The 55,125-nt window shown below is 69.0% G+C and carries 55 protein-coding genes and 2 pseudogenes; 30 read left to right on the forward strand and 27 right to left on the reverse strand.

The annotated features are described in order from the left end of the window. Positions 1 to 215: 215 nt before the first annotated feature. Positions 216 to 1,751, forward strand: a complete 1,536-nt coding sequence (locus EES42_RS42465) for a bifunctional phosphatase PAP2/diacylglycerol kinase family protein (RefSeq protein WP_124723558.1) — start codon at positions 216 to 218, stop codon at positions 1,749 to 1,751. A 565-nt stretch (positions 1,752 to 2,316) separates the two neighbouring features. Here the strand turns inward: EES42_RS42465 and EES42_RS42475 are convergent. Continuing rightward, a complete protein-coding gene (locus EES42_RS42475; RefSeq protein ID WP_124723560.1) occupies positions 2,317 to 2,829 on the reverse strand; it encodes a DinB family protein in 513 nt (170 codons plus the stop codon). A 187-nt stretch (positions 2,830 to 3,016) separates the two neighbouring features. Here EES42_RS42475 and EES42_RS42480 point away from each other — a divergent pair, with 187 nt between their 5' ends. Further along, on the forward strand, positions 3,017 to 3,493 hold the full coding sequence (locus EES42_RS42480) for a DUF3995 domain-containing protein (protein WP_124723561.1): 477 nt from the start codon (positions 3,017 to 3,019) through the stop codon (positions 3,491 to 3,493). Positions 3,494 to 3,794: 301 nt separating this feature from the next. Here the strand turns inward: EES42_RS42480 and EES42_RS42485 are convergent, their stop codons facing one another. Next, positions 3,795 to 4,361, reverse strand: a complete 567-nt coding sequence (locus tag EES42_RS42485; RefSeq protein ID WP_124723562.1) for a YrhB domain-containing protein — start codon at positions 4,359 to 4,361, stop codon at positions 3,795 to 3,797. Positions 4,362 to 4,473: 112 nt separating this feature from the next. Beyond that, positions 4,474 to 5,409, reverse strand: coding sequence for an alpha/beta fold hydrolase (locus tag EES42_RS42490; RefSeq protein WP_124723563.1), 936 nt, complete (start codon positions 5,407 to 5,409; stop codon positions 4,474 to 4,476). 399 nt (positions 5,410 to 5,808) lie between these two features. Between EES42_RS42490 and EES42_RS42495 the strand changes: the two genes are divergently transcribed. Both EES42_RS42495 and EES42_RS42500 read left to right on the forward strand, forming a co-directional pair. Beyond that, positions 5,809 to 6,357: a DUF1062 domain-containing protein gene (locus tag EES42_RS42495; RefSeq protein ID WP_124723564.1), complete on the forward strand. Its 549-nt coding sequence runs from the start codon at positions 5,809 to 5,811 to the stop codon at positions 6,355 to 6,357. A gap of 240 nt (positions 6,358 to 6,597) precedes the next feature. Beyond that, on the forward strand, positions 6,598 to 7,536 hold the full coding sequence (locus tag EES42_RS42500) for an IS5 family transposase (RefSeq protein WP_124723565.1): 939 nt from the start codon (positions 6,598 to 6,600) through the stop codon (positions 7,534 to 7,536). 52 nt (positions 7,537 to 7,588) lie between these two features. Here EES42_RS42500 and EES42_RS42505 read toward each other — a convergent pair whose 3' ends face one another. From EES42_RS42505 to EES42_RS42520, 4 genes are all read right to left on the reverse strand, one after another. Beyond that, positions 7,589 to 8,038 (reverse strand): hypothetical protein, encoded by a 450-nt coding sequence (locus tag EES42_RS42505; RefSeq protein WP_124723566.1) that lies wholly within the window; start codon positions 8,036 to 8,038, stop codon positions 7,589 to 7,591. A gap of 186 nt (positions 8,039 to 8,224) precedes the next feature. Then, positions 8,225 to 9,745, reverse strand: a complete 1,521-nt coding sequence (locus EES42_RS42510; RefSeq protein WP_124723567.1) for an alpha/beta fold hydrolase — start codon at positions 9,743 to 9,745, stop codon at positions 8,225 to 8,227. A 244-nt stretch (positions 9,746 to 9,989) separates the two neighbouring features. Continuing rightward, positions 9,990 to 10,403 carry a hypothetical protein gene (locus tag EES42_RS42515; protein WP_124723568.1) on the reverse strand — a complete coding sequence of 138 codons (414 nt, stop codon included), beginning with the start codon at positions 10,401 to 10,403 and terminating at the stop codon, positions 9,990 to 9,992. Positions 10,404 to 10,448: 45 nt separating this feature from the next. Further along, complete coding sequence (locus tag EES42_RS42520; protein WP_241196958.1) at positions 10,449 to 11,084, reverse strand: hypothetical protein; 636 nt, start codon at positions 11,082 to 11,084, stop codon at positions 10,449 to 10,451. 1,130 nt (positions 11,085 to 12,214) lie between these two features. Here EES42_RS42520 and EES42_RS42525 point away from each other — a divergent pair. From EES42_RS42525 to EES42_RS42550, 6 genes are all read left to right on the forward strand, one after another. Continuing rightward, complete coding sequence (locus tag EES42_RS42525) at positions 12,215 to 13,465, forward strand: ParA family protein (RefSeq protein WP_124723570.1); 1,251 nt, start codon at positions 12,215 to 12,217, stop codon at positions 13,463 to 13,465. Next, positions 13,462 to 14,730: a ParB/RepB/Spo0J family partition protein gene (locus EES42_RS42530; RefSeq protein ID WP_164495563.1), complete on the forward strand. Its 1,269-nt coding sequence runs from the start codon at positions 13,462 to 13,464 to the stop codon at positions 14,728 to 14,730. Before EES42_RS42525 ends, EES42_RS42530 begins: the two co-directional genes overlap by 4 nt. A gap of 726 nt (positions 14,731 to 15,456) precedes the next feature. Then, on the forward strand, positions 15,457 to 16,569 hold the full coding sequence (locus EES42_RS42535; protein WP_124723571.1) for a bifunctional DNA primase/polymerase: 1,113 nt from the start codon (positions 15,457 to 15,459) through the stop codon (positions 16,567 to 16,569). Further along, positions 16,566 to 18,098, forward strand: coding sequence for a DNA primase family protein (locus EES42_RS42540; RefSeq protein ID WP_124723572.1), 1,533 nt, complete (start codon positions 16,566 to 16,568; stop codon positions 18,096 to 18,098). The genes EES42_RS42535 and EES42_RS42540 overlap by 4 nt, the downstream gene beginning before the upstream one ends. Next, complete coding sequence (locus EES42_RS42545; RefSeq protein WP_124723573.1) at positions 18,095 to 18,484, forward strand: DUF6009 family protein; 390 nt, start codon at positions 18,095 to 18,097, stop codon at positions 18,482 to 18,484. The genes EES42_RS42540 and EES42_RS42545 overlap by 4 nt, the downstream gene beginning before the upstream one ends. 168 nt (positions 18,485 to 18,652) lie before the next feature. Further along, positions 18,653 to 20,188: an FAD-dependent monooxygenase gene (locus EES42_RS42550; RefSeq protein ID WP_241196959.1), complete on the forward strand. Its 1,536-nt coding sequence runs from the start codon at positions 18,653 to 18,655 to the stop codon at positions 20,186 to 20,188. A 26-nt stretch (positions 20,189 to 20,214) separates the two neighbouring features. On the opposite strand, the gene EES42_RS42555 is transcribed toward EES42_RS42550, so the two are convergent. Then, positions 20,215 to 20,886, reverse strand: coding sequence for a ScbR family autoregulator-binding transcription factor (locus EES42_RS42555; protein ID WP_124723574.1), 672 nt, complete (start codon positions 20,884 to 20,886; stop codon positions 20,215 to 20,217). Between the two features lie 128 nt (positions 20,887 to 21,014). Between EES42_RS42555 and EES42_RS42560 the strand changes: the two genes are divergently transcribed. Beyond that, on the forward strand, positions 21,015 to 21,866 hold the full coding sequence (locus EES42_RS42560) for an NAD(P)H-binding protein (RefSeq protein WP_124723575.1): 852 nt from the start codon (positions 21,015 to 21,017) through the stop codon (positions 21,864 to 21,866). 85 nt (positions 21,867 to 21,951) lie between these two features. Here the strand turns inward: EES42_RS42560 and EES42_RS42565 are convergent, their stop codons facing one another. Further along, on the reverse strand, positions 21,952 to 22,842 hold the full coding sequence (locus EES42_RS42565) for a ScbA/BarX family gamma-butyrolactone biosynthesis protein (protein WP_241196960.1): 891 nt from the start codon (positions 22,840 to 22,842) through the stop codon (positions 21,952 to 21,954). Positions 22,843 to 23,296: 454 nt separating this feature from the next. On the opposite strand from EES42_RS42565, the gene EES42_RS42570 reads away from it, so the two are divergent. Beyond that, positions 23,297 to 23,932, forward strand: a complete 636-nt coding sequence (locus EES42_RS42570) for a ScbR family autoregulator-binding transcription factor (protein ID WP_241196961.1) — start codon at positions 23,297 to 23,299, stop codon at positions 23,930 to 23,932. A 546-nt stretch (positions 23,933 to 24,478) separates the two neighbouring features. Here EES42_RS42570 and EES42_RS42575 read toward each other — a convergent pair. From EES42_RS42575 to EES42_RS42600, 6 genes and pseudogenes are all read right to left on the reverse strand, one after another. After that, a complete protein-coding gene (locus EES42_RS42575) occupies positions 24,479 to 25,291 on the reverse strand; it encodes an ABC transporter permease (RefSeq protein WP_164495564.1) in 813 nt (270 codons plus the stop codon). 299 nt (positions 25,292 to 25,590) lie between these two features. Further along, positions 25,591 to 26,154 (reverse strand): CGNR zinc finger domain-containing protein, encoded by a 564-nt coding sequence (locus tag EES42_RS42580; protein WP_124723578.1) that lies wholly within the window; start codon positions 26,152 to 26,154, stop codon positions 25,591 to 25,593. Position 26,155: 1 nt separating this feature from the next. Continuing rightward, on the reverse strand, positions 26,156 to 27,883 hold the full coding sequence (locus EES42_RS42585) for an ABC-F family ATP-binding cassette domain-containing protein (protein WP_124723579.1): 1,728 nt from the start codon (positions 27,881 to 27,883) through the stop codon (positions 26,156 to 26,158). A gap of 84 nt (positions 27,884 to 27,967) precedes the next feature. Next, a complete protein-coding gene (gene abc-f / locus EES42_RS42590; protein WP_124723580.1) occupies positions 27,968 to 29,692 on the reverse strand; it encodes a ribosomal protection-like ABC-F family protein in 1,725 nt (574 codons plus the stop codon). 306 nt (positions 29,693 to 29,998) lie between these two features. Beyond that, entirely contained in the window at positions 29,999 to 30,262 is a 264-nt protein-coding gene (locus tag EES42_RS42595; protein WP_323138621.1) for a hypothetical protein, read from the reverse strand. 118 nt (positions 30,263 to 30,380) lie between these two features. Next, positions 30,381 to 31,441, reverse strand: a pseudogene (locus EES42_RS42600) (alpha/beta hydrolase). A gap of 149 nt (positions 31,442 to 31,590) precedes the next feature. Between EES42_RS42600 and pip the strand changes: the two are divergent. Beyond that, complete coding sequence (gene pip, locus EES42_RS42605) at positions 31,591 to 32,550, forward strand: prolyl aminopeptidase (RefSeq protein WP_124723648.1); 960 nt, start codon at positions 31,591 to 31,593, stop codon at positions 32,548 to 32,550. A gap of 45 nt (positions 32,551 to 32,595) precedes the next feature. Here the strand turns inward: pip and EES42_RS42610 are convergent, their stop codons facing one another. Then, on the reverse strand, positions 32,596 to 33,465 hold the full coding sequence (locus tag EES42_RS42610; RefSeq protein ID WP_124723581.1) for an alpha/beta fold hydrolase: 870 nt from the start codon (positions 33,463 to 33,465) through the stop codon (positions 32,596 to 32,598). A 77-nt stretch (positions 33,466 to 33,542) separates the two neighbouring features. Here EES42_RS42610 and EES42_RS42615 point away from each other — a divergent pair, with 77 nt between their 5' ends. From EES42_RS42615 to EES42_RS42635, 5 genes are all read left to right on the forward strand, one after another. Then, complete coding sequence (locus EES42_RS42615; RefSeq protein WP_124723582.1) at positions 33,543 to 34,181, forward strand: sigma-70 family RNA polymerase sigma factor; 639 nt, start codon at positions 33,543 to 33,545, stop codon at positions 34,179 to 34,181. Positions 34,182 to 34,325: 144 nt separating this feature from the next. After that, the gene (locus EES42_RS42620; protein WP_124723583.1) at positions 34,326 to 35,189 is read left to right on the forward strand and encodes a 3-hydroxyacyl-CoA dehydrogenase family protein; all 864 of its coding nucleotides are present in this window, start codon (positions 34,326 to 34,328) and stop codon (positions 35,187 to 35,189) included. A gap of 68 nt (positions 35,190 to 35,257) precedes the next feature. Continuing rightward, positions 35,258 to 36,124, forward strand: a complete 867-nt coding sequence (locus EES42_RS42625) for an NmrA family NAD(P)-binding protein (RefSeq protein WP_206433924.1) — start codon at positions 35,258 to 35,260, stop codon at positions 36,122 to 36,124. A gap of 142 nt (positions 36,125 to 36,266) precedes the next feature. After that, a complete protein-coding gene (locus EES42_RS42630; protein WP_124723584.1) occupies positions 36,267 to 37,265 on the forward strand; it encodes an AraC family transcriptional regulator in 999 nt (332 codons plus the stop codon). A gap of 75 nt (positions 37,266 to 37,340) precedes the next feature. Beyond that, the gene (locus tag EES42_RS42635; RefSeq protein WP_124723585.1) at positions 37,341 to 37,688 is read left to right on the forward strand and encodes a DUF1772 domain-containing protein; all 348 of its coding nucleotides are present in this window, start codon (positions 37,341 to 37,343) and stop codon (positions 37,686 to 37,688) included. Between the two features lie 77 nt (positions 37,689 to 37,765). Here EES42_RS42635 and EES42_RS45405 read toward each other — a convergent pair whose 3' ends face one another. Then, positions 37,766 to 37,903, reverse strand: coding sequence for a hypothetical protein (locus tag EES42_RS45405; RefSeq protein WP_164495565.1), 138 nt, complete (start codon positions 37,901 to 37,903; stop codon positions 37,766 to 37,768). A 96-nt stretch (positions 37,904 to 37,999) separates the two neighbouring features. On the opposite strand from EES42_RS45405, the gene EES42_RS42640 reads away from it, so the two are divergent. Next, the gene (locus EES42_RS42640) at positions 38,000 to 38,587 is read left to right on the forward strand and encodes a TetR/AcrR family transcriptional regulator (protein ID WP_124723586.1); all 588 of its coding nucleotides are present in this window, start codon (positions 38,000 to 38,002) and stop codon (positions 38,585 to 38,587) included. 12 nt (positions 38,588 to 38,599) lie between these two features. On the opposite strand, the gene EES42_RS42645 is transcribed toward EES42_RS42640, so the two are convergent. Beyond that, complete coding sequence (locus EES42_RS42645; protein WP_124723587.1) at positions 38,600 to 38,812, reverse strand: DUF5988 family protein; 213 nt, start codon at positions 38,810 to 38,812, stop codon at positions 38,600 to 38,602. 139 nt (positions 38,813 to 38,951) lie between these two features. Here EES42_RS42645 and EES42_RS42650 point away from each other — a divergent pair, with 139 nt between their 5' ends. Genes EES42_RS42650 through EES42_RS42660 form a run of 3 tightly spaced genes read left to right on the forward strand, consistent with a single transcriptional unit; the run spans position 38,952 to position 41,477 of the window. Further along, on the forward strand, positions 38,952 to 39,284 hold the full coding sequence (locus EES42_RS42650; protein ID WP_124723588.1) for a hypothetical protein: 333 nt from the start codon (positions 38,952 to 38,954) through the stop codon (positions 39,282 to 39,284). Positions 39,285 to 39,341: 57 nt separating this feature from the next. Then, positions 39,342 to 40,907 (forward strand): helix-turn-helix domain-containing protein, encoded by a 1,566-nt coding sequence (locus EES42_RS42655; RefSeq protein WP_124723589.1) that lies wholly within the window; start codon positions 39,342 to 39,344, stop codon positions 40,905 to 40,907. After that, on the forward strand, positions 40,908 to 41,477 hold the full coding sequence (locus tag EES42_RS42660) for a transcriptional regulator (RefSeq protein WP_124723590.1): 570 nt from the start codon (positions 40,908 to 40,910) through the stop codon (positions 41,475 to 41,477). Between the two features lie 195 nt (positions 41,478 to 41,672). Here the strand turns inward: EES42_RS42660 and EES42_RS42670 are convergent, their stop codons facing one another. The 5 genes from EES42_RS42670 to EES42_RS42685 all read right to left on the reverse strand — a co-directional run bounded on the left by EES42_RS42670 (position 41,673) and on the right by EES42_RS42685 (position 45,548). Continuing rightward, positions 41,673 to 42,446, reverse strand: a complete 774-nt coding sequence (locus tag EES42_RS42670; protein ID WP_124723591.1) for an SAM-dependent methyltransferase — start codon at positions 42,444 to 42,446, stop codon at positions 41,673 to 41,675. After that, complete coding sequence (locus EES42_RS45410; protein ID WP_164495566.1) at positions 42,443 to 42,604, reverse strand: hypothetical protein; 162 nt, start codon at positions 42,602 to 42,604, stop codon at positions 42,443 to 42,445. Before EES42_RS45410 ends, EES42_RS42670 begins: the two co-directional genes overlap by 4 nt. Before the next feature lie 259 nt (positions 42,605 to 42,863). Further along, positions 42,864 to 43,643, reverse strand: a complete 780-nt coding sequence (locus EES42_RS42675; RefSeq protein WP_124723592.1) for a DUF4232 domain-containing protein — start codon at positions 43,641 to 43,643, stop codon at positions 42,864 to 42,866. A gap of 166 nt (positions 43,644 to 43,809) precedes the next feature. Next, complete coding sequence (locus EES42_RS42680; RefSeq protein ID WP_124723593.1) at positions 43,810 to 44,583, reverse strand: ABC transporter permease subunit; 774 nt, start codon at positions 44,581 to 44,583, stop codon at positions 43,810 to 43,812. After that, the gene (locus tag EES42_RS42685) at positions 44,580 to 45,548 is read right to left on the reverse strand and encodes an ABC transporter ATP-binding protein (RefSeq protein ID WP_124723594.1); all 969 of its coding nucleotides are present in this window, start codon (positions 45,546 to 45,548) and stop codon (positions 44,580 to 44,582) included. Before EES42_RS42685 ends, EES42_RS42680 begins: the two co-directional genes overlap by 4 nt. 179 nt (positions 45,549 to 45,727) lie before the next feature. On the opposite strand from EES42_RS42685, the gene EES42_RS42690 reads away from it, so the two are divergent. Together EES42_RS42690 and EES42_RS42695 are read left to right on the forward strand one after the other, a co-directional pair. Next, positions 45,728 to 46,921 carry a sensor histidine kinase gene (locus EES42_RS42690; RefSeq protein ID WP_241196963.1) on the forward strand — a complete coding sequence of 398 codons (1,194 nt, stop codon included), beginning with the start codon at positions 45,728 to 45,730 and terminating at the stop codon, positions 46,919 to 46,921. Then, positions 46,918 to 47,625: a response regulator gene (locus EES42_RS42695; protein WP_124723595.1), complete on the forward strand. Its 708-nt coding sequence runs from the start codon at positions 46,918 to 46,920 to the stop codon at positions 47,623 to 47,625. The genes EES42_RS42690 and EES42_RS42695 overlap by 4 nt, the downstream gene beginning before the upstream one ends. Positions 47,626 to 47,709: 84 nt before the next feature. On the opposite strand, the gene EES42_RS42700 is transcribed toward EES42_RS42695, so the two are convergent. After that, positions 47,710 to 48,285, reverse strand: coding sequence for a chloramphenicol phosphotransferase CPT family protein (locus EES42_RS42700; RefSeq protein ID WP_124723596.1), 576 nt, complete (start codon positions 48,283 to 48,285; stop codon positions 47,710 to 47,712). 259 nt (positions 48,286 to 48,544) lie between these two features. On the opposite strand from EES42_RS42700, the gene EES42_RS42705 reads away from it, so the two are divergent. From EES42_RS42705 to EES42_RS42725, 5 genes are all read left to right on the forward strand, one after another. Then, on the forward strand, positions 48,545 to 49,861 hold the full coding sequence (locus tag EES42_RS42705) for an amidohydrolase (protein ID WP_124723597.1): 1,317 nt from the start codon (positions 48,545 to 48,547) through the stop codon (positions 49,859 to 49,861). A gap of 165 nt (positions 49,862 to 50,026) precedes the next feature. Continuing rightward, a complete protein-coding gene (locus EES42_RS42710) occupies positions 50,027 to 50,695 on the forward strand; it encodes a class I SAM-dependent methyltransferase (protein WP_124723651.1) in 669 nt (222 codons plus the stop codon). Between the two features lie 249 nt (positions 50,696 to 50,944). After that, complete coding sequence (locus tag EES42_RS42715) at positions 50,945 to 51,589, forward strand: GntR family transcriptional regulator (protein ID WP_241196973.1); 645 nt, start codon at positions 50,945 to 50,947, stop codon at positions 51,587 to 51,589. A gap of 16 nt (positions 51,590 to 51,605) precedes the next feature. Continuing rightward, positions 51,606 to 51,947 carry an isocitrate lyase/phosphoenolpyruvate mutase family protein gene (locus EES42_RS42720; protein WP_124723599.1) on the forward strand — a complete coding sequence of 114 codons (342 nt, stop codon included), beginning with the start codon at positions 51,606 to 51,608 and terminating at the stop codon, positions 51,945 to 51,947. A gap of 117 nt (positions 51,948 to 52,064) precedes the next feature. Further along, positions 52,065 to 52,502, forward strand: a complete 438-nt coding sequence (locus tag EES42_RS42725; protein ID WP_124723600.1) for a hypothetical protein — start codon at positions 52,065 to 52,067, stop codon at positions 52,500 to 52,502. Here the strand turns inward: EES42_RS42725 and EES42_RS42730 are convergent. Beyond that, positions 52,456 to 53,574, reverse strand: a complete 1,119-nt coding sequence (locus EES42_RS42730) for a GlxA family transcriptional regulator (protein WP_124723601.1) — start codon at positions 53,572 to 53,574, stop codon at positions 52,456 to 52,458. The two genes, EES42_RS42725 and EES42_RS42730, sit on opposite strands and share 47 nt — an antisense overlap. A 192-nt stretch (positions 53,575 to 53,766) precedes the next feature. Between EES42_RS42730 and EES42_RS42735 the strand changes: the two genes are divergently transcribed. Continuing rightward, positions 53,767 to 54,357 carry a cysteine hydrolase family protein gene (locus EES42_RS42735; protein WP_124723602.1) on the forward strand — a complete coding sequence of 197 codons (591 nt, stop codon included), beginning with the start codon at positions 53,767 to 53,769 and terminating at the stop codon, positions 54,355 to 54,357. 55 nt (positions 54,358 to 54,412) lie between these two features. On the opposite strand, the gene EES42_RS47045 is transcribed toward EES42_RS42735, so the two are convergent. Beyond that, complete coding sequence (locus EES42_RS47045) at positions 54,413 to 54,868, reverse strand: TetR/AcrR family transcriptional regulator C-terminal domain-containing protein (protein WP_241196964.1); 456 nt, start codon at positions 54,866 to 54,868, stop codon at positions 54,413 to 54,415. 12 nt (positions 54,869 to 54,880) lie between these two features. Further along, positions 54,881 to 55,120: pseudogene (locus EES42_RS47775) on the reverse strand (helix-turn-helix domain-containing protein); the annotation flags it as partial. Between the last annotated feature and the right edge of the window lie 5 nt (positions 55,121 to 55,125).

Raw genomic sequence — 55,125 nt, forward strand, 5'->3', positions numbered from 1 at the left:
GATGCACTCGGGATGCGCTGGTAGACCAGCAGGTCTTGGCACGAGTGGAGTGCGGGTGGGCCCGAACCAGGGGCGTGGGAGGGGGCCACTATCCGCTTGGGTGGCGGGCCGAGGGTTATCGTCGGCTCCATCAGGCGAGCCCGGTCGCGATGGCGACGCACGTGTCTCGGCGCGTCTGCCGCTTGATCGGGTCCGGGGCGGGTATTCGCTGACTCATGTCTACTGCGAGCAGCAGCACCTCTTTCCCCTTCTCTGCCTCCTGTTCCGTCTCTCTTCCCGTCCCCGCCCGGTTGCGCGGCCTGCTGCACAGCCGGGACCTCGCCCTGTTCCGCAGCGTCGCCGGCCGGCGCTGGCCGGGCGCCGATCAGGTGCTGCCTCGGCTGAGCCGCAGCGCCGATCACGGACTTCTCTGGTTCGGCGCCGCGGCCGGTATGGCGGCACTGGGCAGCAGCGCGCGGGCACGCCGGGCGGCGTTGCGCGGGGTTGCGTCGCTGGCTGTCGCCTCGGCCGCGATCAACACCGTCGGCAAGCGGGCGGTGCGCCGGGAGCGGCCGATACTGGACCTGGTTCCGGTGGTGCGGCAGCTCAAGCGTCAGCCGTTCACTACGTCGTTCCCGTCCGGGCACGCGGCGTCCGCGGCTGCCTTCGCCACGGGTGTGGCCCTTGAGTCGAGGGGCTGGGGCGCGGTCGTCGCTCCGGTCGCGGTGGCCGTGGCTGCCTCTCGCGTCTACACGGGTGTGCACTATCCGGGCGATGTGCTGGCCGGTGTGGCGCTCGGCATAGGGGCGGCGTTCGCGTTGCGTGGGGTCGTGCCGACGCGGGGTCAGCTGCCCGCTCCGGGCCGTCCGCCGGCGGCGGCTGCGTCATTGCCCGCCGGTAAGGACCTAGTCGTCGTGGTGAACCAGGAGTCCGGCACCGCCACCGCGACCGCTTCGCTGGTGCGTGAGGCGCTGCCGCTGGCCGAGGTCGTGGAGTGCGCGCCCGACGAGCTGCCCGGGGCGCTGGTCGAGGCGGCGGGCCGGGGCCGGGCGCTGGGGGTCTGCGGAGGTGATGGCACGGTAAATCTGGCGGCGTCCGTCGCGGCGACGCACGGTTTGCCGCTCGCTGTCTTTCCTGGCGGAACGCTCAATCACTTCGCGTACGATCTGGGCATCGAGACGGTGCACGACACGGCGGCCGCCCTCGCCTCGGGGGGCGCGGTCCGGGTGGACCTGGGCCGGTTCCGGCCCGGTCCCCAGGGGCCGGGCGGGGCGGACGGCTACTTCCTCAACGCGTTCAGCCTGGGGGTCTATCCGGAGCTCGTGCGGACCCGGGAGCGCTGGGCACCCCGTATCGGCGGCTGGCCCGCCGGGGTCCTCGCGGCCTTCGAAGTACTGCGTGGTCAACGCCCGCTGGCGGCCGAGCTGCAGGGGAAGCGGCGGCCGTTGTGGCTCTTGTTCGTGGGCAACGGGCTCTTCCAGCGGGTAGGGCCCGCTCCCGGACGGCGGCACAACCTGGCGGACGGCCTGCTGGACATCAGAGCAGTCCACGGCGGCCGGACTCCAGGGCTGCGACTGCTGGCAGCAGCGGTGGCCGGTCCGCTGACCCGCTCCCCCGTCCACGCGGCGGTACGTCGGCACCGTGTACGGATCACCGGCCTGGTACCGGGGACCCCATATGCGTACGACGGTGAAGTCGCCTACTCGGGAACGGAATTGTCGATCGACAAGCTGCCAGAAGCACTCACGGTCTACTGCCCCATGACCCTGTGACGGAAAGACCGGGGCAGCGGACGAGAAATCCTCGGCGAAGCCCTTCATGCCCGCCGGAGCTGAGGGAAACGATCTGGTGCTCATATCGCACCGGACGCGAACAAGTTCCCGAACGGACAGGTCCCTTGCCCGCCCCGCTGTCGGAGTCCGGCTTCCAGCCACCCTGTCGGCCTTACCAGCCAGGGCATCGTGGCCTGGGCCGCCCGGACGAGCGGTGGCTCGGGAAGCGGCACCACCGTCTCGGTGTCCCCGGCCGGTGCGCACTCGCCGCGCCCGGGGGCGGCGGCGTGGGCGGTGCCGGCCACGTCGCTGGCAAGGGCGCGGGCGAGGGGCACGGGTGGCCCGAGGCAGATCGGCCCCTACACGATGCGGGCGCGGCTGGGCCAGGGAGGAAGGATGGGCCGGGTCTTTCTGGGGCGACCACCGCTCTGGCCGGCCGGTCGGCCAGAGCGGGAGCCTGAGAGCCTGTGCCAAGAGCGCGGCGGACTGTCACGGCGGCCGTCGTACGGGCAGCGCATCACCTACCGCTCCGCCCGCCGGGCTCCCGTACAACGGGCCTCGGGCGCTATACGCCGGTGGTGCCATCGATGCGTTCCCGGACCAGGTCGGCGTGGCCGTTGTGGCGGGCGTACTCCTCGATCATGTGGACGTAGATCCAGCGAAGGCTGACGTCCTGCTCCATGAAGCGACCGGTATCGGCCAGAGCGCGGTCGGCGCAGTGTTCACGGGCGCGGGCGATCTCCGCGTGCCAGGTGGCGAGGGCATCGCTCAGGGTGGCGCCCTCAGCCACGTCGAAACCGCCGTCGGGGCCATCCGGGTCGGCCTGCGGGTCGTAGATGGGCGGAGCCTGTTCTCCGGCGAACACTCGACGGAACCAGTTCCGCTCCACCTCCGCCATGTGCTGGACCAGGCCGGTCAACGTGAAGTCGGACGGTGGCACGGACGCGGCGGCGGCCTGCTCCTCGTCCAGTCCCTCGCACTTCATGGCGAGTGTGATGCGGTGAAAGTCGAGCCAGCCTTCGAGCGTCGTGCGCTCGTCGGCGTTCAGGGGCGGCATAGGACGGTCGATAGCGCTCATCGGTCGATTATCGCCAGCGTCCGAAACCGTCAGCGGGCAGGGCTTCCTGCAGGACGAACGTTGCCTGCTGCGGCACCAGGCGCATGGGGCCGATGTGATCGGTCCCATGCGGTGACCGAGGGGTGGGCGTGCTGGTTTCTCAGCAATACCGGTAGCGGCGTGTCACGGCAGTGGCATGCTCCTAGCCATGTATGAGGATCCGCAGGGCAGGACAACGCCGGGGTTGTGGGGGTGTATCGCGTGCGCCTGGGCGGTCGCTTTCGCCGTGCTTCATTTCTTCTGGGCGCTGGGCGGCAGCTGGGGCCTCAGTGTCTCGGCGGGGCCCCTGGCCGAGGAACGCCCCGGGTGGTTCGTGACGGTGGGCTTGTGGGGTGTGGGGTTGCTATGCCTTGTCGGCGGTGTGCTGGGATGGCTGCTCGCCCGGCCGCGGCCTCGTGACCGGGCAGGACGGATGGTCAGGGCCCTGGGCTGGTGTGCCTGCGCTGTACTGCTGGTGCGCGGTATCTCCGTCGAGGTGCTGCTGCTGATCGGTACTGCGGGCGAGAGAATAGACGTTAGCCCGGAACAGCGGCTGTGGACGCTGCTGTTGTGGAATCCCTGGTTCCTGGTCGGTGGTCTCGTGTTCGGTATGGCCGCATGGCGGTCCGGAAGAGCGCGGGCTTGAGCAGCGGCGCCGCCTGACGGTGCCTCGGGGCCCGCGAAGAGGGATTCCCGCCTCCTCCGCATCACCACCTGGATCGTGCGTCACCCAGGCCCCCTGACCGACAGCCAGCGCGAACAACCCGACCGCATCCCCGACACGTACTCCCGGCCTCGCCATGACCGCGACCTCACCCACGAGTCCAGCACCATCACCCACGAATACCAAGGCCAGAAACCCTCACCCCCACACAACCATCGTGAGACCCCATCCCAACCAAACCAGCGGGTCTACGAGCTGACTGCGCAGGTTGTCGGGACGCATCTCAGAAATCAGCATCAACGCCGAAGGTCCGTACGGCGAGCACACGATCGAGCGGTTTCACAAGCTCCTGGTGAGCGATGGCCAGGAGCTGAGTCGGCACTTCGCCCGCGAGCAGCCCGGTTACGTAGGCGAGGGCATGCGTCGGGGAGAGCCCAGTCACCTTCCGACGAAGGGCACGGACAGCAGCGATGCGGCTGCCCGTTGCTTCAGCTACCGTCCGTAGTTCGTCGTGGAGATCATCCACCGGAGTGCGGGCCGGCAGCCCTCGGATACGACTGCGGTAGTCGTCCTCCCAAGCCTCCTGGATCTCGGAGACCGCTCCAATCGAGTGGAGCCCGCCATTGACGCGGTCGACCAGATACGGACCGTGTCCCACCAGCATCGCGGCTACATTGCGCGTTCGCGCATACTCCTCGGATTGGACATAGACCTTCCAGACGAGCTCGTGCTCGACCACGTGCACGACCACGCTGCGCGGGAACTGTTCAACGCCAGCGGCAACCCACGCCTGATGGCTACGCGCCAGCTCTTCCTCGACGATGCGTACCGCGTCATCACGTTCGATCACGACCGCAGCATCGTCTAGAACGTCACCTCGCCACCACGGGTTTCCCCCACCAGGCAGCCCCGAAATGCGGCGGAGACTGCTGCGGGCCTGGGAAACGGCCGCAGCTCGGGGGTCAGTGCCGTGTGGCGGCCATGTCCTCGATCTTCTTGAGTACGAGGTCGGGACGGTCCTTCGGCACTTCGTGAGAACTGCCCTTGGCGGTGACGAGCGTTCGGTTGGGCCCGTCCTGGGCGAATGTAGCGGCGGCGTCACGCCAGCGCTGGGCGTCCGCGGGAGAACCGTCGAGCGGGGTCTTCTCCGAGACTATGACTGTTGCCGGTACCGCGTCCGGCCAAGTGACCTTGTGGAATGCCTTGTGCGCCGGGGCGAAGCCCTCCGCGGTGAAGATGATCTGTCGGTTCTCCGGCTTGTCGGGATCCTTCTTCGCCGCGTCAACCTGCGGCTGGCTCGCGGCTACGAGACGGGGAATCTCCTCGTCCGTGAAGAACGGCGGGAGATTGGCGTCGACCAGGACTGCGCCGGAGAGCATCTTCGGGTTGTCCTTGGCGAAGTAGCTTGCGATCTCGCCTGCCTGGGAGTGGGACACCAGGGTCACGTTCTTGGTGACGCCCAGCTGCGCGAGCCCCGATTTGAGGTCGCTGACAGCGCTCTCGACCTTCCAGGCGCCGGGCACCACGTCGCTCTTGCCGAGACCGGCCCGGTCGTATGTGATGACGGTGGCGCCGGTCTCCGCGTGAAGCTTGGGGACGAGGTCCTTCCACTGTGAGGAGTCCTCGCCGCCGCCCGAGTCCAGGACGATCGTGTGGCCGTTGCCTTGTGTGACGTGGAAGGCCAGGCGGTGACCGTCATTGGTGATCATGTGCAGCTTCGATACTCCTGGCTGTCCGGCTCCCGGCGAGCTGGACGGCTTGGCCGAGGACGAGGCAGCGCGCTCGGGGGCGGAGTCCTTGTCGCCGCAAGCCGTGACGGCGCCGGCAGTCAGGGTCAGCAAGGCGAGGGCCGACAGAACACGGTACGTGGACCGGTGCTTGTGGGTAGTGCGGGACATGAGTGATCCTTCAGCGGCCGAGGGTGCTGTTGTGGCTGTCAGCCCAATCATTCGGTGAATCGGTTGACCAAAGAATCCGACTGGCACGTCTGTTGGTGGTGTCGCTGATGCCAGTGAGCACGCTGGGGTTAGCCCCAACAAGCGACCACTGAGTGGTCTCGGCCGGCGGGTCTGCGACTTGTCCGTGATCGGCCGGACAAATCCTGTCGCTGAGGCGCTCGAAAACCAGTGGCACAGCGCCGTCGTGCGTCATTACCGTGCTGCCGAGCCAAGTCGTCTAGGCAAGGACGTTCCGTTGTACACCCTGTGAGACCTCCCGAGTGCTGATCTGTCGCGCGTCGCGCATGTGCGCCGCGCTGCTTTTTGCTGCGGACTTCTCACTGAAATCGGTGTATTTCTGTGCTCGAAAACTGGGTGGTCATGCCCACCTGCCTGCCGATCGTTCTCCGACGCTGCCATACATGCGCGTCCGATCGTTTCCGGGCAAACGGTAAATTTCGCGTCAACGCGAACCACAAGCTCATCGACGCTTGGCTCCTCGTGCTCTGTACGTCGTGCGGGGAGACGGCGAAGCTCACGGTCCTGGAGCGGGTGAATGTGCGCTCCGTACGGCCTGAGCTGCTGGACCGGCTGCACGGCAATGATGTCGGCCTGACAGCGGAGTTGCTCCAGGATCCGGTCGTGCATCGCCGTGATCGCATCGCTCTCGACTGGACCGACGCCTGGCGCCTCGACACCGGCGGATCGGATCTTCTGGACCGCGAGGTGATCGACATCTCGGTCCGCTTCGCGGCGCGGATCCCGGTCCGGCCGGTGCGGCTGATCGCTGCGGGTTGTGGTCTTTCGCGGGCCGAGGTCGAGAGGCTGATCGCGAAGGGGAAGATCGTCTCGGCGGACCGACTGAGTGGCAAGCTCTCCGGCGACTTCGCCTTCATGCTCAAGCGCTGAGCCCTCCCCCGGCCCATGGGCTTGTCCGGCGAGAGCCGCCGGACAAGCCCTGGAGGCCGCCGTGGTCAGGCTCTACGGCGGCCTGTGCTCACTGGCCCGCTCTCGTACTCCTCGACCCGGTGCACCATCGGCTCCCGGACCGTGATCCCACCTTTTCGGTTGGTCTGCGGGAGCCCGGGTCCGCTAGGCCGTGTCCGATGGCTCGCGTGACGCTCCCGCTGGGCACTCGTTTTGTGGGACATGGGGCGGGGAGATCTGTCGGATGAAGAGTGGGCTCGGCTGGAGCCGCACTTGCCAACGAATCACGGGCGGGGCGGACGCTGGCAATGCCACCGGCGTGTGATCAACGGGATTCTGTTCCGGCAGCGGACCGGCCTCCCCTGGCGGGACTTGCCTCTTTGCTTCGGTAGCTGGAAGACGGTTCATGACCGCCATCGCAGGTGGTCGGCGGACGGCACGTGGGAGAAGATCCTGCTGGCCGTCCAGACCAACGCCGATGCCGAGGGCCGGATCGACTGGAGCATAGTCAGCGTCGATTCCACGACCTGCCGCGCTCATCAGCACGCGGCTGGCGCCCCCACCCGCGCGCCGAAGACCCAGGGACAGCGCAAGAGCCCGGCGCGCCACCGCTCCGATGAGGCCCTGGGACGCTCGCGAGGTCGGCTCACAAGCAAGATCCACCTTGCGGGAGAGGGCGGGCTCCGCCCTCTCGGGTTTGTCATCACGCCCGGCCAGTGGGGGGACGCACCACAGATGATTCCCGTCCTGGAAGAGATCCGTGTGCCCCGGCAGGCTGGTGGACGACCGCGCACTCGGCCCGGCCACGTCGGGGGAGACAAGGCGTACTCATCACGTAGTAACCGGCGCCACCTGCGCAGACGCCAGATCAAACACACCATCCCCGAACCGAGGGACCAGCGGGCCAACCGTCGGCGGCGCGGCAGCCAAGGCGGCCGACCCGCAGCGTTCGACAAGAAGATCTACCGCCGACGCAACGAAGTCGAGCGGACCATCAACCGGCTCAAGAATTTCCGAGCCGTCGCCACACGCTTCGACAAGCGGGCGTACATCTTCCACGGGACCGTTACCGTGGCTGCTATCCGCCTATGGCTCCGTCCGCAGCGAAACGCCCCGTTCAGAGCTTATCTGCACCCGGGTAGTGGTGGCGCAGTTCGCTGAGCACGCGCGCGTCGACAGCCCTGACGTCCCAGGATGAGCTGTCGAACTCGGTCTACCAGGGTGAGCGGGTGTCGCGGCGTGCTTCCGGGGTCTGCGCGGGAAGAACCGTGTCTTGGTCGGTGCGCAGCAGCATGCCCGGGTCGGGTTCGAAGTCCTCGTTGGGCGGTGCCGGCTGGTGGAAACGCTCGGTGTGCGGAATGGTGACTTCCACCAGCCGGCCCCCCTGGAACATCCATAGCCCGAAGCAGTCGTCGTCCTGGTCGCGAAGCAGAACTTGCACCGTATGCGGATGCGGCCACGGCAGCGACTCCAGGTGCCTGAGCACGCCCTTGCGGGCACGCAATTTCTCGAACTCCAGGGCCCACCCGAACTTGTAGCCCCATTGGCCCGTTATCGGGACGAAGCGGCCTCGCCACATGCGTTCCGGATCGTCCTGGGTCAGCGGTTCCATCACCTCGTCCGACCAGCGGGCGAGAACGATGACCTCGGCATCTCTACTCATGCCGGAGTATCACCGCATCCGCCTGATCCGCCGCAACCCAATTCCTCAACCGGCCGAAGCAGGCAAGGGTGGGCGGATTGGCGACGAGCTCTCAGTGCCAGCGAGCCCGACGACGGCGCCTTCGGAGAAGCCCATCTGCGCCTAGGCCACGGCCCTGATCAGCTCACACGACTCATCGGACAGCCGCTAGTGCTCCCGGGTCTGAAGTGTGCTCTTCGGGCTGGTCAGGTAGGCGTCGATCACTCGCATCGCCTTCTCCGTCCCTCCTCTGCGGTAGAGCCAGTGGCCCACGACGTCCATCGTGAACAGGGACGCCTTCGGGAAGGAGCTCGCCATGCGCTGCGCGCCCGGCAAGGGCGTCGCCAGGTCATGGGTGGCGTTGGCCACGAGGACGGGCGGGAGTTCGCCCTTGGCCCGGGCCGGCCGGGGCTTGGGCGGCATGGTCCAGCCCTGGCAGCCGAGGACGGTGTCGAGGGCCTGGGCGTTGTAGCGGGTGTGCGGGGCGGCCTTCGCGGCCCTCTTCAGGATGGCCCGGTACTGGGCGTAGTCGCGGATCCGGAAGTCGTAGTCCCGGCACAGCACGATCCGGAAGACCGGGTCGGTGACGGTGGGGAACCAGCGGACCTCGCCCTTTCCCGTGTACAGGGCGGCCAGTTGCTGTGCCGTGCTCTCCGGGTTTCCCTTGCCGAGTGCGAAGGTGAGGAAGTCGGACAGTTCGTCGGCGTCGATCTTGGTCGGTGTCGGTCCGTCCGGGCCCGGGTCGCGCAGTGTGCCCGCGTCGGCGCGGGCGAACAACGTGTCGGTGACGGCTGTGAGGTCTTTGCCCTTGAGTGCGCAGGCTGCGTCCTTCCTGCACCAAGCGGCAAGCCGCTTCAGGGTGTTGTCGATGGTGACGCTGCCGTCGGTGAGGTATCGCTCGGCGTTCGGCCGGTGCGGGTCCATCGCGCTGTCGAGGGCCAGTGCGCGGAGCTTTCCCGGGAACAGCCGTGCGTAACGCTCGCCGAGGAACGTGCCGTAGGAGTGGCCGATGAAGCTGATTTGACGTTCGTCGATGGCGGTACGGATCGCGTCCATGTCGCGGGCGACGCTCTCGCCGTCCATATGGGCGACGAGCGGGCCCGTCCGCTTCAGGCAGCTGGCAGCAAGGCGGCCGTTCAGGGTGCGCAGCCGCTCGAACTCGGCCTCGTTGCGGGGGCGGGCCGGGATCGAGTCGAGGATCGTCTCATCGCAGTCGGCCGCACCGCTGCGGCCGATGCCTCGTGGGTCGAAGCCGATCATGTCGAAGCGCTGGAGCATGGCCGCGGAGTATCCGCTGATGGGGTCGTCGGCGTACAGGGCGTCGTCGGATCCGGCTGCCCCGGGGCCGCCCGGGTTCGACATGAGGACGCCGATCCTTCGGGTGGGGTCTGTGGCCCGGTAGCGGGCGACGAAGATTCCGGTCTTCGGGCCCTTCGGCTTCGACCAGTCCAACGGCACCTCGACCGTTCCGCACTGGGCCCTCGGGCTGGGGTCGGGGTAGGGCGGTTCGGCCTTGGGGCAGGCGCCCCAGCGGATCGGCGGGACGGAGGCGGTTGGGCCGGACGGTTCCTGGGCGGCTGCCATCCCAGGAACGCCCAGGGCAGCGGCCACGGCGGACAGGGTCAGGAGTACGGAGATGCCCCGCCGTCTCGTGTGCGGGCTCGGTTGCACGCGCATGCTCGTGTTCATGCGCGTCACTGTTTCGGCCCCGTATGACGGCGTCTCCATGGGCACATGGTGGGAACGTAACAAGGCGTTCGGAGCTTGCTGTCGGAGGCCGGTTGCACCAGTGCGGTCAAGGGTGGCGGGCTGTCGACGGCGGCGCCTCGCCGACTGTCGCGCGTACCGGTATAGTGAGGTGCACAACTTGTTGTTCAGGCACAGAGGCCCCGCCATCCCAGATGGCGGGGCCTCTGTTTTGTCTTCTGTCGGGTCAGGCGATGCGGAGGTCGGGGCGGCCTTCGGCCGGCGGTGCTGCGCGGTATTCCGGCAGGTGGATGGTGGGCAGCTTGCCACTCTTCATCTCTTCGAGGGCGTACGCGAAGGCGGCTTCCATGTCCGTCACGCTCTCGTATTTGGCGGCGAGCGGGTGAAGTCGGTAGCGGTTGCCCCCGCGGCCTTCGGCGCGGGAGCGCAGCACGAGGTTCAGCTCGAACAGCGGCTCCATCAGTGCGCTGACGGTGGGTGGCTTCACCTTGTACTCCACTGCCATCTCGCGCTGGCTCGGGAGCGCGCCGCCGTTCTCGCTCCGGAAGATCAGGTACTGAAGGAATTTCACCGGGGCAGCTCCGATGGGCAGCGCCCAGATGCGCTCAGCGACGAGCGGCGACATGACTGCAACGGCCATCGGTGCCTTCCTCCGTATCGAATCGGCTTGTCGTGGTAGCGAGCATCACCCTGTGCGCTTCCTTCTGACAGGCTCGGGCACTTCGCCATCCAGGTTAAGGTCCAGCGCTTCCTGGTGGTGAACCAGCTCCGGACCAATTCTGTGCGGAAACGCTGTCGGATCGTCATCGTGGTCGGCGGCGATCTGGGCGAGCACTTCGTGCTGGGCGGTGCTGTTGCCCTGGAACCAGAGGGTGACGTTGAGGCGGATTCGTCCGTTCCCTGCCGGTTCGAGCCACTTGTATTCGCAGAGGGTTCGGACGGCACGGTTCACGGTGGGGCGGGTGATCATCTTGGCGCCGGGCTTCTTGGCCGCGAGTCCGTTCAGGCCGTCGGTGATCTCCTGCTGGGTGTACTCCGCGATCCCAGTGCCGGGCCGCTGTCCGCCCGCTACGTACAGGAACACGCACAGCTGGCTCTTCGTGATGCCGTTGGCGATGAAGAGCTGGGGCAGCAGCTGCGTGAACCAGTTGCTGGCGAGGCTGTAGCCGGCGCCTCCGGCGAAGCTGTGAACCGATCGCGGGTCGTTCTCGTACTCGAAGGTGACGCCCTTGAGCTTGCGTTTCCCTGCCCTCGGCTGTGTTGTCTCCGGGGCAGTCGTACCGAGTTGCTCACCCAACAGGTTCAGGATGTCGTCGAACACGGCGTTGCTCTCCGGCGAGGAAGCGGGAGATGGCACTGCTCGGGGCCGACGCGGCTGGCGCGACGGCGTTTCAGATGTCACTGGACCCTCCTTGTTGCTCAGGCGGTCCGAGGCTATCCCAAAAGTTCGGCTGAGCCTTACTTTTGACGGCTCGACACGCTTCGAGTCTGAGAGGGCAACGCGCTCGCTTCAAAAGTTTGCCTGAGCCGAACTTTCAGTGCAAGAAGGCAGCGGAAGTTAGTCTGAGCCTAACTTCTGGTTTCGTTCTGCAGCACATTTTGATCGAATCGGTGCCACAGGCCGGGGTGTTCGCCCGGAGTCGGCACTCCTCTGACCTGCGGTTTCTCCGGCGCGTACGGCCCGTTTGAAAAGTTAGGCTGAGCCTTACTTTTGCGGCCAAATGTGCTGGCCAGGTTAACATTTTGACCTTCCAAATGTGTCGGCCAGAGCATGATCAACATCGCATATGTGCAGGTCAGAGGGTTTTGGGGGCTCGGCGCCTCTTATAAAAGAAGACTCGCACCCGACGTACGGCTCCGCGCGGAGCCGGGGTGTGTGCCTGTGTCTGCGGCGCGTCATCAGCGTCAGCGCGGCCTTCGGCAGCGTCAGCAGGGCCTTCAGCCACTGCTCCTGAACGGACGTCACTAGCTCGGCCATCCAATCGCCGGACTGAACCTCAGCCGACGAAAGCGAGCCCCGACGATAGGTTCACGGACTCTGCGGCAGGAGTGCCCACCCGAGCCATCCACTCGGATCAGCCACTGTGCTGCTTTTGATCGCCCGCGGTTTCACGAACCCGACGGACCGCGATGGTTCAGTGGCGGAGTCCAGGCCGACGCGGATCCCCCGATGGACAAGATGCCCTGCGGGTCATCCAGTTGCTGCATTTGTTGGTCTGCTCGAAGACTGGGCTGCATCGATGGCGACGCCGGTGAGGGCGAAGCGGTCCGCATTATAGCTTAGGTCTGCCGAGATTAGGCCACTCCCCCACGTGCCAGCACCGAGTCGGGTCTTGGTGAGCCGTTGTGGGGGAGCTATCACGGCGTGATAGCTCCCCCACAACGAAAAAGCTGACACAGCTAACGCGTCGCGTGCTCAATTGATCTATGGCGTTAGTAGAGTGACGAACTATGACGACACCCGACACCAGGGGCGACCGAGAGAAGGTCGTCTCGAAGCTGCCCTCCTGGCTTCGCCAGGAACTCAAGGTCCGCGCCGTTCAGCACGGCATCGACATGCAGGACGCCGTCGAAGCCGGCATCACTGCATGGCGCGGTCTCGGATCCAACCTCTCCCCCATCGATACTTCCGGGGCGGAGTCCTTCGCGACATTCCTGCCCTCTCCCCTGTGGAGCGAGTTCCGCTCGGACTGCAAGCGCCGCGGGGTCTCCCTCATCCAGGGCCTGGCCCAGTCCGTTCGGGTCTGGTTGGACAGCCATCCCGCACCCGCCGTGAAGCGCCCCGACATCGTCCGACGCGTCGTCATCTGCAATCAGAAGGGCGGCGTCGGCAAAACCGCCGTCACTGCCGGAACCGGTGAGGCACTCGCGGAGGACTCCACCGCCCTGGTGCCGGTCCGTGTCTCCAAGCATTTCGCCGCACTCCTCGAAGAGGACGAAGGTGCCGCCAGCGATCCGCTCGCTCTGGAGGATCTTCCTGGGCTCGGGCAGCGTGTTCTGCTCGTCGACTTCGACCCTCAGGGGCACCTCACCAAGCAGCTGGGCCACGCTCCCCTGGCCATGGACGGCGACTCTCTCACCAATCACATGGCTGGTGACGGCAAGGGTTCACTGAGCGATCTCATCGTGCCGATCGAGGAAGACCGGTTCGGTGGGCGCCTGCACCTTCTGCCTGCCTGCACCGATGCATTTCTCCTCGATGTACGACTCGCCTCCGTCCGTGCACGGGAGTCGGCCCTCGAACGAGCCCTTGCCGCAGTCGAGCCCGACTACGACGTCATTCTGATCGACTGCCCTCCGAGCCTCGGGCTGAGCATGGATGCCGCCACCTACTACGGGCGCCGTCGCCCGCAGGAAGTGCCGGGCAACTCCGGTGTTCTCATCGTGGTCCAGGCCGAGGACAGCAGCGCCGATGCCTACGAGCTGCTCACATCGCAGATCGAGGACATGCGCAATGACCTCGCTCTCGACGTGGACTACCTCGGCCTGGTCGTCAACCACTACGACGCCCGTCGCGGTTACATCGCCACCTCCTCGCTCCAGTCCTGGATGGCCATAAAGGATCCGAGAGTCGTGGGCGTCATCGGAGACCTCAAGGAACAGAAGGAAGCCGTCCGTGCCAAGCGGCCGCTTCTTGCCTATGCACCCCGCTGCGAACAGTCCGTTGCGCTCCGCGCCCTCGCCCGGGAGATCAGCAAGTGAGTAAGGCCAAGAACCTCGGGGCCGGTTCCTCCTTCGCGCAGGCCCGCCCCATCAGCGCCCGGCGGGCCGCGATCGGTGCCGCTACGGGTGTGCCGACGGCCGGCGTCCCCGATCCGACCGAGCTTTCTCTGAACCTCATCAGCCAGAACCCCGACAACCCCCGCGAAGAGCTGCGCGATCTTGAGGGGCTGGCGGAAAGCATTGCGGAGATCGGCCTCGTCAACGCTGTGACGGTGGCTTCGATCGAGGCCTATCTGGAGGAGCGTCCGCACCGTGCGGCCGACCTCGACGAGGGTGCACGGTATATCGTCGTCGACGGCCATCGGCGTCTTGCCGCGGCACGTCTTGCCGGTGCTGCGAAGATTCGCGTCAGCGTCGACAACGCCCTTGTCTCCACGGACGAAGCTCTGCTTGAGGCGGCCTTCGTCGCCAACGTCCACCGTGACGACATGAACCCGCTGGAGCAGGCACAGGCGCTTCGTACGCTCGTCGACTTCTACGGTTCTCAGACCAAGGCTGCCAAGAGACTCGGCATCGCCCAGTCGACCATTTCGTCGAAACTCTCCGTTCTCGACCTCGATCCTCAGCTCCAAGCGGACCTTGTGGAGGGGCGCCGCAAGATCGAGCACGTACGGAATCTCTCCAAGCTGCCGCCCGATGAGCAGCGCCAGCAGGCGGACGCGCGGGCTGCCGCAGGGGTTCAGCGGCGCTCGGCGGTACGCGAGCTATCACGGCGTGATAGCTCGGAGAGCGGAGATGCGAATGAATCGGGGGGTGAGGCCGATACCTCAGATGGTCTTGCCGTCCCGGGTAGCTCTGAGGGACAGCGGGCGGCAGTATCACGGCGTGATAATCCGGGGGAGGCTCCGGCAGGGCTATCACGCCGTGATAGCCCGGGGGAAAGCCAAGCCGACCTATCACGGCGTGATAGCCCGAGCGAGGAACAGTCCGACCTATCACGGCGTGATAATCCGGGAGCTCGGGAGGCCGGGCTATCACGCCGTGATAGCCCCGAGGCTCGGGAAGAGGTGTCGGCGACACACGATGAAGTACCTGGGCAACGGTCGGAGCACGCCGGACGCCAGGTGGCTCCGGCTCAGCTGGCCCCGGGGGAGTCGGGCATCGTCGCGCTCGGCAAGGTTACGAAGATGCCCTGGCACGACGGTCATCAGGTTGCCGACCTTGTGCTGCGGAAGATGGACGAGGCGCAGCGGAAGATCCTTGTCGACAGGATTCTTGCCGAGGGAACCGACTCGGTTCGATGAGTGGCCCGGTGGGGGAGAGGGCTGAGGTGCTGGGGTACTGACTCCGGTTCTCGGCCCGCCTCCGCCACGGCCAACAGCCATGGCCCGCTCACGGTGGTCTGCTGCGGGCCGGCCTGCAGTGGTGGGCCGGGCGAGGAACTGTTCGGCCCAGCAGGGGGTTGGCTGCCGATGCGACAGAACTCCGGTTGTCCGGGCTGCAGTTTCATGACCATCGGCAGGCGCGACTGGCTGGTATGTGCTGGTGGAAGCAGCCGTGCGGGGAAGCCGCTTGAGCCTGGACAGAGACGGTTTCGGGTGGCTCAGGTGGTGGGGGAGTGGCCTCAGCGACTGGATGTCAGCGACTGAATGAGTGTTGAGTCGCTTCGTTCTGTGGTGGAAAACCGCAGGTCAGAGGGTTTTGTCGGGGGAACAGCGACTGAAGCGACTCAAGTTCCAGGTATATGGAGACATTCGTGGGTGTGCGTGTGAGCGCGTGTGCGTCATATATAGCGAGCTTGAGTCGCTTCAGTCGCTGTTCTGTGTCGAATACGCCTCTGACCTGCTGTTCTGTGTGCCTGTTGGTAAGCGACTGAGCGACTGCCGGTCTCAGGGCCCTCAGTCGTGCGGTCGCCGGGGCATTTTGCAGATGCGTACACCTGTTCTGTCTCATGTACCTCTCCTCTCCCTCAGATTTCGCTAATCTGATTTTGGGAGTTGAGTCGCTTCAGTCGCTGATGGGGGAAGTGAATGGCAGCTGAGCTGCAGGTTTCGCGCAGCGACCAACGGCAGTTCGTAAGATCTGCATCGGTCGCTTCGCAGCCTCTGACAACTGCCTCGTGGTGTGCGCGCCAGGGGTGGCCGGTTCATCCTCTTGCTCCGGGCCGTAAAACGCCTGTGGGCAACTGTGAGGTGTGCCGCGTTCAAGGTCATGCCCGAGGGGGGTGCGACTGTATTCGTGAGGGGCGCTGGTGTCATGGGTTTCATGCGGCGACGCTTGATTTCGACCGGATCCAGCAGTGGTGGGGATCCCGCCCCGATCTCGGGGTGGGAGTTGCCACCGGCCCTGCCGGCCTCGTGGTCATCGATATCGATGCGCATGCGTGTGAACTCCCCGATCGTGACCGGCTGTTGCCGGGTGTCGGGATCTCCGCAGGCGTCGACCTGACCGGGCTGGCCAACGGCTTCCACACATTGGGCGTGCTGGCTGCCCTGCGTGGCGCCGCCAGCCCGGCGGACGACGAGTCGACGCTGCGTGTCCGTACCCCGTCCGGGGGGCTCCACGTGTGGTACCGCAACGACAGCGGTCACCGGTGGCAGTGCTCCTCCGGGTCGGGCGGTGGCCGCGCACTCGCCTGGCAGGTCGATGTCCGGGCGCACGGCGGGTACATCGTGGCGCCCGGGACCGTGACCCCTGCGGGGGTCTACCGGCCCGTGGGGCCCGTGCGGGTACCGGCTGCGCTTCCCGCCTGGCTCGCCAGGGAACTGGAGCGCACCGGGCATCTGCCGTCCGCTTCCGTGCCGGGAACCCGGCCGGTGCCGCCCCGTGCCCGGCAGGCGGTTCTCGCGGCCGGCGGCGGCCGCGGAGCGGGGGACCGGGTACTGACCGGAGTTCTCGCCGAGGTCGCCGCGTGTGCGGCGGTACCGGAAGGCGCTGCGTTCTCCGAGAAGTTGAACCGGGCCGCGTACACCGCAGGAGGTCTGGTCGCGGCGGGTCATCTCACCGAGGACGAGGCGACGCGGGTGTTGCAGGATGCGGCCGAGCGGGCCCGTCCGGGGCAGCAGCGGCGTTGTCTGGCGATCATCCGGGGCGGTCTGAGTGCAGGTCTGTCCCGCCCGCTGTCCCTCGGGGGGCGGGCGTGAGTGTGGACGAGGAGAGAGCACTGTCTGCCTTCGACGTCCAGGCGGTGGCCGCGCAGATCCTTGCGCAGCCGGTTCCGGCGCCCCGGCAGAGCGACGAGTCCGCGCGGTATCAGGCTGCTGCTGCCGCACAGGGTGACGGCGAGGCGACAGCGGACGGGTTGCTGCCCGACACGTTGACCGACCGCGGGAACGCCAAGCTGTTCGTCAAGCTCTACTGCAACGACTACCGGCACGTGCCCGGGATCGGCTGGTACCGGTGGGACGGCACCCGGTGGCAGATCGACGAGGACGACACGGTGATGTGGTCGGCGGGCGATCTGGCGGAGTCCATTGCCACCACGGATCCGCGGGGCGTCTACACCCCGACCGCGTTGCAGCAGCACCGCCGCCGCACGCTGAGCACCAGCGGGATGAACGCGATGCTGACCCAGGCGAAGTCCGCCCCGGGGATGGTGCTCAACGCGGCGCGGCTGGACGCGGATCCGTACGCGTTGTGCACGCCCGCGGGCGTCGTCGATCTGCGTTCGGGGTGCATCCGTCCTGCCGAGCCCACGAAGGACTTCCATTCCCGGTCGACCTCGGCCGCGCCGGAGCCGATGCCGACGCCGCGTTGGAACCGGTTCCTGACCGACACCTTCGGCGAGGGGCCGGACGGTGCGGAGATGATCGACTTTCTCCAACTGCTGCTCGGCTACTCGGTCACCGGGGATGTCGGCGCCCAGGTCATGCCGTTCCTGTTCGGCTCCGGGAAGAACGGCAAGTCCGTACTGCTGGACGTCCTGATGAAGTTGCTCGGGGACTACGCGGACGCGGCGCCTCCGGGGTTCTTGATGTCGCGTCCGTACGAGGGGCATCCCACCGATCTGGCGGAGTTGCACGGCCGGCGCGTGATCGTGTGCAGCGAGGTCAAGCCGGGGGACCGCTTCGACGAGGCCCGGGTCAAGCTGCTGACCGGTGGCGACCGGATCAAGGCGCGCCGGATGCGGCAGGACTTCTTCAGCTTCGAGCCGACGCACAAGATGTGGCTGCTCGGCAATCACCGACCCGAGGTGGGCACGGGCGGGTTCGCGTTCTGGCGGCGTATGCGGCTGATCCCGTTCGAGCGGGTGGTCTCCGACGATCGCAAGATCGACAATCTGGCGGACATCCTCGTCACCCAGGAGGGTCCGGGCATCCTCAACTGGCTCATCGAGGGCGCCCGTCGCTACCTCGGGGGCGACAAGGACCTGACGGGCCCCGAGCGGGTCCGCATCGCGACCACGGCGTACGCCGAGACCGAGGACCACACCGGGCGCTTCGTCCATGAGACCTGTCGGCTTGAAGCCGATCTGCGCGCGGAGCAATCCCAGCTCTACGCGGCCTACAGGAGCTGGTGCCAGAATGAGGGGGCGCCGGCGATATCGTCCCGGGCTTTCGCGGCACGTGTTCGCGAGGTGGTGGGACTGGCGTCACCGAAGGAAATGATCCTTTCCAACCAGCGCAAGTACTACCCGGGCATCGGCCTGCTCGCGGACGAGGAGACAGTATGAGTGCCCTCATCGCAGAGGACGAGATCGTCGACGAGATGGATCTCGTCTGGCTTGAGGACATCAGTCGGCTCGACTATGTCCGTCAGAGCCTGGACCGGTTGCCGACCCGTCGGGGGAGACCCGCGTACCACCGTGACGGCCGGATGGTCGGGTACGCCCTGCTGGGTCCGAAGGCCAAGCCGTCCCGTTCCTCGGGTACGTTCCGGCGGCGGGTGTTCTGGCTGCTTCCGCACGACCGGGACACCGAGCCCGACGGGCTGTATGCGAGGGGGGCGCCGGCGGAGGCGGTGGATGTCCGGACGCTGGCGCCGGGCAGCAAGGGGCACAAGACCGAGCGTTCGGAGGGTGGTCCGATGTCGTCCACGATGCGGGAGCTTCAGCCGTAGTCGCAGCCTCGACCTCAGCTGTGGTCTCAGCCTCGACTTCAGCTTTAGCGTTGGCTCCGGCTCCCGGTCCGGTGTCGGGCGCAGCTGTGGGCGGGGCGTCGGCCGGTTTCCTCGGAGGATGGATTGAAAACAGTCCGTCCGGTATATTTTTTGCCACGGGGATGGATCATGGCCAGGGGAGGCGTCGCGGTGCAGGGGGAACATCCGGTGCGGGCACAGGTCGTGGTGGTCGGTGGAGGACCGGTGGGCATGCTCATCGCCGCCGAGCTCGCCGGGTACGGGGTCGACACCGTACTTCTGGAGTCCAGGGCCGAGGTGTCCGAGCAGCCCAAGGCGACCACGCTGCACGCCCGGGCGGTGCAGACGCTGGCTCGGCGCGGCCACCTGCCGGGGCAGGGATATCCGTACACCGGTGGCGCGGCGGAGAGTGCCTTCCACTTCGCGGGGCTGCCGGGACTGGTCATCGCGGCTCCCGCGCGCGAGCCCGAGCCGATCCTCAAGTGCCCCCAGGCGGAGCTGGAGCGGCACTTCGAGAAGCGGGCGCTGGCGGCCGGGGCGCGGATCCTGCGCGAGCACCGGGTGACCGAGCTCGTCCAGGAGGACGCCGGGGTACGGGTCACGGCCGATGGGCCGCAGGGGAGCGTGGTCTGTCTCGCCGAGTACGTGGTGGGGGCCGACGGTGCCCGCAGCACGGTCCGGGACCGGGCGGGCATCGCCTCCGACACACACCCGGCGACGGTGTCCGCGCTCATGGGGACCGTCACGCTCGCGCAGCCGGACGATCTCACCAAGGGCTGGCACCAGACCCCGCGCGGCTGGATCGTGGCCAAGCGCGATGTGGAGGGCAAGACACACATCCGTACGCTGAACTGCACCGGTGCCCACGCGGACCGGCAACTTCCGCCCACTCTGGAGGAGTTGCGGCAGGAGGTGTCCTGGATCGCGGGCCGGGACATCGCGATGGACGAGCCGCGCTGGCTCAGCAGGTTCAGCGACTTCGCGCGGCTGGCCCGGAACTACCGCACGGGGCGGGTCTTCCTGGTGGGCGACGCGGCGCATGTGCACTTCCCGATCGGCGGGCAGGGCCTCAGCGCGGGCGTGCTGGACGCCCTCAACCTGGGCTGGAAGCTGGCGCTGGCGGTGCACGGATCGGCGGGTGCGGGGCTGCTGGACACCTACGACCTGGAGCGCCGTCCGGTGGCCCGGCAGGTCATCGACCAGACGCAGGCGCAGCTGGCGCTGATGCGGCCTGGCCCCGAACTCGACGCGCTGCGCCGGGTGTTCACCGGAATTCTGTCGGCAGACCGTGAGCACGGGCATCTCGGCGGCCTGATCAGCGCCCAGGACACGGTGCTCCCGGACGGCCGGGAGGGTGGGGCCTGCGACGGGGCGACGGGGACGTTCCTGCGCAATGCGGTGCTCAGCACGGCGGACGGTGAGACCGATGTGATCGGGCTGCTGCGCGACGGCAGGCCGCTGCTGCTGCTCTTCGGTGAGGAGGGCGTCGGCGGCCGGTGGGAGGCGGCCCGGGAATGGGCGGGGGTCCTGAATGTGGTGCGCGCCCGGCCCACCGCCGAGGTGCCGTACGACGCGCTGCTGGTGCGGCCCGACGGCTACATCGCCTGGGTGCCGGGCGGTCGTGACCTGAGGGAGGCGCTGTCGGCGTACTTCGCCGAGGGCGCCGTGGCTGCGGGGCACCGTTGACGGTGCCCCGCAGCCACGAGCGGTGCTCAGCCGGCCGCTTCGACCAGGTCACGCATCTCGGCCGCCTTCAACGCCTCGTCGTAGACCGCGGCTCCCCGGCCCTCGGAAAGATCGAGCGAGGCGAGGATCGAGGGCACCACCGCACTGGGCAGTACGTGGCGCATCAGGGCGGAGACCCGGCCCACCAGGTCGCGGTACTCGCAGACGGCCTGCGACATGGACTGGATGCCGGCGAAGGAGCCCACGATGACGTCGGCCGTCTCGGACGGCGAGATGTGGGGCAGCAACTCGCCCTGGGCCTGCGCCTGTTGGAGCAGGTCGAGGCCGACCTCGACCCAACGCAGAAACGGGCCGCTGCGATCGAGGTTCTGCGCCAGCTGGTCCATGGTCAGCCGCACGCCGGCCCGGACCATGGGGTCGGTCTGCAGCCGGTGGGCCTGGAGCATCACGACATCCACGATCTCCTGCACCTTGGAGACGCGGGGAGGAACGATGATGCGCTGGTCCTGCTCGGCGAGGACGCCCTGGGCCAGGTCTTCCTTGGAGTGGAAGTGGAAGTACAGGGCGCCCTTGGTGACTCCTGCCTCGGTGAGGATCTGGGAGATCGTGGCCGCTTGGTACCCGTGTTCCTCGAAGATCTTGGCCGCTGCCGAAAGGATCGTCTGACGGGTACGGATGGCTCGTAGCTGCTCAGCCACTCTGCCTCCTCCCTCCTCAGGGTGGTGAACGTCGGGTGGCCGGTAAAGAAACCGTCCAGTTCGTATCTTACAGGCCGCCTCCTTGGCCGTACCGGCCGGGAGAATGTCGGGCAAGAGAGGCAAAACCAATGATTCTTGTCACCGGTGCCACGGGGACCATCGGGCGGGAAGTCGTCCGAAGGATCCCTGCTGACCTGGCAGTTCGCATCATGGCCAGGGATCCGGGACGGGTCACGGGAGCGGGTGCGGCGGTCGAGATCGTCCACGGAGATTTCTCGGATCCGGGATCACTGGCGGGTGTTCTGCGTGGTGTTCGCACCGTTTTTCTGGTGACCAACCCCGGCGGTGACGACGACGCGGGCTTCATCCGGTCCGCCCGGTCGGCGGGGGTGCGGCACGTGGTGAAGCTGTCCGCCGCCGCGGTGGCCGACAGCCGGGCCGAGGACCTGATCACCCGGTGGCAACGCCGTAACGAAGAGCTGTTGCGCGGATCCGGCATGGAGTGGACCTTGTTGCGTCCCCGCGCTTTCATGTCCAACGCGCTCTCCTGGGCGGGCTCCATCCGCTCGGACGACGTCGTACGGGCCCTGCACGGGACATCGTCCAACGCCTGCGTCGATCCGCGCGATGTGGCGGAGGTGGCGGTACGCGCCCTCACCGAGGACGGCCACGCGGGCCGGGCCCACACCCTGACCGGGCCGGAGGCGGTCTCCGCGGTCGAGCAGACGGCCCAGCTCGCGGAACTGCTGCGCCGTCCGCTCCGGTTCGAGGAGCTGAGCCCTGAGCGGGCGCGTGCCGCGCTGGGCGCGCGCTATCCGGCGGACATCGTCGAGGCGCTGCTGGAGAGCGCGGAGCGCGGCCGTGAGGGCGCGAAGGCGGCGGTGGACGGCACGGTCACCGCTCTGCTCGGCCGGCCGGCCGGGACCTTCCGCGGATGGGCGGTCGACCACCTGGGTGCCTTCGGGAACGGGGACCGGTGAGGGTGCACAGGTGAGGACACAAGGACGGCGGCTGCCCCGGTGGGCAGCCGCCGTCCGGCATGGTTAAGTCACTGTTCGGCACGGATCAGATCCCGTGCGACCCTGCGGTCACCGTGGAGCTGAAGACCAGCGCACCGTCCTGATGGGCGGTCACCAGGACGCTCCGGTGGCCCTCGGGGGAGGTGCCGGGCAGCGCGGCTGCCTCGATCGTGCACGGGGAGTCCAGCTCGACGTACCGCTTGAACTCATTGGCGATGGCGAGCGGGAGGTAGGACGACCGGCCGAGGGCCGCCGCCGTGGCCTGGCGGGCGGCTTCGACCAGCACCATGCCCGGCACATGGTCGACCGCGTGCTCGAAGAGCACGGGATGGCGGGTGTCCACCCGCAGCTGCCAGCGGTTCTGCTCGTCGGTGGGGGAGAGCACCACGTCCCTGGGGGACATGCGCCCGACGCTCTGCGGGGCTGCCGGGCTGCTCAGCGGCATCTGGTGCCAGTTGCCGCCGGGAGCGTGCTCGCCGCGCACCCGGCGGTAGACCGCGGGCGCCATGCAGGAGAAGGAGCCGCCACCGGTCGCGACGATGTTCCCGTCATGGTGGAAGACCGCCTCGAAGCGCAGCCCCGACAGGTTCCGGCCCCGCCGGTTGATCTCCGTGCAGTGCACGGAGACGCTGAGAGAAGCCGGCTCGTACCCCATCAGCAGATACTGCGGACGTACGGAGAGGGCGAGGTCCCAGACGAGGAACTGGTGGCCGAAGGGCACCCCGAACTCCGCGTGCCCCAGGAGTATGCCGATCTGGCGGACCGTCTCGCAGCCTATGAGCGGATCGTGGTAGCCGTCCGCGACCGGAGTGAAGAAGCTGTGGCCGCGCGGCCACTGGGCGGACACGACGAAGTGGGTGTCGTCGACGCGGTCCCAGTCGGTGAGCATGACCTCAGCGGCAGTGGTCCGGTGTACGAGTTCTTTGGGAACGGTCATAGTCAAAGTGGTGGGGTAGAAGCCGCCGGGCTTGATCGTGGACGCCTTGGCGCCCCTTGCCAATTCTCTGTCGAACGCTGCCCGTTCGACCTGAAACGTGCTCGCAGACATTGCTCCCCCTGGGCGGGTGCGAGAGGTGTGGTAAGGGCTGTTCCTTGGCCCGAAAATACAGACCAGCCGGTTTAATTTCTAGTGTTCTTGGCTCCTTGTAGCCCAAAAACAGCGGAGGGGTTCACTCCGATTCGCCTGTTTTGGAGGAACGGGCCAGGCCGGCGTGTTCTGGAGTCGGGGTTTGCGTAGCTCTTGGCCGTGTGGATCGAGATGCGCGCGGTGTTCTGTCGCGCGGGTTGGGCCGCTTCGGGATTCCGAGGATGGGGGGAGATCCTTCAAAAACCGCATGTACGGTTTGTTATAGTTGCCGCCTGTCCTTTGGCAAGCACGGCAACTTCTGGCAATGACGGAGCAGTTGATGGCCAAACAGGAACGTGCGGTGCGTACGCGTGACACCCTGATCCGGTCCGCGGCCGAGGTCTTCGACCGTGATGGCATCTCGACGGCGTCGCTCACCGCGATCAGCTCGCGAGCGGGGGTGAGCAACGGGGCGCTGCACTTTCACTTCGCCAGCAAGGCCGCCCTGGTGGACGTCGTCGAGGAGGTGGCGCTGACCAGGTTGCTGGCCGTCACGAGCAGCACGTTGCCACTCGGGGCGAGTCATGTGCAGGTTCTCGTCGACGTCACCCATGCGCTCGCCGACGCGCTGCGCGCCGATGTGGTGCTGCGAGTCGGTTTCGCGCTGAGCGGCGAGACGTCCCGCGCGCGCCGGGTCGATCTGCGGGAGCGCTGGCGCTGCTGGGTCGAGGAGACGCTGCAACAGGCCGAGGCCGAAGGCGAACTGTGCCGGGGGGCCGAGATCAGGGACGTGGGCACCGCCGTGGTGGCCGCGACCGTGGGATTCGAGGTGCTCGGGGTGCGGGACTCGACGTGGCTGGCGGCGTCGACGGTGGCGCGGTTCTGGCGGTTGCTGCTGCCGTCGCTGGTACCGGCGGTACGCCTCGCCGGAATCGAGGCCGGAGGGACCCGGAGTCCGTAGGGGTGGTGTGACGGAGCCCCGGTCCTTCGCGCGGTGCGAAGGACCGGGGCTTCTTGGTGTTCGGCCGAGGCGGTCGGCCGTCGTGGCCGGGGCGGGCCGGAGGGGGCGCCGATCAAGGAAAAGGCCTGCCGGCTGTCCTGGCGAGCCTTATCGGGACTTCGGCGATGTATTACGCGAACGGCTGGCGGCGATCCTGCGCTGAGGCGCGTGGAACACCGTCGATATTTCCGAAGCCTCCAACTGCGCCTGTCCTTTCACTCCGTGGCCGGAAAAATATCCTGCAGTGGTCACCGAATACTTTCGGGAAATCAATGAACGGCGGTCGCCGCGAGGGAATCGGTGGATCGGAATACGGGTGTCGTGAAGACGAGTGGTGTGGATTCGGGTCGTGGTGCTTTGCGCATGGCGGTCATGCGTACGGTAATTTCGCCGGTAGAGCTTTGTATTTCTTACGGGTATGCCTTGCTGGCAGCCTCGGAGCGACGGTTTCTTGCGCCCCGTGCCCTGTGCCCTGTGTTTTATGACTTATGACTTATGGCTTATCGCTTACGCCTTACGGCCGGAACGGCGGTAGGCATGGGCCGCGTACGCGCCGAAGATCAGCAGCCAGACGACCGGCACCACGATGCCCGTCATGCTCGGCGCCTCGCCGTCCGTCGTGTTCCAGCCCAGCTCGCCGAAGCGGTAACCCGGCGTCCACTTGGCCACCGAAGCCATCCAGCCCGGAAACTCGGTGATCGGGAACCACAGCCCACCGACCAGCGCGAGCGCCAGGTTGCAGACGATGTTCGTGACGTTCGTGGTCTGGGACGAGAGCTGGTAGCCGTTGGCGATCCCGAGCATGGTGAACGGCAGCGAGCCGATCCACAGCAGCAGCATCAGCACGACCCACTGCCAGGCATCCAGCCGCACACCATTGACGATCATGGCCGTGAGCAGGACGATCACGATCGCCGGCAGCACCATCAGCGAGCCGGTCACCGCACGCCCGAGGACCACCTGCGCCGGAGACAGCGGTGTGATCCGCAGCTGCCGCAGCCACCCCACGGCCTTGTCCTCGGCGACCGCCGTGCCCGAGCTGAGTCCGGCGCTCAGCGCACCGTACGCCGCCAGCCCCACCATCGCGGTCACGGCCCAGTCGTCCGTTCCGCCGGAGCCGCCGCCGACATTGGTGAACATGATGTACATGAGCACCGCGCCGATGGCCGTCGACTTGCCCGCGCCGTTGCGACCGAGCAGGGCGACTCTCTCGCCTGGTCCGATGGTGAGATCAAGGCCGTCGACGGCGCGCACTGCACCGAACTCCTTGACAGCGCCGGTGAATTTAACCACCGGTATCGCCCCGTGTGTTGTTGTCATGATCGGAACTCTAATGAGACGGCCGGGCATTCGGTAGAAAGAGATGTAGGAATTTCAGTCGTGCAGAACGCATCCTGTACCGGATGCCGTTACGGTGATCCGCGACTTCTTGTGGGGAATGGATCACCGTGCCCCGATTCACCGTGCGGTAGTTGGTGATTCCGCACAGCAGGAATGGGCGGGAGATCGATGGCCGGAAACGGCGTGCCGTGGTGAGCGCCGTGGTGAGCGCCGGGTGGCGGCTTCGCCGATGCACCGCAGCGCGATTCCGGGGCTGTCCGGCCGCCCCTGCGCGGTGGCTACTGTGCGGCCGCCGTGTGCGCGCTCTTCTTGCGGGCGCGGTAGGCGGCCGCCTTGATCTTGTTCCCGCAGGACTCCATGCCGCACCACTGCCGCCGCATCCCACGGGAGCGGTCGATGTAGATGCGGGTGCACTCGGGGTTGCCGCACTCCTTGAGCAGGGGTACGTCCGGCCCGCTCAGGAGCTCGACCGCCTGGCGCGCCACGGTGGACAGGGCTTCGTCCGGCGTCGCTTCCGTCCGGCGCCCCGAGGTGGTGAGCTGCGGTGCGGCGGGCGGTTTGCGCGCCGCACCGTTCAGCACGTCCAGGGCGTCGTCGGCGTACTCCTCACCGAGGCGGCGTGCCGTGACCAGTCGGTAGACGGCCTCCCGTACGGCGATCGCGCGGTCGACGTCGGCCCGGTCGCCGGGGGAGACCGCGTCGACGATGCCCGATTCCAGGTACCACGCCCTCAGCCGCTCCGGCGTCGCGAGCATTTCGAACCGCACCGAGCGCCGTGCCCGGAGTGTCGCGGCGAAGTCGAGCGCCGGATTTCCGCATACGAAGACATGTTCCAGATTCACATCACCATTCTGGCAGGTGACGATCGGGCGGGCAAGGCTCGTCACCGTGCGCGCGGCCGGAGCGCAGCCGGATCTCGCGGCCCTGCCAGCGTCTGCGCAGCCAGCGGTCGTGGCTGGCCAGGACGATTGCGCCGGGCCCGGTACCCAGGGCGGCCTCCAGCTCGTCGCACAGCCGAGGGGACAAGTGGTTCGTCGGCTCGTCGAGCAGCAGCAGCTCCGGCGGACGCGCCACCAGAAGCGCCAGCGCGAGCCGGCGGCGCTGACCGACCGACAGCTGACCGACCGGCTTGTCCAGGTCCGCCTCGTGCAGCAGCCCCAGCGAGCGCAGTGGGACCTTCTCCGCCCGCTCGGCGCCGAGCGAGCGCGCATAGGTCTCACGACCGGTCCGGTCGGGCCGGGAGAACACGGTGTCCTGGGCCAGCAGACCCACTGTCAGCCCCTGCCGCCGTCTCACATCGCCCTCGGCCGCCAGGCGCCCGGCGAGCACGGACAACAACGTCGACTTCCCCGCACCGTTGCCGCCCGTGACGAGGAGGCGTTCGGTCGCCGGTACGTCCAGTCGTGCGACGTCGAGCCTGCCCGGCACCCGCACATCGCGCAGGGAGACGAGGGAGATGGGGGAGTCGAGGGAGTCGAGGGAGTCGGGGGAGATGAGGGAGTCGACCGGCGGGTCCTCGGGGCGCGCGGTGACGGTCAGTGCGGTGCCGTGGAATCGCAGCGGCTGCGGCGGCTCGCCGGTCTGCCTGCGCTCCAGTCCGTCCAGCCGGCGCGTGGCATTGCGCACCCGTCGCGAGATCTGGCTCTGCACCCGCCCGGCGCGATGGCCGTAGCCCATCTTCTCGTTGTCGCGCCGCTCCCGGTCCGGCGCCACGAGGCGTGCGGTGACCCCGGCCGAGTGGCGCAGCGCCGACAGTTCTTCCTGCTCCTCGGCGTACCGCCGCTCCCAGCGCTCCCGCTCGGCGCGCTTCTCGTCCAGGTAGGCGCTGTAGTTGCCGCCGTAGCGGACCGGGCCGTCCACGGCAGGGTCGAGGTCGACCAGATCCGTGCAGACGGCGTCGAGGAAGGCCCGGTCGTGGCTGGCCACCACGACGACCCCGGGCAGACCGCGCACCTGCTCCTCCAGGAAGGCGGCGGCGCCGTCGTCGAGATGGTTGGTCGGCTCGTCCAGCAGCAGCGCCGAAGGGCGCCGGACCAGCAGCGCGGCCAGCGCCAGCCGGCCGCGCTGCCCGCCGGAGAGGGAGCCGAGCGTCCGGTCGTGCCGGAACGCGCCGAGGCCGAGCCCGTCGAGCACCATCGCGGCCCGCCGGTCGGCGTCCCAGGCCTCCCGGTCCTGGGCCTGTTCGAGTTGTCGGCCGTACGCGTCGAGCAGCTCGGCACAGTCGGGGGAGTCCTGCGGTACGTGGGCGAGCCGCTCGGTGAGACGTTCGAGTTCGGCCAGGTCGTCGCGGGCCTCGCGCAACGCCTCGTCCAGCACGTCGGCGATCGTCGACGCGTCGTCGAACGGCAACTCCTGGTGCAGAAAGCCCAGGTCGGCAGGGCGGGTGATGCTCCCGGCATCGGGTTCGTCCACTCCGGCGAGCAGCCGCAGCAGTGTCGACTTGCCGACGCCGTTCTCCCCGATCAGCCCGATGCGGTGGCCGGGGGAGGCGGTGAGGGAGACGCCGTCGAGAACCCGCCTGGCTCCCAGGGTGCGGACGACGTCGTGGGCGAGCAGGGACGGTCGAGACATGGTGGTCCACCTGATGTGATCAGTGCTGCGGCCCGCCGGGTGGTGTCCCACCTCGGGCGCGGGCCCGGTCGGCACATCAGCCGCTCACATCTCGGGCGTCCCTGTCTCCCGCATTCCCGCTGCGCGCGTCCCTGTCTCCCGCATTCCCGTTTCGCGCGTGCCTGTTTCGCGCGTTCCCGTCTCCGGCGCTCCGGTCTCCGTCAGCCCGCCGTCGGCCAGCCGCAGCCACCGGGCCACGCCGATCCGGGCGAGAAAACGCTCGTCGTGGCTGACCACCACGAACGCTCCCCGGTACGAGCCCAGCGCGCTCTCCAACTGGCCCGCGCTCACCAGGTCCAGGTTGTTCGTCGGCTCGTCCAGGAGCAGCAGCTGCGGAGCCGGTTCGGCGCACAGCACGCAGGCCAGCGTGGCGCGCAGCCGCTCGCCGCCGGACAGCACCCCGACCGGGAGATGGGCCCGGGGACCCCGGAAGAGGAAACGGGCGAGCAGATTCATCCGCTCCGCCTCTGTCCGGTGCGGTGCGGACGCGGTGAAGTTCTCCGCGACCGTACGGTCGAGATCCAGCAGGTCCAGCCGCTGCGAGAGGTAGGCGATCCGGCCGTCGGCCCGCTTGATCTGCCCGCCGTCCAGCTCCAGTTCGCCGTTGAGCAGCCGCAGCAGCGTGGTCTTCCCGGAGCCGTTGGAACCGGTCAGCGCGATGCGCTCGGGGCCCCGGACGGACAGGTCGACACCTGCTTCGGCGAACAGGTCCCGGCCGCCGTGGCGTACCTGCATCCGCTCGCCGAGCACGAGTGTGCGTCCGGCCGGCACAACGGTGTCCGGCAGGTCCAGCGTGATGCGCTGCTCGTCGCGCAGGGCCCGCCCTGCCTCGTCCAGCCTGGCCTTGGCGTCGGAGACCCGGGACGAGTGCAACTGGCCGGACCGGCCTGCGGACTCCTGGGCGCCGCGCTTCATGTTCCCGGCGAAGATGCGTGGCAGGCCCGCGCTCTTGAGGTTGCGGGCGGCGTTGCTCGCGCGGCGCTCGGCGCGTTCGCGGGCCTGCTGCATCTCCCGCTTCTCCCGCTTCAGCTCCTGTTCGGCGTTGCGGATGTTCTTCTCGGCGACCTCCTGCTCGGCCCGCACCGCCTCTTCGTATTCGCTGAAGTTTCCGCCGTAGAAGCGCAGTTCGCCGCGTTCGAGTTCGGCGATGCGCTCCATCCGGTCCAGCAGTGCCCGGTCGTGGCTGACCAGCAGGAGGCAGCCGTTCCAGTCCTCCAGTACGTCGTAGAGCCGGTGGCGGGCGTCGAGATCGAGGTTGTTGGTCGGTTCGTCGAGCAGCAGTACGTCGGGCCGTTTCAGCAGCTGGGCCGCGAGACCGAGCGAGACGACCTGGCCTCCGCTGAGCGTGTTCAGGGTTCGGTCGAGGGCGAGACCGGTGAGGCCGAGCCGGTCCAGCTGGGCCCGGGTGCGTTCCTCGATGTCCCAGTCGTCGCCGATGACCGTGAAGTGTTCCTCGCCCACGTCCCCGGACTCCACTGCGTCCAGGGCCCGGATCACCGCGGCGACGCCCAGGACCTCGGCCACCGTGAGATCACCGGTGAGGGGAAGGCTCTGCGGGAGATGGCCGAGCGTGCCGCCCACGGACACGGACCCGGTGCCGGGCCGCAACTCGCCGGCGATCAGCTTGAGAAGGGTGCTCTTGCCGGAGCCGTTGGGCGCGACCAGGCCCGTCCGGCCGCTGCCCACGGCGAAGGACAGGTCGTCGAAGACCGGGGTGTCGTCGGGCCAGGCGAAGGAGAGGTTCGAGCAGATGATGGCGGCGTCGGACATGGAGATACCTCGAATGAGACACGGGCAGGCGCAGAATGCTGCCCGGAACATGGAAGAAGGGGACGACTGAACGGCCACGACGGCGATGCTCCTGGGCATCGGCCGGTGGCCTGACAGGTCGGGGTCTCACCCCGAGATGTCGTCGTCACCCACCATGTCTGGTCTCCTCGATACGCGATCAACGCTTTCGCGAGCTTAACAGCAGCCCCTCGGCGGCCCCTCGCGGTTTTCCCGTCGAGCGGAGGGGATCGTACGAGAGGCGGGCCTGGGACAGGCCTGTCGGTGGGCGCGGGGCAGGCGCGGGGGTTACAGGCCGAGGTCGGCGGCCAGGCAGGAGAAGGACATCCACGAGCCCTCCGGGTCGTACGCATCCCTCGCGGACTCGTTCGGCGAGGCCGGCCGCACCTCGACCATGTCCTGGTAGGGCACGCGCTCGGGCAGCTTCCCGAACCGTTCGTGCCGGGCCGCTGCCGCACTGTCCACCGTGATCTCGACGTCCGGGGTGTTCGCGGTGTTCGCGGCACCAGCAGTCTTCGCAGTACTCGCAGTGTCGGTGGTGACGGTGTTCATGGCCGGACTCCGCTCGATCGGTTGCGGATCGCGCCGTAGCGCCGGGCTGATATCGCTGATACCAGAGTCACACCGGGTGCGTCACCTGTCAAACCGGTGACGTGCCTGGGTGGTGCGGTCAGAAGCGGTCCACGTCGATGACCGCCCGGGCGAAGTCGACAGGTGCTTCCTGCGGCAGGTTGTGGCCGATGCCCTTGAGGGTGCGGTGGTCGTAGGCGCCGGTGAACCTGTCGCGGTACGAGGCGTCGCCGTCCGGTGCGGTGAAGGGGTCGAGCTCGGCGTCGAGGGCGATGGCAGGCACCTCGATCACCGGCCGCGCGGCGAGTTGCTTCTCGAAGCGGTCGTAACGGCGCTCCCCGTCGGCGAGGCTCAGCCGCCAGCGGTAGTTGTGGATCACGATGTCGGCGTAGTCGGGGTTCTCGAAGGACGCGGCCGTGCGCTCGAAGGTGGCGTCGTCGAAGTCCCAGGTCGGGGAGACGGTGTCCCATACGAGCCGGTTCAGGTCGCGCCGTTTCATCGGGTCCGCCATGGCCTTTCGGCCCCGCTCCGTGGCGAAGTAGTACTGGTACCACCAGGCGTGCTCGGCCGCGGGCGGCAGCGGCTCCAGGTTCATCGCGAGGTTCGTCACGAGGTAGCCGCCCCCCGACACCAGGGCCTTGCAGCGTTCCGGCCGGAGCGCCGCGATGATGTCGGCGGTCCTCGCCCCCAGTCGAAGCCCGCGAGCACCGCCTTCTCGATCTTGAGGGCGTCCATCAGGGCGATGACGTCGAGCGCGACCGCCGACTGCTGGGCGTTGCGGAAGGTGCGGGCGGAGAGGAAGCGTGTCGTGCCGTGGCCCCGGAGGTGGGGGACGATCACGCGGTACCCCTCCGCCGCCAGCAGCGGGGCAACGTCGACGAAGCTGTGGATGTCGTAGGGCCAGCCGTGCAGGCAGATGACCACGGGGCCGTGGACGGGGCCGGCTTCGGCGTAGCCGACGTTCAGCAGACCGGACCTGACCTGCTTCAGGGCGGCGAACGACGTGTGTGAACCGGGGGCGGCCGTGGGTGCGACCGATGTTCCGGCCCCGTTCTGCGCGGCGGCGGACGCGGGCGGGGCGACTGCCAGGCCCGTCAGGGAGGCGGCTGCCGTGCCGGTGCCCAGTCCCATGGCCTTGCTGAAGGTGCGCCTGTTGATCATTCGAAACCCTCTGTGCGAGCCGAAGTGCAGACGCCGAACTGTCCCACGCGATTCGTCACCAGCCAAACAGGTGACGCGGTCGACCCGTGTGTATGGTGTCCGGCTTGTGTCTCGACGAAATCGACGAACTCGACGAAGGAGAACCGGACATGACGGCCCCGTACCCGCCGATCGATCCCTATGAGCATGGAATGCTCGACACCGGCGACGGCAACCTCATCTACTGGGAGACCTGTGGAAACCCCGACGGAAAGCCCGCTCTCGTCGTCCACGGAGGTCCCGGTTCGGGCTGCTCGGCGGCCCCGCGCAAGTCCTTCGACCCGGAGCGCTACCGGATCATCCTGTTCGATCAGCGGGGCTGCGGCCGGAGCACACCCCATGCCGCCGACCACACCACCGACATGACGCTCAACACCACCGAGCACCTGATTGCCGACATGGAGCAGCTGCGCGAACACCTCGGTGTCGACCGGTGGTTGTTGTTCGGCAGCTCCTGGGGTTCCACGCTCAGCCTCGCGTACGCCGAGCGGTACCCGGAGCGGGTGTCGGAGATCGTCCTCGCCGCTGTCACCAGCACCCGCCGCAGTGAGATCGACTGGCTCTACCGGGGCGCGGGCCGGTTCTTCCCGGAGGCGTGGGAGCGATTCCGGGACGGTGTCCCCGAGGCCGACCGCGGCGGCGACCTCCTCGGGGCGTACGCACGTCTCATGGGCGACCCCGACCCGGAGGTACGGGCCAAGGCCGCGACCGACTGGTGCGCCTGGGAGGACGCGGTCCTCTCCGCGGAGCCGAACGGCAAGCCCAACCCGTACGGCGGCAGGCCGCCCCGGGCCATGCTGGCGCTGGTACGGATCTGCTCGCACTACTTCTCCCAAGGGGCCTGGCTGGAGGAGGGGCAGCTGATCCGCGACGCGGGCCGCCTGGCCGGCATCCCCGGCGTACTGATCCACGGCCGCCTCGACATCAGCGGACCGCTCGACACGGCCTGGGAACTCGCCCACGCCTGGCCCGGCTCGGAACTCGTGGTCATCGAGGACTCCGGGCACAAGGGAAGCGCCGCCATGAGCGCTGCCCTGTACACGGCGTTCGATCGGTTCGCACAACGGTAGGGCGGCGGCAACACCTGGGTACGCGAGCGGGTGCGTACCCGCGCATCACTTCAGGAACGCCGCGACCGTCGCCGCGAACCGGTCCGCGTCGTCGAGCCAGGGGTAGTGACCTGCCCCTGGCTGTACGACGAGTGCGGCATCGGGGAACGAACCGGCCGCCTCGGCCACCGACCGGGGCGGGCTGTTCACGTCGAACTCCCCTGCGAGCAGCAGTACGGGAGCCCCGAAGCCGGCGAGTGCCGCGCGGGTGGCATCCGGCGCGAAGGCGCCGTCGGCCGCGAAATGGGCGACGGCCTCTTCGTTCTCCGGTCGGCTCGCCGTCAGGTGCTGCTGTGCCGCGGCGTCCCACCGCCCGTAGAAGAAGGGGCCGATGGCCTCCCAGTCGCTGCCGGTCCCCCCGGTGATCGCCTCCAGTGCGGCGAACGCCGCCGGGAACCACGGTTCCGCCCCGCGAAGCCGCGCGAGTTCACGCCGGGCCTCCCCGCTGATCGTGATTCCGAGGGCACGGGTGCCCGGGGCGATCAGGGCGAGCCTGCCGACGCGCTTCGGGTGGCGCGCCGCGTACCGCATCGCGAGGTTCGCTCCGGCGGAATGGGCGAGCAGGTCGATCCGGGAGAGTCCGAGGTGGGTGCGCAGGGCCTCGATGTCCGCGACGAGGCGGTCGCAGCGGTAGGAGGAGGTGTCGTCGGGAATCGCGGACCGTCCGGTGCCGCGAAGGTCCAGGACGACGAGCCGGCGGTGCGCCGACAGGCCGCCGAGATCGCCGAGGTAGCGGGAGTCGGCAGGGCCTCCAGGGATGCAGACGACCGGGGTGTCGTCGCCGTCGGCACAGTCATCGCCGTTGCCGTTGCTGTCGATGTTTCCGTGTACGCGGTAGGCGAGCCGGGTTCCGTCAGGTGCGAAGAAGGTGGGCATGGCAGGGACCATGCCATTCATAACCAGGTTGTACAACCTGGTTATGAAGTTGGATCCGTGAGGTGTATAACCGACTCATGGCAGGCGAAGAGAGCATTCACCGGACTCCCGGGACGCTGACCGAGGAACAGGCCGGGCGGATGCTCGCCGACATGAACGAGATCATCCGCGCGGGCGAGGAGATGCGGAAGCTGCGCGCCGAGATGATCAAGCTGTTCATCGGCTTCGGCTGGACGCAGGACCGGATCGCCCGGCTCGCGGCCATGAGTCAGCCCGCCGTGTCCAAGCAGATGGCGAAGTACCGGCCGGACGACGACCCGACGCCTCCGATGGAGCTCTCTCTCGACCAGTACGACACTCCATGGCTCGAAGGACGGCTGTGGGCCCTCGCCGAGGAGATCTCGGAGACCCTCTCCGACACCGCCCGCTGCACCCGCCATGTCAATGCCGTCGCGCGCGGGAAGAAGCGCTTCACCCCCGAGAACGTCGATGAACTGCGACGCCTCGTCGAGGAGGACCTGCGACTGCACCGGGCGACGCTGCCCGTCGGCTACCGGGACGTGTACGACAGGGTCAGCCGCGGCCTCGACATCCCCTCGAAGCCCACCGCCACCACCTCTGCCACCACCATCGCTGGCGCCGCCACCGTGTCGGCCTCCGTGCGCCGCACCCTCGCGCACCGGATCCAGCGCGACCGGCTCAGGGGTGACGCCTGATTCTTCGGGCGCGGCCGTCCACGTACACCGTTCATCCGTGGGGACGGCCCCGGTTGCTGCTGCCGGGGGAGCGGCCGAGACTGTCGAGGAGCCCGGCGGCTGCGCACCGGGGACGCATGCTGTCTGCCCGAGAGCAGGAAGAACATGGCCTTCACCGTTCCCACCGATGTCGAGAACCGTCCGGTCGCCGTCATCGGATCCGGCACTCTGGGCCGCAGGATCGCCCTGATGTTCGCCACCCGCGGTGGTGAGGTCCGTATCTACGACAAGTCGAAGGAAGCGGGCGAGGCAGCACGCGCCTACGTGGCGGAGAACGTGGCCGAGGTCGCCGCCGGGATCGAGGGCGGCTTCCCGGGGCGGGCCAGTGTCACGGACGACATGGCGGAGGCGCTCGCCGGAGCCTGGCTCGTGGTCGAGGCCGTCCCCGAGCGCCTCGATCTGAAGAAGAGCATCTACGGCGAGCTGGACCGTCTCGCCGACCCCGACACCATCCTGGCCAGCAACTCCTCCTCGTACCCGACCAGCCAGTTCATCGACGAGGTCAAGCACCCCGAGCGGGTGCTGAACATGCACTTCTACATGCCGCCCCAGCAGAACGCGATCGACATCATGTCGGACGGCCACACCGACCGGGCGATCATCGACCTGCTGGAGCGCGAACTGCCGCGCTACGGCGTGTACCCCTTCGAGGCGCACAAGGAGTCGACGGGCTTCATCTTCAACCGCATCTGGGCCGCCATCAAGCGCGAGTCCCTGGAGGTGGTCGCCGAGGGCGTCTCCACTCCGCAGGACGTCGACAGGATGTGGCAGATCAACATGGGCACGCCCGCGGGGCCGTTCCGCATGATGGACCATGTCGGCCTCGACGTCGTCCTGGACATCGAGAACCACTACGCCGTCGAGCGCCCCGACCTGCCCGCCGGACCGCGCGAACTGCTGAAGAAGTACGTGGACGCCGGGCACCTCGGGGTCAAGACCGGCCAGGGCTTCTACGACGACTACGCGTAGACGCACGCGTATGTAGTTGAGCGTTGTGGCTATGGTTCGTCTCGCCGCGTCGGAGTTGACTGATCCGCATGACGAACGAACAGAACATTCAGCAGAGCAGCATTCAGCAGAACACCGAGCAGACCGGCCCGAAGACGATCCTGGTGATCGGCGGCACCGGCAAGACCGGGAGCCGGGTGGCGGAGCGGCTCACCGCACAGGGGCTGCCGGTGCGTGTGGGATCCCGCAACGGCGAACCGCCCTTCGTGTGGGAGGACCCCGACACCTGGGAGGCGGCGCTCGACGGCGTCGGATCCGTATACGTCACCTACTACCCCGACCTCGGGTTCCCGGGGGCGGCCGAAGCCGTCGGCGCCTTCTCCGAGCTCGCCGTGAAGAAGGGCGCGCGCCGGCTGGTGCTGCTCGCCGGACGCGGTGAGGACGGCGCGGTCAACAGCGAGAACAAGCTCAAGGAGTCGGGCGCCGACTGGACCGTCGTACGGGCCAGCTGGTTCAACCAGAACTTCAGCGAGAGCTTCTTCCTGGATCCGGTACTCGCCGGCGACCTGACGCTGCCGACCGCCGATGCCGTGGAGCCGTTCGTGGACGTCGAGGACGTCGCCGATGTCGTCACCGCCGCCCTCACCGACGACAGGCACATCGGCAGGACGTACGAGCTGTCCGGTCCCCGGTCGCTGAGCTTCCGAGACGTGGCCGCCGAGCTGTCGCAGATCACCGGCCGGGAGATCACGTACACCCCGGTCACCCTCGACGACTACCGGGCATTCCTGCGGGAGAATGGGATGCCCGTCGAGTTCGCCGACCTGTTCGCCCTGATCCTCGACGGGCGCAACGCCGATGTCGTCAACGGTGTGGAGGAGGTACTCGGCCGCAAGCCGCGCGACTTCTCCGCGTTCGCGAAGGATGCCGCCGCCACCGGTGTCTGGAACGTCTGACGACGCCAGGCAGCACCCTGGCACCATCTGAGAGCGCCGGTACGGATCGCCGGCATGGATCGGTCGGTGCGGGTCGCCGGCACGGATCATCGGCACGGATCCTGCCCGGTGCCGCACCCGCAAGCCGAATGGGGATCACCACATGGACGTGCTCACCGGACTCCTGGACGGGCCGAAGGCGCGCGGCGCCTTCCTGCTCAAGTCCGTCTTCGACCCGCCCTGGTCGCTCCGTGTCGAGGACCGCGCTCCGATCTCCCTGGCCACCATGGTCCAGGGCAGCGCCTGGGTGATGCCGGACGGCGGGGTGCCGGCCCTCATCGGTCCCGGCGACATCGCCGTGCTGCGGGGCCCGGACCCGTACACGATCGCCGACGCGCAGGACACCCCCGTCCAGATCACCGTCGGCCCCGACCAGCGCTGCAACACCACCGTCGGCGAGGACGTCACCGACACGATGGCACTGGGGGTGCGGGCCTGGGGCGACCCGCTCGGGCAGGGCTCGTCCGTGATGCTCAGCGGTACGTACCAGGCGCCCGGCGAGATCGGCCGTCGGCTGCTGGGAGCCCTGCCCACCCTCCTGGTGCGGCCCGCCGCCCTCGACGACACCCCGCTCGTGGATCTGCTGGCCGAGGAGATCGGCCGCGACGAGCCGGGACAGGAGCTGGTCCTCGACCGCCTCCTCGACCTGCTCTTCGTCAGTGTGCTGCGCGCCTGGCTTGCCGAGCCGGACGCCGGTGCGCCGGCCTGGTACCACGCCCGGTCCGACCCCAGGGTGGGGCCCGCGCTGCGATTTCTGCACGGTGATCCGGCCCATGCGTGGACGGTGGATTCGCTGGCCCGCAAGGTCGGCGTCTCCCGGGCGGGTCTCGCCCGCCGCTTCGCCGAGGTCGTGGGGGAGCCGCCGATGACGTACCTGGCCTCCTTGCGGCTGGCCATGGCCGCCGACCTGCTGCGCGAATCGGACGTCACGGTGGCCACGGCGGCGCACCAGGTGGGCTACAGCAGCGCGTTCGCGCTGAGCGCGGCCTTCAAGAGGGTGCGGGGGGTCAGCCCGCAGGAGTACCGCAGGAGCGGTGCTTCGCAGGTCGTCCTGCCCACGGCGACACCGTCCCGGACCGTGGTACTGGGCAGCGGCGGCTGACGGCCCGGTCCGCTCCCGTCACCTCCCGCACGATTCTCGTAGCTCGTAGCTCGTAGCTCGTAGCTCGCAACCTGCATCCCGCATTTTGCACTTGTCTTTCTCGGCGCGCTCGCCGTGACGGTGGCCGTTGCCGCGATCGAGTACCGCAAGGGGCGCCGTACGGTCGCCCTGTGGGCGGGGGTCGCCGCCGCGCTCTACGTGGTGGCGCTGGCGGTCACGTTCGCGGTGAACATCTCTCTGAACAACGAGCTCGCCGCGAGCGGTGACCCGGCGAGGGCCGGGGACCTGTCGGTCGTCGACAGGTTCAAGGAGGTCTGGGAGACGACCAACATCATGCGCACGCTGCTGTGCACCGCCGCCCTGGGCTGCCTGGCGCACTGCCTGAAACTGCACGGCCGCGGAGCGGCCGGTGTTCCGGACTGATCGTCCGGTGGTCGTGTTGTGCCGACCGACACCGGCCATCCGCGGCCTGGTTGCGCTGTGTTGGGCTCCCGCCCCGGTCACCGCCGGGTGCCGGGCTTGGGGAGCGGTCGGGGGCGGGGGACCGAACGGGGCTTCAGCGGCTGGGGGCCGCGGCCGCCGAGGTTGAACTCGGTGAAGGTGCCGGCGCCGTGCCGGGCGGTGAAACGAACTCGCAAGTTGACTCCTGTGTGTGACTGCGATGTACCCTCCATTTAGAGTGCTTTGAACGTAGTACTTCACCTGAAGTGGTGTCAACGTCTTTGGAGGATCTCATGCGTCAGAACCCGGCCCGCCGTGCCGCGTTGCTCGACGCGGCCATCGAAGTGCTGGCCGCCGAGGGCTCGCGCGGGCTGACCTTGCGGGCCGTGGACGCCAAGGCACAGGTGCCTGTCGGTACCTGCTCCAACTACTTCGCCAACCGCGCCGAACTGCTGCGGCAGATCATGGAACGCACCCGCGAGCGCCTGACGCCGGACCCGGCGGAGGTCGCCGAGGCCCTGGCCGCCCCGTCGTCCCCCGAACTGGTCGCGCAATTTCTGCGCGACGTCTACCGGCGCATGGATGCCGACCGCAGCAGCTACCTCGCCATGATGGAGCTGCGCCTGGAGGGTGTCCGCCGCCCCGAACTGGGCGCCGAGCTCAACAGGAGCTTCCGCGTGGCGCTGGAGGAGAACATCCGCTTCCATCTGGACGCGGGGCTGCCCGGCGACCGGGTCGATGTCACCCTGCTGTACCTCGCCGTGCACGGCATGATCGTGGACGACCTCACCGTGCCCGACGTCCTCGCGGGTTCTGCCGGCGAACTGATCGACGAGCTGTGCCGACGCCTCCTGCCCCGCGGCGCGGCGGAAAATGCCTGAGCGAAGGCGGGCCTACCCGGGGACCTCCGTGCGCTCCCACCATTCGTAGACGGGCAACTGCCCCTCGGCCGTTTCGCGGTGGCGTGCCGTGGCCCTGAAGTGTTCGTACCCGCCACGGAACGGGATCTTGATATCGGGTCCGGGGCCGGGTGCGGTGAGGGGGACGATCCGGTCGGGGAGATCGTCGGGGCCGCCTTCTAGGACTGCTTTCGGTGCGTCGGTCATGGCGAGAGTTTCTCCGGGTGGTGGTCCGGCTCCTCCGTGACGCGCCGAAGGGCTCACCGCCGCCCGCCGTGCCCCACTCCGACGGCGCGCATGGTAACTTCGTAACAAGTTGAACAGTATCCCTCCGGGAGGTGCGCGGGTGCTGCAGATCCAGATCGGTGCCGAGCGTGCGGCGGACCCGGACGACCGTCTGATGCGGACCACCCTCGGGTGGCGCCGGGGCATGAGCGAGGACGAGGCGTGGGAAGCCGGGCGTGGCATCTGGAAGTTCAACGCCGACCGGGCCCTGTCGCAGGACGAGGTGCAGATCATCAACACCGAGGGCACGGTCCTCGCGGTCGCGAGGATCATCGGCATCTCCAAGCACGGTGACCGTTACGCTCTTGAGGGCGAGCTCCTGCGTGACGACCCCCGTGTCGGCCGCCCGACCGGTAGTCCGCATCTGTCCCGCAACCCCGTCACCTACATCTGACGCCCATGACACCGACGGGCCCCATGACATTTCGGCCGCCGCGAAGGGAGCGCTCCGGTGAGTGACTTCGACGCCATCGACGCGCTGCTCGCGGACGTCGGCCCGCAGGCCGAACTCCCGCCGCCGGACGTCCGGCGCGAGCTGCGGGAGCAGGCCAGGCTCTCCAAGGCCCAGGTGGCCCGAGCGCTCGGCGTGAGCCCCAGCACGGTCGGCGCGTGGGAGGGCGGCCGCGACCCGTCGGACGAGATCCGCGCCAAGTACGCGTATCTGCTGGACGGGCTGGCCGCCAAGTTCCCCACCGAGCCGGCACCGGAAGCGCCGCCCTCGGAGGACGAGGACGAAGCCGGGGACGAGAGCGAGAGCGAGGCCGGGGACGAAGCCGGGGACGAGGTGGAGTCCCTCGTCGCTCCCGAGGCGTGCGTGCTGTGCGGAGCACCGGCCACGCACCGGGTGGCGGGCTTCGCCCAGCACCTGGACCCGTCCGACTGCCGCCCCGCGACCGCCACCGGCACGCAGCCTGCCGGCACGCAGCCTGCCGGTGCGCAGCCCAAAACGAAGTCCACCGGTCCGGCCCCCGAAACCGCTCCGCACTCCGCCCAGCGCCCCCGGAGCCCGGCCAAGCGCGCGTTCCAGGAGCAGTCCGGGCCCGCGGACCTGATCGGTCAGACCGTGCAGGCGGCGCTCGCCGAGCACCGGGGCGATGTCGAGGCGACCCTCGCGGCGCTGCTGAAGCGGGCGATCCCGGACGCGATGCGGCTGCTCGACGAGACCCGCAAGGGCGCGCGGTACGACATCGTCGCGCACCCGTGGATCCCGGACATCCTCCGCAAGCAGACCTCCAAGGGCGCGGACCGGATCTGGGAGGCACGTCCGAAGTGGACCCGTCATGAACTGCCGCCCGGCCGCCACGAGGTGACCGCGCTCGACATCAACGGCGCCTACCTCTCCGCCCTGAAGACCCACCTCCCGCTCGGCCAGCTGGAACACAGCGCCGGATTCGCCCACGACCGCCGCCGCGCCGGCGTCCACCTCATCACCCCGCCCGCGTGGGAACACGAAGCCGTGCTGCCCAACCCGATCGGCAACCGGGACGAGCCCGGCCCGCTGTGGGTCACCGAACCGACCCTGCGCCTCCTGCTGCGCCTCTCCGGCCCGAAGCACGCTCTGTGCGAGCCCCCGGAGATCCACGAGTCGTACACGTCCGGGGCGACGGAGAACCTGCTGGAGAAGTTCCGCGTCGCCCTCAAGGAGGCCAGGGACACGGCGATCGCCGCCGACGACGAGGTGACGCTGGAGTACGTGAAGGCGATGTACTCGAAGTTCGTCTCCACGATGGGGGAGTCGAACTACAACCGGGAGCTCTACCGCCCGGACTGGATGCACATCATCCGCAGCCAGGCGTTCTCCAACCTCTGGATGAAGGCCCTCAAGGCCCACGACGAGGGACTCACCGTCGTACGAGCGATGGGCACCGACGAGCTCCACGTCATCGGCGACTGGCACCGTGTCTTTCCCGAGGGCCGCGGTGTGACCGAGGTCAAGATGAAGGACATCTACACCGCGGGCGTCGATGCTGCCGATGCCGTCGATGACACCGGGGACATGTCGGGGGAGGAGGAGTAGATGCCCGAGAGGACCATCGACTTCGGGAAGTTCGGCGCCCGGGGCATCAAGGGCAGTGACGCCGTCGCACGCAAGCTCGACGAGCTGTCGGGCGGCATCGTCACTCCGGTGACCGTGAAGCGCGGTCTGATGGCGCGTCTGCACTACCTCACGAAGACGGAACACAGCCGCCGGGCGGCCAGGGACGCCGGACTGACGGTGACCGACCGCACGCTGAAGGCATGGCTGGACGAGAGGCGCAGTCCGACGAAGGCCAATCTGGAACGCATCGAGGCCGCCTACCGTCAGGTGCGCCGCCAGAACGTCGCCCGCCACCTCCTCCGGCGCCTGAACGCCGACGGCGGGACACGGGTGGAGATCCACCCGCTCAACCAGTCGCAGGTGCCGCGACCGCTCCAGCGCATGGTGGAGTACCGCACGATGAACGTCCGCCGCTGGGACCGCATCGTCGAGGCCTGGGCCTCCGGCGACCACCAGGGCCTGGACGACGCCTGGGAGGACACCATCGTCGACCTGGGGTCGCAGTGGGGGCAGTACGAGTACGTCACCAACATCGGCTTCGCCGCGTAGCCGACCGCGCTACCCGACGGCCCTTGGGCAGATGCGGGACGCGGGAGTGTGGGACCGGATCGAGGACTGCCCAACCGCCGCGTGGGAGCGGCTGAGCGGTGCGGTGCCCGGAATCGGGAGCGCCGCGACCGTGCACGTCGTCCCGGTGCTCGGCACCGCTCGGTCTGCTCGGTCCGTTCGATCCGTTCGGTCTGCTCAGACCGTTCCGTCCACCGGGACCAGCGTGAGGTAGGCCATCCCGAGCACTCCCCGGTAGCCCCTCAGCCAGCTCGCCCGGTGCCGGTCGATGCGCTCGCGCGTCTCCTGCGCCAGCGGGTGGTCCGGGTGAGCGGCCAGCCACTCCTCCGCGTCCGACTGGTAGCCGGACTCGAAGTCCTCCCACTCGTCGTCGCCGGCCGTCTCGATCCAGAGCGGCCGGAACCCGGCGGCCACCGCCACGTCGACGAGGCCTGCCAGGTCGTGGTGTTCATCGGCACGGGCGTCCGGCCACATCGCGGCCAGTTCGGCGGAGGTGGGGGAGCGCTGCCAGAAGCCCTCGGCGAGCAGGACCTGCCCGCCGGGCGCGACGATCCGGCGCAGCGCACGCAGCGCGTCGGCGGTGTGCCGGGGCGGCTCCTCGTCACTGAGGGCGTGACTGGCCCCGAGACACAGGACGAGGTCGGCGGGCCTGTGGGACGTCTCCCCGGCGGATCCCTCGACGAACTCCACGCGGCCGGACAGCGCACGGGCCCCGGCATTCGCGCGTCCCCGGGCGAGGTCCTCGCCGTTGAGGTCGATGCCGATCCCGGTCGCCCCCGGCACCGCGTCGAGCACGCGGAGCATCAACTCCCCCCAGCCACAGCCGATGTCCAGGATCCGCGCCGGGGCGGCCCGGCCGAGCCTGTCGACGATCCGCGCGGCTCGCGCCTCGGAGAGCGGGCCGTGGAAGGTGAGCCGGGTCAGGCGCGGCGGAAGATCGGTTTCGGTCATGCGGCGCAGGCTAACGTCGACGGGCCCGCCCACGACACCGAGTTATCGCCCGCCGAGTCACCTCGTCCGCCGTCCTGGACCCAGGTCAGAACCGCCGAGCGCACCCGGACCTTCGTCGCGGGCTCCGAGGGGACCTGCCGCCCGTCGATCTCGTCCATACGGCTCAGGCTATCGGCCGCCGCGCAGTACCGGTTGGGGCCGCCGCCCGATGTTCGGGCGTCGAACGACCCGCGAGGAGCCAGGACATGCCCGGTCGCCCGAGCACGCGTTGACGCCTTGGGCCGTTCCGGCCCGCGCACACGGTGAGGGCGCAGCGCCCCGGACGGGGGAGTGTCCGGGGCGCTGCTGCATGTGGTGCGCGGCTCCTGTGCGTACGCGGCACTGCCGCTACGAACGCGTACCGCGCGGGCTGCCGTCTCAGAACTCGTCGGCGCCGTTGCGCAGCTCGTACGTCCAGTAGCCGGTCTTCGCGGCCGCGTCGTCGACCGCGATTCCGCCCTTGGGCGCGGCGACGGTCCTGCTGCCCTCGGCCGGGCCGTCGGCGGCGAAGAGGTTCACGTAGAAGGAGCTGACGGCGTGGTTCTTCTCGTCGACACCGCCGTTGTTGATCCGCACGGCCGCGTAGGCCGGGGTGCCGGCGTTCAGCACGATGGGGGTGCCGGGCTTGCTCTTGGCGACCGCCGGGACGTCCTTGGAGGTCTGGGGGAGGTCGCCGAACCCGAGCAGCGGGTACTGGAGCAGGGTGCAGGCGTGGCCCGAGATGTTGGTCGCGGTCAGTGTGATGTGCGTGGTCGGCAGGCCCGCCTGCTTGGCCGCGGAGATCTTCACGTCGTTGACGGTGCAGGCCGGGGCCTTGGCGGTGGCCTTCTTCTTGACGCCGGCCTGAACGACGGTGCCGGCGGAGGTGCCCGAGCCGGTGGTGCCGGAGGTGGAGGTGCCCGAGCCGGTGGTGCCGGAGCCGGTGGTCGTGGAACCGGTGGTGCCGGAGTCGGTGGTGGTCGAACCCGTCGTGCCCACGCCGCCGTTGCTGCTGCTGCCGCCACCGCTGCTCCCGCTCGTACCCTGCTCGGCGGAGACGGACGCGGCGGCCCCGTTGTCCTTCGAGCCGTCCTCGCCGCCGCAGGCGGTGAGCGTCAGGCTGAGGGCGGCCACGGCGGACGCGGCGAGTACGGCAGGGCGGCGGATGGACGTACGCATGTGGGGCTCCCCGTGTGATGCGGTCGGTGCGATGTGCGATGTGCGATGTGCGGTTGCTGCCGGGTGCGGCGGCTGGTCTGCTCATAGCTTTGGCCCCCTTCCTGCCGTTCTGCTGACGTCCGGCTGATGAACCACTGACGCACGGGGAACCGGGACCGGACGGCCGTCAGGCGTCCCGACCGCGCAGGACCAGGTAGCCGCTGATCAGCGCGGCTGCCGTCCAGGCCAGCAGAATGGCGAGGGCCGCGCCGGATCCATAGCCGGGGCCGTAGCGTCCGTCGCTGGACGGCCCGGCGATGTGCATCAGCTCCAGACCGGCCTGGTCGGGCAGATACCGCAGGACGGGCTTCAGGGCGGGGATGTTTCCGAGTCCCTGGGAGCCGAGGAACAGCAGCGGCAGCAGGATGCCCATCGCGACCGCCGAACTGCGTACGAAGGTCGCGATTCCCATGGAGAAGGCGCAGATCAGGGTCAGGTAGACGACGGCCCCGGCGAGCGCGGACGGGACTCCGTCCGCGCCGAGCCCGGTGCGGTACGGGCCGAGCGCCGCCTGTGCCGCGAGGAACGTGACGACGACGATCACCGTCGATCCGGCGAAGGCTGTCAGGGTGCCGGCCAGCACCTTGCCGCCGTAGAGCAGACCACGACGCGGTACCGCGGTCAGCGAGGTCCGGATCGATCCGGACGAGTACTCGGAACCTACGAGCAGCGCGCCCAGCACGACGAGGGCGAGCTGCCCGAGAGTCATGCTGTACAGGGCGGCGACCAGCGGATCGAAGTGGACGACGTGCTCGATGTCGGAGCGCCAGTCGAACGCGATGAGGGTGCCGATGCCGGTGCTGAGCACGAAGGCCAGCAGCAGGGTGTAACCGGTCGAGCGCACGGTCCACACCTTGGTCCATTCGGCGGCGAGAACCGCCCGGGGCGAGTTGCTGTTCATCGGTGTGTTCCTCCGGGCTGTTCCGTTCCAGGGTGCTTCGTACCGGGCAGATCGGCTTCCGGCCGCTGCGACCGGTACTCGACCGCGTCGGCGGTCAGCCGCATGAACGCCTCTTCCAGAGACGCGTGGGTACGGGTCACCTCGTGCACCGGCACCGCGTGTGCCGCGACGAGTTCGCCGACCCGCTCCGCGCTGGTGGCTGCGCGCAGGCTCCCGTCGGCGCAGTCGGCGACGACCTCGATCCCCGCGCCGGCCAGCACATCGCGCAGCCGCTCCGGTTCCGGCGTGCGCACCCGCACCCCCGCCTCCGTGTGCTCGTCGATGAACGCGGTCATGCCCGTGTCCGCGAGGAGCCGGCCGCGACCGATCACGACGAGGTGGTCGACGGTGAGCGCCGCCTCGCTCATCAGATGACTGGACATCAGGACGGTGCGTCCCTCGGCCGCCAGGTCCCGCAGGAGGCGCCGGATCCACAGGACACCCTCCGGGTCGAGCCCGTTGACCGGCTCGTCGAGCACCACGACGGCTGGTTCGCCGAGCAACGCCGCGGCGATTCCCAGCCGTTGGCCCATGCCCAGCGAGAACGTCCCCGCCCGCCGGTGCGCGGCGTCCTCCAGCCCGGCCAGCTCGATCACCTCATGGACACGGCGTGCCGGGATCCGGTTGCTCCGGGCCAGGCACCGCAGATGGTTCAGCGCGGTCCGGCCGGGGTGCACGGCCTCGGTGTCGAGCAGCGCACCCACCGTACGCAGCGGATCGCGCAGCTGCCGGTACGGTGTGCCGCCTATGCGCACCTCGCCGGCCGTCGGCCGGTCCAGGCCCAGCATCATGCGCATCGTGGTGGATTTTCCGGCGCCGTTGGGGCCCAGGAACCCGGTCACCAGGCCGGGTCGTACCCGGAAGCAGAGCCCATCCACCGCGGTGGTGTTCCCGTATCGCTTGGTCAGGTCGGTCACTTCGATCATGCCGGTGATGGTCCGCGACCCGCGGTTCCCACCGCATCAGGCCCGGGGTCGACGGCCTTTCCTCCACCCACGGGTGGAGACGGGCCGTCACAGGGGCCGTGCCTCCGACCGCAGGAGGAGCGCGCCGGGACAGCCTGGAGGCGGAGGCGGAGCGCCGTACGCCTGGTTAGGGTCGAGAAGTGCGAGCAGGTACTGAGGTGGACCCGGACGACGACCATCCGATCCTGGCTCGGCGGCTGAGCCGACGCCAACACATCGCCCTGGACTGCGCGTTCGTGTTCGTGTACGCGGCCGCGCTGCTGCTGACCGGTTCGACGGCCGCCCCGTACTCCACGGCCGCGGTGCCGTGGGAGCTGCCGGTGCTCATCGCCGCGGCCACCGCGCCGGTCGCCGTACGGAGGATCTGGCCGTTGCCCGTGTTCGTCCTCGTGCTGGTGGTGACCGTCGTCGCCGTCGTACGGGACGCCACATGGGATCCGTTCCTGTCGGCGGCGTACGCCATGTACACGGTCGCCCTCACCCTGCCGTCGCACCGTTGGTGGCAACGGTGGCTGCCCGGACTGGCGTTGGCGGCCCTGGCCCTGGCCGGCGCCGCCGGAGCGACGCACGCGGGCGACGCGTACTGGTGGCGCGGCGGCCCGGGGCTGCTGCTGCTCGGTCTCACCGCGCTGCTCGCCTCCTGGCAGCTGGGGCGGGCCGCGCGGCAGCGGCGTGCGTTCGCCGTCCGGGCGGCGCAGCAGCTCGCGCAGCGAGCCGTCGCGGAGGAGCGCCTGCGGGTCGCCCGCGAACTGCACGACGTCGTCACCCACAGCATGGGCCTGATCGCGGTCAAGGCCGGTGTCGCCAACCATGTCCTGCATGTCAGACCGCAGGAGGCGCACGACGCGTTGCAGATCATCGAACGCACCAGCCGCACCGCGCTGAACGACATGCGCCGGATGCTCGGTGTGCTGCGCACTTCCGAGGGCGAGCGGCAGCCGGTGTCCCTCGGCCCGGTCCCCGGAGCTGTCGCACTTCCCGAACTCGTCGGGCAGGCCGGTGCGCAGCTGACGGTGCGCGGTGTCGAGAACCTGCCCGACGGAGTCGCGCTGGCCGTCTACCGGATAGTCCAGGAGGCGCTGACCAACGTCGCCAAGCACGCCGGCCCGGAGCCCCATTGCCGGGTGGTGGTCGGTGCGAACGGCCACGAAGTCCGGATCGACATCACCGACGACGGCGACGGCCGGGCACCCCGGGCGAGGACGACGGGCGGCCATGGCATCGTCGGCATGCGCGAACGCGTCGCCATGTACGGCGGCACCCTCACCGCCGGACCGCGTCCGGAGGGCGGCTTCGCGGTGCACGCGTCCCTGCCGTACGAGGAGAGCCCATGACCCGCCCCGCCGATGTGTCCGCCGCCCCGATCCGGGTGCTGATCGCCGACGACCAGGCGCTGCTGCGCGGCAGCCTGCGGGTGCTCGTCGACGCCGAACCCGGCCTGGTGGCCACGTCGGAGGCGGCGAACGGCGCGGAGGCGGTGCGCGGCGCCCGGCAGGACCTGCCGGACGTGGTCCTGATGGACGTACGGATGCCCGGGCTGGACGGCATCGAGGCGACCCGGCAGATCTGCGGCTCTCCCGACACGGCGAACGTCAAGGTGCTGATACTGACGATGTTCGACCTGGACGAGTACGTCTACGCCGCGCTGCGGGCCGGTGCCGGCGGATTCCTGCTCAAGGACACGCCGCCCGCCGAACTGATCGCGGCGATCCGGGTCGTCGCCGCCGGCGACGCCCTGCTGGCACCGGCCGTGACCCGGCGCCTGATCGTGGAGTTCGCCCGTCGCCCACAACCTTCGCAGCCGTTGCCGCGCGCGCTGGACGGTGTGACCGGGCGCGAGCGCGAGGTCCTCACCCTTGTGGCCCGCGGCCTGTCCAACACCGAGATCGCCGAACGGCTGTATCTCGGCATCGCCACCGTGAAGACCCACGTCGGCCATCTGCTCACCAAGCTCGACTGCCGCGATCGCGCCCAGTTGGTGATCGTCGCGTACGAGAGCGGCCTGGTCACGGCTGCAAGGCCGCCGATCGGTCCGTGACGACCGGTTCCCGCCCGGAGCGGTGCGGGTTGCGGTCGGTGTGCGCCAGGAATCCGGGGCGACCGGCCACGTCCCGGACGTCACTCATGCGCCGGACCCGGAATTCGGCCGCATGCGTTCGAACGCGGTGGGTGTCGTCCGTCGGCGGAGGAACTCCTTGATGTCCCGGGCACACTCGGCCGGGCTCGCACTGCTGGTGTCGCACTCGATGTCGTTGACACCGTGGGAATGGACCTGGTCGAACTGGCCGGCGGCCAGTCCTGCCGGACGGTCACCGCGCGCCTGCTCCCGCCGCTCCAGCTCCGGCAGTGGACAGCGCACCGCGACGAGGACGACGTTCTGAGGGGGGAACAGGGCCAGACAGTCCTGGAGACGCCAGGGCTCGCTCAGGACGTGGTCCACGACGACGGTGTTGCCCGCGGCGGCCATGCCCGCGACCGCGCGGTGGAACCCCATCCAAGTGCGCTTGAGCGTGATGTTCAGCTGGTCCGGCGGCATCTCGGGCGTCGACCGCATGGCATGGAACGCGTCCACGGGCATGTGGAAGCACGGCTCGCCGAGGACCGCTACGAGCTCCCTGGCGATGCTCGACTTGCCCGAACTGGATGTGCCGTTCAGGAAGATGATCAGCCCGTCGGCCGCCTGCGGGTTCCGGTGCATTGTCCAACTCCTCTCGCCATTCGGCTCGTTCATTGGACCAGGTGCGTACGCCCGATGCGCCACTCGGGTTTTCGTATACCAATGTGTGCGAAGCGCGAGATTCGATAGGGAGCATTTCGGGCAAATGCTACGACTGTCTTCGGGACTCTTGCCTGGTATCTCGTCTTGGTATACAAACTGGATTCCAGTCCGCATCGGATGGACAAGGAACGGACAAGGGGCGCGGCCCCGATGTCTCGGACCAAGCCGAAGGAGTCCCATGACGCCCCCTCCCTCCCCGCCGTCCCGACGCGGTGTCCTCGCGGGTGCCGCGTCGCTGGCGGGCGCCGGTGTCGCCATGTCCGCGGGTGTCCCGTCGGCCGTGGCCGACTCCCGCGGCGAATCGCGCCGTGAGCCCCGCAACGCGGTGGTCTTCCGCGATGTGCGGCCCATGGGCGCGGCGAAGCCGGTGGACCTCGCGGTCGTCGACGGCCGCATCACCCGTGACCGGGCCCCCAGGGGCGCCAAGGTGATCGACGGCGGCGGGCGCATCGCCCTGCCGGCCCTGGTCGACGCGCACATCCACCCCGACAAGACGACGTGGGGCGGCGACTGGGTGTCGCGCAAGCCGGCCGACAGCATCGCCGAACTCGCCCAGCAGGACGCCGAGTTGTTCCGCAGCCAGCGTCGACCGGTGGCCGAGCGGGCGTACGGGCTCATGGCGCACGCCGTGACCCGGGGTACGAGGGCGATGCGGGCGCACGCCGACATCGCCCCGGCCTACGGCCTGGACTGTGTGGAAGGTCTGGGGCAGGCGCGCGAACGGCTCAGGCACGCGCTCGACGTACAGATCGTGGCCTTCCCGCAGCACGGCGTCATCCGCACCCCCGGCACCGCGGAGCTGCTCCGGGAGGTCGCCCGCAGCGGGATCGTGGACATGGTCGGCGGGCTCGACCCGATCAGCTTCGACCACGCCCTGGACGAGCAACTGGACCTGCTCTTCGGCCTCGCGGACCGGTACGGCGTCGGCGTCGACATCCACCTCCACGACCGGGGCGAGACCGGCCTGACGGTGCTGCGAGGCATCATCGACCGCACCCGGGCGCTGTCCCTGAAGGGCAGGGTGACCGTCAGCCACGTCTTCTGCCTGCCCGGCCTCTCCGACGCCGAACTGGCGAAGACCGCCGCGGACCTGAGCGATCTGGACATCGCCCTGACCACGGTGGCGCCGAGCGCGTCGCTGGTCCTGCCGATCGAGAAGCTGCGCGAGCACGGCGTACGGGTCGGGCTCGGCTCCGACGGGGTGCGCGACTCCTGGAGCCCCTTCGGCAACGCGGACATGTTCCACCGGACGCACCTGCTCGGCTGGGTCACGGACGTGCGCCTCGACAAGGAACTGTCCGCCTGTTACGAAGCCGGCGCGCACGGCGGCGCCGACGTCATGCGGCTGCCCCGCGCCGACCTCTCCCCGGGGTCGCCGGCCGACTTCGTGCTGCTCCGCGCCGAATGCCTGCCGCAGGTCGTGGTGGACATGCCCGCACGCGACATGGTCGTGCACGCCGGACGTGTGGTCGCCCGTGACGGCCGACTGGTCTGACGACTCTCGGCCCAGAGCCTCTCGCTGAACGACTCAAGGGCCGTTACGACTCAACGGCCGCTGAGCGACTCAACGGCCATGGGCACCGGGGCGGCGCCGCCGGACCTCCCGGTGCCCATGGCCGTAAGCCGATGCTCTTCGAAGCCGTCGCCCTATTGTTGCCCGATGCCTTCAAACCATATTGACCGTCCAGCAGATCTCGATACGGTCCGTGAGTCCTATGACCGGGTGGCCGACAACTACGCCCACATGGTGGTGACGACGGGAATGGGCGACATCCGTCGCCATCCATGGCTCAAGGCATCGATCGACGCCTTCGCCGACACGGTGAACGATCTCGGGCCCGTCCTCGACGTCGGCTGCGGGCCCGGCACGGTGACCGCCTACCTCGCAGAGCGCGGACTCGACGTGTCCGGGGTCGATCTCTCGCCCGGCATGATCGAAAACGCGCGCCGTCTCCATCCGGAATGCCGCTTCAGCGTCTCCTCCGCCACCGACCTCGACCTTGCGGAGGCCTCCCTCGGCGGCGTGCTCGGGTGGTGGTCCCTCTTCAACCTCCCCCGCGACATCCTTCCTCAGGTTCTCGCCATGTTCGCGCGGTCCCTGAAGCCAGGCGGCCACTTCATCACCGCGACGCACGTCGGCGACGAGGACTTCGTGCGCACCGACGCCTACGGAGGAGTGCCCGTTCGCTGGACCACGCACAAATGGCGGCCGGAGCAGTTCATGGACCTGATCGAGCAGGCCGGACTGCGCCCGGTCGCCGAACTCCGGCTCCCCGCGGATGAGCAGACCGGGCCGGGCCTGGTCATCATGGCCGAGCGCCCCGCCTGAACACCGGACGGGTGCTGAGCGGCTCCCCGGCTCCGACCGTCCGTCTCTCCGCCTGCCCGCCCGTCCCTCCGCCCCCACCGATCCCGGTGGCGTCCCGTCGCCCCCGTACGCGCATAGGGTGACGGGACGGCCCCGGACGAGGTCCGGGCGGCCGGGACAGGCCGGGAAGGCGCAAGGAGGACGGCACACGTGACGGCAGGCACCGGCCGGAAGGGCGACGGGGAACAGCCGTCCGCCCCGGCGACGCGCATCCCGCTGAGCGAGGTCGCGCGCCGGGCCGTCAGGGATCGCATCATCGACGGCAGCTACGCCCAGGGCAGCCGGGTGGTGGAGCGAGAGATCGCCCAGGACCTCCAGATGTCGCGGGTGCCGGTGCGCGAGGCGCTGCGGGCCCTGGTGGAGGAAGGGCTGCTCGACCTGCTGCCGCACAGCGGCGTGCGGGTGCGCCGGCTGGAGCGCGCCGAGGTGGAGCACCTGTACGACGTGTGGGAGCCGCTGGCCATCCAGGCCTCACGCCTCGCCGCCCGCCGCGTGGCCCTGGCCGCACCGGGCGAGCCCGGCGGGCTGGCGGAGCTGCGGGAGGTACTGGAACAGGCGGAGGCGGCGGCTGCCGCGGGGGACCGGACGCGGGAGAACGGCGCCGGGACCGCCTTCCACGACGGGATCGTGGCGCTCGCCGACAACCCGCTGCTGGCCCAGCTCATGCAGCGGCTGAACGGCCAGCTGCGCCTGCTCTTCGGCCTGAACACGGAACCCGCCCCCATGCGTGCCCAACACGGCGAGATGTACGAACGCATCGCCGCGGGAGACGCCGACGCCGCTGCGGCGATCACCCTCCTCCACGTACGCAAGAGCCGGGAGCTCGCACTGCGCGCGGTGACGGACACCCCTTAGCGGGGCTCGGGAGCAGGTGCTGGACGAGACGCTGGCCCGCGCACGCGCCTACGCGGCAGCCGGCGCGGACGGCATCTTCGTCCTCGGCGCATTGGACGCCGAGGCGGCCAGGCCGCTCGTGGAATCCCAGCCCCTGCCGGTGAACGTCCTGGCCGGCCCCGGAGCGCCGCCCGTGTCCGAGCTAGCCGGGGCGGGAATCGCCCGTATCAGCGCGGGATCCTCCATCGCCGAGGCGGCGTACGCACTGGTCCGGCGAGCAGCCCACGAACTGCTGGAGAAGGGCACGACGACCGAGTTGGAGGGCGGATTCGACTACGCGACCCTCAACGCGCTGCTCCTGGCAGAACCGGCGGGCTGATGGCCCCCGGGCCCGCGCACGGGCCCAAGTGTGTCGCGAAACAGTGACGGCAAGGCCATGACCGGCGGACTCGTAGCAGGGTGGTCCCGCAACCTCCTTCCGAAAGGTGTCCAGGTCATGCGCCCGACCCGCCCCTCCAGGCCCCCGCTGATCGCGGCCGTACTCGTCGCAGGCGTCTCGCTCCTGACGGCATGTCAGGACAGTGGCTCGGTGGAGCCCGCCGGGACGCCGGCGGCGAGCCCGTCTCCCGGGACGAGCGGAACACTCGGGCCGGGAACGGTCTCCTACCTGGCGCCGGGCAAGTACGCGATCAACGTGTCCGGTACCGGGCAGCGGTTCTCCGTCTCGGACCGGACCGAGGTCTACGGCGCCGGAGGCATCTGCGGTGAGCACACCCCCGAGGCCACCGACCGCTGCACGCTGGACGAGCTGAAGGAGGCGGGCAACGGCGGAGTGCCGGCGATCGTCGTGGTGGAGAAGGGGGTCGCCACACGGGTCACCGAGGTGTTCACCCCGAGGACCAGCCCTCCGGACGTGGGCCACTCGACCGAGTGAGAGGAGCCCGTGCCCGGGGGCTTCCGTTCTGGTGGGACGGCTCTCGGTCCTTCCGCCGTCGGCCGTCCCGTGGCGACAGAACGTCGGGGCCGGACCGGAACCGCTGCCGGTACTCCGTCGGTGTCGTGTCGAGTTTCCGGCGGAACGCCCGGATGAGGGTGTCGGTGGTACCGAACCCGCAGGTGGACGCGATGCGTTCGAGCGTGGCATCGGTGGATTCGAGCTGGTTGCGCGCCCTCTCGACGCGGACCGACTCGACGTACGCACTCGGGGTCGTGCCGAGCTCGGCCTTGAAGATCCGGGTGAGCTGACGCTCGCCGACATGGGCGTACGCGGCGAGGTCCGCGACGGTGAGCGGTGCGCCGACGTTGCCCATGATGTGGTGGCGGAGGTCCTCGATGCGCCGTGTCGTGGAGAGGGGTTCGAGGGGGACGCTGAACTGGCTCTGCCCGCTCGGCCGCTTCAAATACATCACGAGTTGCCGGGCGACGCGCAGTGCGACGGTCTCGCCGAAGTCGTCGGCCACGAGGGCGAGCGAGAGATCGAGGCAGGCGCTGATGCCCGCTCCGGTCCACACGTCGCCCTGGCGGATGAAGATCGGGTCCGCGTCGACCTCCACCGCGGGGTGATCGGCGGCGAGTTGCTGCGCGGTCGACCAGTGGGTGGTGGCGCGCTTGCCGTCGAGCAGCCCGGCGGCGGCGAGGATGTGTGCTCCGACGCAGACCGATGTGACCCTCCGCGTCCTGGCGGCGAGTGTCCTCACCCGGTCGACCACGGTGGGGTCGGTGAGGGCGTGTACGCGGCGTCGGTCGTCCACTTCCACCGATCCGGGCACCAGGAGGGTGTCGATGCTCCGCGTGGCCGCCTCTTCGAAGGTGGTGTCGGGGAGGATGCGCACGTCGGCGGAGGTGGTGACGGGGTCCAGGGTCTCGGCGGCGAGGAGCACGGTGTAGCCCGTCTCGTCGTCCGTCTCGCGTCGCAGGAGGGCGAAGACCTCCGGGGGGCCGGTGACGTCGAGCAGGTCGACGCCCTCGAAGAGGACGATGACGACGAGTCGTTCGACGGTGCTCATGCGGTCTCCGCCCGGTCGGTATCTGTGATGTCGCTGTCCGCGATGTGGCTGTCTGCGATGTCGGTATCTGCGATGTCGGTATCTGCATGTTAGACGGCATTGCAGACATGTCTCGGCCGACCGTAGCGTTCTGGATGCGGCTCACCAAGTGGGTGGGCGACAAATCCTGGCTCGATCCGAGGCGGTAATTCCATGGCTACGACGACTCTGCGCGAACTCAACGGCTTCGACGAGACGCCCGCGTCGCTCGCCGATTCGACCCTGATCCTGGTCGACTACCAGAACACCTATGTCGGTGGCGTGATGGAGCTGGAGGGCTGGCAGGCCGCGCTCGACTCCGCCGCCGCGCTGCTGGGCCGGGCCCGTGAGGCGGGTACGAAGGTCATCCACGTCATCAACGACGGCGGCGAGGGCACCCCGTACGACATCCGGGCGGAGATCGGCCGGATCCACCCGAGCGTGGCGCCGGTCGAGGGCGAGCCCGTCGTCGTGAAGAAGGCCCCGAACGCCTTCGTCGACACCGACCTGGCCGAGCACGTCGACGCCGCCGGCAACAAGGACGTCATCGTCGCGGGCTTCATGACGCACATGTGCGTCACGTTCACCGCGGAGGGCGCGTTCCTGCGCGGGAACCGGCCCACGGTGGTGGCCGACGCCTGCGCGACGCGCCCGCTGCGTTCGATCGGCACCGAGCTGACCGCCGACCAGATCCACCGCAGCGCGCTCGCCACGATCTCCGACCTCTACGGGGTCGTCGTCGAGTCCGGGAAGTCCCTGACCTGACCCGCCGGGGCCGATCTGCCGGGACCGATCTGCGGGGGCGCTCCGCTGTTCCGCCCTACTTCGTGCCGCGCGCGGTCCCGTACCCGTGGAGGAAGGTGTCGACGGCCCTGGTCACACAGTCGCGCATCCGGGCCGGGCTCAGTGGAGGGCTTCCGTAGGGGCGGACGGAGATCTCGGAGGACACCAGGGCGATGAAGTGCAAGGTGCCCAGCGCCGGGTCCTCGATGTGCAACAGCCCGGCCTCCGTGAGCTGCTCCAGCCGCCGGGCGACCTCATGCTGTACCCGCAGGGGGCCGGCCTGCTGCCAGGTGTCGATCACGCTGGCGGGGAAGTGCTGCACCTCGGCCATGATCTGCTGCATCATCGCGAAGTGCTCGGGGAACTGGGTGCGTTGGCCGACGAAGGCGTGGCCCAGTGCGAGCAGGTCGGCCTGCGGGTCGGCGCCGGTGACCTGCTCCTGCACGGTCGCGATGAAGGCGTCCGCGACCTGGCTGGCGCTGTCGTGGACCACGTCCGAGAAGAGGTGGTCCTTGCCGTCGAAATGGTTGTAGATGGTGCGCGTGGAGACCCCGGCCTCGGCGGCGATGGCCTCGATGCTGGTGCGGCTGTACCCCTCCCGGCCGAAGACGGTGCGTGCGCCCTGGGTGATGGCCCGGTGCTTCTTGGCCCTCCCGCCGGGGCGGCCCGTGCCGGACGTGCGCGGCGCCGCGGCCGCTTCCGGCCCGGCGGGCGCTGTGGGTGTGGTGTTCAGGGATGCCTCCAGTTGCT

Origin of the sequence: Streptomyces sp. ADI95-17 (assembly GCF_003846175.1) — a bacterium.
In the GTDB taxonomy this organism is placed as follows: domain Bacteria; phylum Actinomycetota; class Actinomycetes; order Streptomycetales; family Streptomycetaceae; genus Streptomyces; species Streptomyces sanglieri.

What these genes read in the sequence shown, in the direction of transcription:
- EES42_RS42705 (WP_124723597.1), top strand. Translation starts at nt 48,545, where the DNA reads ATGACGCCCCCTCCCTCCCCGCCGTCCCGACGCGGTGTCCTCGCGGGT.
- EES42_RS42675 (WP_124723592.1), bottom strand. Translation starts at nt 43,643, where the DNA reads ATGCGTACGTCCATCCGCCGCCCTGCCGTACTCGCCGCGTCCGCCGTG.
- EES42_RS42680 (WP_124723593.1), bottom strand. Translation starts at nt 44,583, where the DNA reads ATGAACAGCAACTCGCCCCGGGCGGTTCTCGCCGCCGAATGGACCAAG.
- EES42_RS42570 (WP_241196961.1), top strand. Translation starts at nt 23,297, where the DNA reads ATGACGGAGCAGTTGATGGCCAAACAGGAACGTGCGGTGCGTACGCGT.
- EES42_RS42505 (WP_124723566.1), bottom strand. Translation starts at nt 8,038, where the DNA reads ATGAGTAGAGATGCCGAGGTCATCGTTCTCGCCCGCTGGTCGGACGAG.
- EES42_RS42535 (WP_124723571.1), top strand. Translation starts at nt 15,457, where the DNA reads ATGGCAGCTGAGCTGCAGGTTTCGCGCAGCGACCAACGGCAGTTCGTA.
- EES42_RS42700 (WP_124723596.1), bottom strand. Translation starts at nt 48,285, where the DNA reads ATGCACCGGAACCCGCAGGCGGCCGACGGGCTGATCATCTTCCTGAAC.
- pip (WP_124723648.1), top strand. Translation starts at nt 31,591, where the DNA reads ATGACGGCCCCGTACCCGCCGATCGATCCCTATGAGCATGGAATGCTC.
- EES42_RS42595 (WP_323138621.1), bottom strand. Translation starts at nt 30,262, where the DNA reads ATGAACACCGTCACCACCGACACTGCGAGTACTGCGAAGACTGCTGGT.
- EES42_RS42550 (WP_241196959.1), top strand. Translation starts at nt 18,653, where the DNA reads ATGGCCAGGGGAGGCGTCGCGGTGCAGGGGGAACATCCGGTGCGGGCA.
- EES42_RS42615 (WP_124723582.1), top strand. Translation starts at nt 33,543, where the DNA reads ATGGCAGGCGAAGAGAGCATTCACCGGACTCCCGGGACGCTGACCGAG.
- EES42_RS42730 (WP_124723601.1), bottom strand. Translation starts at nt 53,574, where the DNA reads ATGAGCACCGTCGAACGACTCGTCGTCATCGTCCTCTTCGAGGGCGTC.
- EES42_RS42515 (WP_124723568.1), bottom strand. Translation starts at nt 10,403, where the DNA reads ATGGCCGTTGCAGTCATGTCGCCGCTCGTCGCTGAGCGCATCTGGGCG.
- EES42_RS42510 (WP_124723567.1), bottom strand. Translation starts at nt 9,745, where the DNA reads ATGAACACGAGCATGCGCGTGCAACCGAGCCCGCACACGAGACGGCGG.
- EES42_RS42475 (WP_124723560.1), bottom strand. Translation starts at nt 2,829, where the DNA reads ATGAGCGCTATCGACCGTCCTATGCCGCCCCTGAACGCCGACGAGCGC.
- EES42_RS42735 (WP_124723602.1), top strand. Translation starts at nt 53,767, where the DNA reads ATGGCTACGACGACTCTGCGCGAACTCAACGGCTTCGACGAGACGCCC.
- EES42_RS42660 (WP_124723590.1), top strand. Translation starts at nt 40,908, where the DNA reads ATGCCCGAGAGGACCATCGACTTCGGGAAGTTCGGCGCCCGGGGCATC.
- EES42_RS45410 (WP_164495566.1), bottom strand. Translation starts at nt 42,604, where the DNA reads ATGGACGAGATCGACGGGCGGCAGGTCCCCTCGGAGCCCGCGACGAAG.
- EES42_RS42525 (WP_124723570.1), top strand. Translation starts at nt 12,215, where the DNA reads ATGACGACACCCGACACCAGGGGCGACCGAGAGAAGGTCGTCTCGAAG.
- EES42_RS42500 (WP_124723565.1), top strand. Translation starts at nt 6,598, where the DNA reads ATGGGGCGGGGAGATCTGTCGGATGAAGAGTGGGCTCGGCTGGAGCCG.
- EES42_RS42465 (WP_124723558.1), top strand. Translation starts at nt 216, where the DNA reads ATGTCTACTGCGAGCAGCAGCACCTCTTTCCCCTTCTCTGCCTCCTGT.
- EES42_RS42490 (WP_124723563.1), bottom strand. Translation starts at nt 5,409, where the DNA reads ATGTCCCGCACTACCCACAAGCACCGGTCCACGTACCGTGTTCTGTCG.
- EES42_RS42640 (WP_124723586.1), top strand. Translation starts at nt 38,000, where the DNA reads ATGCGTCAGAACCCGGCCCGCCGTGCCGCGTTGCTCGACGCGGCCATC.
- EES42_RS42670 (WP_124723591.1), bottom strand. Translation starts at nt 42,446, where the DNA reads ATGACCGAAACCGATCTTCCGCCGCGCCTGACCCGGCTCACCTTCCAC.
- EES42_RS42585 (WP_124723579.1), bottom strand. Translation starts at nt 27,883, where the DNA reads ATGTCTCGACCGTCCCTGCTCGCCCACGACGTCGTCCGCACCCTGGGA.
- EES42_RS42645 (WP_124723587.1), bottom strand. Translation starts at nt 38,812, where the DNA reads ATGACCGACGCACCGAAAGCAGTCCTAGAAGGCGGCCCCGACGATCTC.
- EES42_RS42610 (WP_124723581.1), bottom strand. Translation starts at nt 33,465, where the DNA reads ATGCCCACCTTCTTCGCACCTGACGGAACCCGGCTCGCCTACCGCGTA.
- EES42_RS42560 (WP_124723575.1), top strand. Translation starts at nt 21,015, where the DNA reads ATGATTCTTGTCACCGGTGCCACGGGGACCATCGGGCGGGAAGTCGTC.
- abc-f (WP_124723580.1), bottom strand. Translation starts at nt 29,692, where the DNA reads ATGTCCGACGCCGCCATCATCTGCTCGAACCTCTCCTTCGCCTGGCCC.
- EES42_RS42685 (WP_124723594.1), bottom strand. Translation starts at nt 45,548, where the DNA reads ATGATCGAAGTGACCGACCTGACCAAGCGATACGGGAACACCACCGCG.
- EES42_RS42480 (WP_124723561.1), top strand. Translation starts at nt 3,017, where the DNA reads ATGTATGAGGATCCGCAGGGCAGGACAACGCCGGGGTTGTGGGGGTGT.
- EES42_RS42695 (WP_124723595.1), top strand. Translation starts at nt 46,918, where the DNA reads ATGACCCGCCCCGCCGATGTGTCCGCCGCCCCGATCCGGGTGCTGATC.
- EES42_RS42625 (WP_206433924.1), top strand. Translation starts at nt 35,258, where the DNA reads ATGACGAACGAACAGAACATTCAGCAGAGCAGCATTCAGCAGAACACC.
- EES42_RS42620 (WP_124723583.1), top strand. Translation starts at nt 34,326, where the DNA reads ATGGCCTTCACCGTTCCCACCGATGTCGAGAACCGTCCGGTCGCCGTC.
- EES42_RS42545 (WP_124723573.1), top strand. Translation starts at nt 18,095, where the DNA reads ATGAGTGCCCTCATCGCAGAGGACGAGATCGTCGACGAGATGGATCTC.
- EES42_RS42710 (WP_124723651.1), top strand. Translation starts at nt 50,027, where the DNA reads ATGCCTTCAAACCATATTGACCGTCCAGCAGATCTCGATACGGTCCGT.
- EES42_RS42630 (WP_124723584.1), top strand. Translation starts at nt 36,267, where the DNA reads ATGGACGTGCTCACCGGACTCCTGGACGGGCCGAAGGCGCGCGGCGCC.
- EES42_RS42565 (WP_241196960.1), bottom strand. Translation starts at nt 22,842, where the DNA reads ATGACCGTTCCCAAAGAACTCGTACACCGGACCACTGCCGCTGAGGTC.
- EES42_RS42575 (WP_164495564.1), bottom strand. Translation starts at nt 25,291, where the DNA reads ATGACAACAACACACGGGGCGATACCGGTGGTTAAATTCACCGGCGCT.
- EES42_RS42725 (WP_124723600.1), top strand. Translation starts at nt 52,065, where the DNA reads ATGCGCCCGACCCGCCCCTCCAGGCCCCCGCTGATCGCGGCCGTACTC.